The sequence below is a fragment of the Tepidimonas sp. genome, assembly GCF_036825565.1.
Taxonomy (GTDB): Bacteria; Pseudomonadota; Gammaproteobacteria; order Burkholderiales; family Burkholderiaceae_C; genus Tepidimonas.
In genome coordinates this window covers 1-55,842 of record NZ_DAISXZ010000003.1, presented here as the reverse complement: position 1 = coordinate 55,842, position 55,842 = coordinate 1, and the positions used below count along the sequence as shown (strand labels likewise).

The window sequence follows — 55,842 nt, the reverse complement described above, 5'->3', positions numbered from 1 at the left end:
ACGCTGGTGCAGCGCCTGGCGCAAAACCAGGACGACCTCTACGTCCTGGGCCAACCGCCGGAGCACCTGGATGTGGTGTGCGAGGCGTTTGCCGACAACCCCCTCGTGCCCATCGCGCCCCCGGGCCACCCGCTGACGGGCGTGCGCGCGATCCCTCCACAACGACTGGCGCAGGAACCCTTCATCCTGCGCGAGCCCGGTTCGGGCACCCGCCTGACGACGGAGCGTTTTTTTGCGGCCCACGGCGCGCGCCTGCGTACCCGGCTGGAGGTGGGCAGCAACGAAGCCGTCAAACAAACCGTCGCCGGCGGGCTGGGGGTGGCCGTCCTGTCGGCACACACGGTGGCCGCCGAGCTGGCGCTGGGCGATCTGATCGCGCTGGACGTGGCGGGCTTTCCGCTGTTGCGCCGCTGGCAAATCGTCTATCCGCACGGCAAGCGGCTGTCGCCGGCGGCGCTGGCCTTCAAGGCGTGGCTGCGGGACCATCGCCCGACGGCGGCGGTGCCGTCGCCATCTGCGGCCGGATGAGCACCTCGTCGATGCGGCGGCCCTCGGTGGAGCGGACCTCGAACACCCAGCCGCCAATCGCGACCCGCTCCCCCGGCGTCAGCAATCGGCCCGCCACCATCAGCATCAGCCCGGCCACGGTGTGGTAGCGGTCCTTGTCCTCGTCGGGCAAGGCATCGATCTCGAGCCGGGCCTTGAGCTCGTGCACCGGCATGCTGCCATCGACCCGCCAGCTCCCGTCGGCCAGCGGAGTGGCCCAGGCCTCCTGCGGCTCGTCAGCCGACAGCTCGCCCGTGATCGCCTCCAGCAGATCCAGCGGCGTGAGCATCCCCTGCACCACGCCGTACTCGTCCACCACGAACACCAGGCGCATGGCGCGGGCGCGAAACTGCTCCAGCAACTCCAGCCCACTCAGGGTCTCGGGCACGAAGGTGGCCGGGAGTGCGTCGCGCGCCCAGTCGGCCTCGCGCCCGCCGATCTCGTCCAGGGCCATCAGGTGCGTCAGCGCCACCACGCCTTGCACATGGTCCAGTCCGCCACGGGCCACCGGATACCACGAGTGCCCACTCTGGCGCGCGCGGCGCAGCACCTCGGTCAGCGGCTCGCCCGCCTCCAGCCAATCGATGTCCGAGCGCGGCACCATCAGACTGCCAAGCTGCCGGTCATCCAGCGACAGCACATTGCGCACCATGCGGTGCTCCTGCCGTTCGATCACGCCGGCACCCAAACCTTCGCGCAGGCTGGCGTGGATCTCCTCCTCAGTTACCGTGCGGTCCGCGTCGGTGTCGATGCGCAGCAGGCGCAGCACCGCATGGGTGGTCGCCGACAGCAGCAGCACAAAGGGCTTGGCCACCCGGGCCACGCCGGCCATGGGCCGCGCCACCCAGCGCGCGACGGCCTCCGGGTAGAGCTGGCCGATGCGCTTGGGCACCAACTCGCCAAAGACGATCGTCAAGAACGTGATGGCCGCCACGACGATGGCCGTGGCAGAAACCGAAGCCGTCACGTCGGACCATCCCCAGCCGCGAAACCAGTCCGCCAGCCCGTCGCTGAACGCCGCCTCGCCCACGATGCCGTTGAGCATGCCGATGGAGGTGATCCCCACCTGCACGGACGACAAAAACTGCGTCGGGTTGTCCAGCAGCTGCAGCGCGGTGCGGGCCCCTTTGTCCCCCGCTTCGGCCAGGGCCGCCAGGCGCGCCCGGCGGCTGGCCGCCAACGCCAGCTCGGACATGGCAAACGCCCCATTGAGCAGGGTTAGGAAGACGATCAGCAGGATATCCATAATGCGCGCCCATGGCACTGTACCTGATTGGCGACGTCCAGGGCTGCGACGTCGCACTGCAGCACCTGCTGGACGAAATCGGCTTTTCCCCCAGCCGGGACCGTTTGGTCTTGCTGGGCGATCTGGTCAACCGCGGCCCGGCATCGCTGGCCGTCTTGCGCCGGCTGCAGGCGCTGGAGGGTTCGGCCGATGCCCTGCTGGGCAATCACGACCTGCACCTGCTGGCCGTCGCGGCCGGCGTGCGGCCGCCGCACCGCAACGACACGCTGGACGGCATCCTCGGCGCGCCGGACCGCGCGGCCCTGCTCGACTGGCTGCGCCAGCGACCACTGGCTATGGCGGTGCACGGCTGGCTGCTCGTGCACGCCGGCGTGCTGCCGCAGTGGTCGGCAGCGCAGGTGCTGTTGCTGGCGGCAGAGGTGCAAGCGCTGCTGCGCGGGCCCGACCTGACCGACTGGCTACACCAGATGTACGGCAACCAGCCCGACCGCTGGAGCGACGACCTCCAGGGCCCCGCGCGCTGGCGCGTCATCGTCAATGCCCTGACGCGGCTGCGCTTTTGCACCGCCGAGGGGGTGATGGAATTTTCCACCAAAGACAGCGCGGCCGACGCCCCCGCCGGGTACCTGCCGTGGTTCGACGTGCCCGGGCGCCGTTGCGCCGGCACGCCGGTCGCGTTTGGCCACTGGTCCACCCTCGGTCCGCTGCAACGCCCGGACCTGCTGGCGCTGGACACCGGCTGCGTCTGGGGCGGTCAGCTCAGCGCGGCCTGCCTGCCGAACGCCCCCGTGGCGGACGCACGGCAGGTCGAAATCATCCGGATACCGTGTCCGCAGGCTCAGGCACCGGGTCGGGGGATGTGAGCGCGGGCAGCGGCGCACGCAGCAGGGCCGGCACCTTGCGCTTGGGCCGGATGTAGGCCGAGAGGCCTTTCGGCGCGGGGGCTTTGGCCGGTTGCTCCCATGCCGGTTGGGCATCGGGCGGCAGAGACGGCTCGTACGGGCGGTCGTACAGCGGGTCTGCCAGCGCACGCCGCTCGGCCGCCGGGCGCATCGGCCGGGCCGAACGCGCCGCGGGCTCGGCGCGCACAGGTGCCTCCTCGCCTTCGGCCTCGGGCACCTGCCACAGGCGCTGGCCGTCGTTGTGGCGCGCGGGCCGGCCGCGCGAGCGGCGCTCGTCTTCGATCTCCAGCGGCTCGACCTCCGCCTTGCGACCGATCAGCTTCTCGATATCCGCCAGGGAGCGGGCATCGCGGCCGTTGACGAAGGAGATGGCCAACCCCGAGGCGCCCGCCCGCCCGGTGCGCCCGATGCGGTGCACATAGTCCTCGGCGTTGAAGGGAATGTCGACGTTGAAGACCGCGGGCACATCCTTGATGTCCAGACCGCGCGCCGCGACGTCGGTGCACACCAGAAGATCCACCTGCCCCTGCTTGAAGGCATCGAGGGCCTTAAGGCGTTCATCCTGGCTTTTGTCGCCGTGCAGCGCCGCCACGCGCAGGCCGTCGCGCTCCAGCGAACGGGCCAGGCGCGCACAGCCCAGCTTGCTGTTGACGAAGACGAAGGCCTGCTTGACCTGCTCCTGCCGCACCAGTTGCTTGAGCGCCTGGCGCTTGTCGTCCTCTTCCACCCGGTAGAAGCGCTGCTCCACGGTCGCGGCCGTGGTGTTGGCGCGCGCCACCTCGATCACCACCGGGTCCTGCAGATAGCTCGATGCCAGGCGCTTGATCTCGGGCGAGAAGGTGGCGGAAAACAGCAGCGTGGTGCGCTGCTTGGGCAGGTAGGACAGGATGCGTTGCAAGTCGGGCAAAAACCCGATGTCGAGCATGCGGTCCGCCTCATCGAGCACCACATACTCGACCTGGTTGAGCACCGCCGTTTTGGCCTCGATGTGGTCGAGCAGCCGGCCGGGCGTGGCGACCAGAATCTCCACCCCCTTGCGCAGTTCTTCGACCTGCGGCTTCATGTCCACGCCACCAAAGACGACCGCGCTGCGCAGCGGGGTGTACTTGGCGTACAGCTTGACCTGCTGGGCCACCTGATCCGCCAGCTCCCGCGTGGGCAGCAGCACCAGGGCGCGCACCGGGTGGCGCGCTGGTGAGGTGGACGCATTGGCGTGGCGCAACAGCCGTTGCAGCAGCGGCAGCGAAAACGCCGCGGTCTTGCCGGTGCCGGTCTGGGCGGCGCCCATCACGTCGCGGCCCTGCAGCACCACCGGAATGGCCTGCGCCTGGATGGGCGTCATGGCTGCGTAGCCCATCTCGGCTACGGCCCGGGCCAGCGGTTCGGCCAGATTCAGTTCGGAAAAAGCTTGTGTCATGTGGTGCTATTGTCGCACCGCAGCACGAACGGCGCCACCGTTGAACGACGAAGGGCCCGACGGGCCCCTCGTTCGTACCGGTGATGCGGCCCTCACGGGCGACACCTGCACCGTCAGGCAAAGGACGGCGCGGGGTCGCTGGTCGGGCGCCCGTGGAAATCGGTCCAGCAGCGCCGCGTAAAGTCGTACAGTTTGCAGCGGCGCGCGGTGTCAAAGTACCAGCGCCAGCTGAAGCGCTGGATGATGATGCGCCCAGGCAGCATATCCTCCAGCTTCTTTTGCGCCTGCTTGAGCTTATATAGCGGCACGCTCATGTCCACATGGTGCGCGGTGTGCTCCATGATGTGGTGCATCAGCGCACCGATCTTCAGCGGGAACTCCAGATGCACCGTGGTCGACACGAACGGGGCCGCCTTAGCCCAGGCGACCTTGTCGTCGTGCCACTGCACCGCGGGATGGGTGTGATGGACGTACACGACGAAGCCGATCATCGCGTTCCAGAACACGAACGGCACGACGAAACCCATGACCACCTGCAGCCACACGGATTGCCCCGCGGCCAGCGCGGCCCAGACCATGCCGCCGATCCACAACAGCGCGACACCCAACACGAACACCCCGTCCCACAGGAACTCGGGACGGCGCGTACCCATGTAGGTCTTGCGCGGGAAGAACATGCGCAGCCACCACATCTCGATGAAGTAATACAGCGCAGGCCCCCAGCCGCTGCGGTAGATGCGCTCGAGCACACGGCGCGCCGGCGACAGGGCATCGAACTCCGCCTTGGTCAGCGGCGCCCAGACGAAGTCCACCCCTTTCAGGTTGGTGTAGCCGTGGTGCACGACGTTGTGGCCGACCTCCCACAGGCTGTAGGGGGTGAGCGAAGGGATCATCGCGATGCGGCCCAGCAGCTTGTTCAAGCCGCGGTGCGGCGTGTAACTCTGGTGGCAGGCGTCGTGGCCGATGATGAACAGCCGCCCGATGGTGAAGCCGGCCGCCAGCCCGCACAACAGCTTGGCCCACCACGCCTCGAAGGCGATGGTGCCGGCGATCAGCGCAGCAAAAATCACCCAGTCCAGCACCAGGAGAGCGATCGCGATGGGCGTGCGGCGCTCGCCCAGTGGCGTGATCCAGCCACGGATGACTTTGCGGTGGGGCAGCGGCTGCCCCGGCGGAATGGGTTGGGATGCCTCGGGCGCGGACACGGTTTCGGTGGCAGACATGACGAATCGGTGGGACAAGGCTGACGCTAATGAGCCGGCGCAAGTATGCCCGATGGTGCCCGCCCCCGTTTGATACAGGTCAAGCGATGAGCCCCGTGGTTGCGGCGCTGTTGCATTCCCCACGAAGTCTGGCGGCGTCTTATAATGGTGGGCTTTGCTGGCAACATCCACCAACCCCAGAAGGAATTCAGCCCATGGCAACCAAGTCGAAGAAGTCGCCGCGCCTGGCCTCCGGCCGCAAGCGCGCGCGCCAAGACGTCAAACTCAACGCCCACAACGCGTCGCTGCGCTCGCAGTACCGCACCGCCGTCAAGAAGGTGGAAAAAGCCGTCGCCGCCGGTGACAAGGCCAAGGCCACCGAGCTCTTTGCCCAGATGCAGTCGATTGTCGACTCAGTCGCGGACAAGGGCATCTTCCACAAGAACAAGGCCGCTCGCGACAAGAGCCGCCTGTCGGCCAAGGTCAAGACCCTGGCTGCCGCGTCTGCCTAAACTCCGGACACCCTCGCCCGGACCCCGCCGGCGGCCAGCCGGCCGGAATGTCCGCCTTGGAACGGGTGCGCTGCCAGCAAATCCCCTGCCGACGCCGCCGTGGCCCACGCCCGGCGGCGTTTTTCATGGCGCGTGCGTCATGGGACGCGCAGATCCGAAAAACGGCGGCAGCGCGCATCAGCCGCGCGGCGGATCGGGCAGCAGACAGGCCTCGGTCACGACCAGGTCGTTGTCGCGCGCAAACCCCATCACGAAATCCCAGGCCCGCTCGTCGTAGTCGCGCAACGCACGGTTGACGACAACGCACTTGACGCCGTTGATGACGGTGGGGATCACCCACGGCGAGTAGCACAGGTGGGCGCCGTGCCCTTGGGCTGCCTGGGGGTGAAACGGACTCATCACACCCGCCAGGCGCTCGGCCCAGTCGCTTGGGCGAAACGTGCGGCCACTGCGCGTGACCCCCTGGATGAAGATTTCTTGGGCGTTGGGCGTGACCATCGCGCGGACGGCCGCGGCCGGTGGGCGCGCGGCGACAGGGAGGGTGGGTGGACGACCCCGAACACGGGGCAGGAGTGGCGCGAGGATCGCCCGGCCACGTGGAAAATTGTATCTTATATAAGACTTCGCCGCCCCCATCGCGGATCCGCCGACCATCGGCGGGCAGGCCCTAGAATCGCGCTTTCCCCGGCTGGCCCCGCCCAACCCTTCACGCTGGATGTCCATGAACGCCACCCCTGCCCCGACCGAGCCGCACGTGATGTCCACCTACGGACGCGTCCCGATCCTGCTGACGCACGGGCGCGGCTGCCGGGTGTGGGATGCCGAAGGCCGCGAATACCTCGACGCACTGGCCGGCATCGCGGTCAACACACTGGGCCATGCGCACCCGCGGCTGGTGCGCGCGCTGCAGGACCAGGTGGCGCAACTCATCCACGTCAGCAACTACTACCACCACCCCTGGACCGAGCCACTGGCCGCCGCCTTGTGCGAGCGCTCGGGCCTGGACAAGGTGTTTTTTTGCTCCAGTGGACTGGAGGCCAACGAAGCGGCGCTCAAGCTCGCGCGCAAATTCGGCCGCGACAAGGGCATTGCCCGGCCGCAGATCGTCGTTTACGAGCGCGCTTTCCACGGCCGCTCCATCGCCACGCTGTCGGCCACCGGCAACCCCAAGGTGCAGGCGGGCTTCGAGCCGCTGGTCGAAGGCTTCATCCGCGTGCCGATCAACGATCTGGAAGCGCTCGAGCGCGCCACCGACGGCAACCCCGACGTCGTGGCGGTGTTCTTCGAGGCCATCCAAGGCGAAGGTGGCGTGCGCCCGCTGCAGCCGGACTACATCGCCGGCGTGCGCGCGCTGTGCGACGAGCGCGACTGGCTGCTGATGATCGACGAGGTGCAGTGCGGCATGGGCCGCACCGGCAAGTGGTTCGCCCACCAGTGGGCCGGCATCCGGCCCGATGTGATGCCGCTGGCCAAGGGGCTGGGCTCGGGCGTGCCGATCGGCGCGGTGGTGGCCGGACCGCGCGCGGCCCAGATCTTTCAACCCGGCAACCACGGCACCACCTTCGGCGGCAACCCGCTGGCCACGCGCGCGGGGCTGGAGACCATCCGCATCATGGAGGACGAAGGCCTGCTCGACAACGCCGCCGCCGTGGGGACGCACCTGCACACGCAGCTGTGGGCCGAGTTGCACGGCCTGCCCGGCGTGCGCGAGGTGCGCGGCAAGGGCCTGATGATCGGCGTGGAGCTGGACCGCCCTTGCGGCGTGCTGGTCAACCGCTGCGCGCAGGCAGGACTGCTGCTGTCCGTGACCGCCGACCGGGTGATCCGCCTGGTACCGCCGCTGATTCTATCGCGCGCCGAAGCCGACGAGATCGTGGCCAAGCTGGTGCCCCAGGTGCGCGCCTTCTTGAACGAGACCTCCGGATGAAACACTATCTGCAATTCAAGGACCTGGGCGCGGACGAGTACGCCTATCTGTTCGAGCGGGCAGACTTCATCAAGCGCAAGTTCAAAGCCGTCGAAAAATACCAACCCTTCGCCGATCCGGACCGCACGCTGGCGATGATCTTCGAGAAGGCCAGCACGCGCACGCGCGTCAGCTTCGAAGCTGGCATGTACCAGATGGGCGGCTCGGTGGTGCACCTGACCACCGGCGACAGCCAACTGGGCCGCAGCGAGCCGATCGAGGACACCGCGCGCGCCATCAGCCGCATGGTGGATCTGGTGATGATCCGCACCTTCGAGCAAAGCAAGATCGAGCGCTTTGCCGCGAACTCGCGCGTGCCGGTCATCAACGGCCTGACCAACGAGTTTCACCCGTGCCAGATCCTGGCGGACCTGTTCACCTGGCTGGAGCACCGCGGCCGGCGCGCCGACGGGACACTGGATCCGGGCGCGCTGCGTGGCATCACGGTGGCCTGGGTCGGCGACGGCAACAACATGGCCAACACCTGGCTGCAGGCGGCGCAGATCCTCGGCTTTCGGGTGCACCTCAGCACGCCGCGCGGCTACGAGGTCGACCCGGCCGTGGCCGGTGTGCCGCGCGGCGACTTCTGGCAGGTGTTCGACGACCCGATGGCGGCCTGCCGCGGCGCCGACCTCGTCACCACCGATGTGTGGACCAGCATGGGCTTCGAGGCTGAAAACGAAGCGCGCCAGCAGGCGTTCGCCGCCTGGCGCGTGACGCCGACGATGATGGCCCAGGCCAAGCCCGAGGCGCTGTTCATGCACTGCCTGCCCGCACACCGCGGCGAGGAGGTGGACGCCGAAGTCATCGACGGCCCGCAGTCCGTCGTCTGGGACGAGGCTGAGAACCGCATGCATGTGCAGAAGGCACTGATGGAGTATCTGCTGCTCGGCCGGCTGTGAGTGCGATGAGCAAGTGTCAGCGTTGCGGCGCATGCTGCGCCTGGTTTCGGGTCGATTTTTCGGTATACGAGACGCAGGACGGTGGCGGCCAAGTCCCGGACGGGCTGACCGTGCCCGTCACCGGCACCACCGTGCGCATGCGTGGCACCGACCATTGGCCCCCGCGCTGCACCGCCCTGACGGGGCGCGTGGGCGAACACGTGGCCTGCGGCATCTACGAGTGGCGGCCTTCGCCCTGCCGCGAATTCGCCGAGGGCAGCGACGCCTGCCAGCGTGCGCGGGCGCGCCATGGCCTGCCCCCGGCACCGCCCGCCTGATCGCCGGGCCGCCCGCCGCCGAAGGACCGGCCGGGCGACCGATCACAGACGGCGCTTGGCCGGTATCCCTTGCTCCAGCGCCTGCTCGATGCGACGGCACAGAGTGCGCAGCACCTCGATGCGCGACCACAGCTTGTCGTCCGACGCCACCAGATGCCACGGGGCGACCCGGGTCGAGGTGCGGTCCACCATGTCTTGCACCGCCCGCTCGTACTGGGGCCATTTGTTGCGGTTGCGCCAGTCCTCCGGGGTGATCTTGAACTGCTTGTGGGGCGTGGCCTCGCGCTCGCGAAAGCGACGCAGCTGCTCCTGCGGCGTGATGGCCAGCCAGAACTTGACGATGATCACCCCCGCCTCGGTCAATTCCTCCTCGTAGGCGTTGATCTCGCCATAGGCGCGCATCCAGTCGGCATCGGCGCAAAAGCCCTCCGCCCGCTCGACCAGCACCCGCCCGTACCACGATCGGTCGAAGATGACCGCGCGGCCATGCGGCGGGATATAGCGCCAAAACCGCCACAGATAGGGCTGGGCGCGCTCGTTCTCGTTGGGGGCCGCGACGGGCACCACGCGGTAAAAGCGCGCATCCCAGGCCGCGGTCAGGCGGCGAATGGTGCTGCCCTTGCCCGCAGCATCCATGCCTTCGAATACCACCACCAGCGAGCGGCTGCGCAGCCGCGGATCGCGGCTCAATCCGTTGAGCCGGCCCTGCCAGCGCTCCAGCAGGCGTTCGTAACGCTCGTGCGTCAGCCGCCGCCCGTAGTCCTGCGCCTTGAGCAGCGTCACATCGTCGCCCGGCGCCTCGATCACGCTGGCCGGCAACGGTCCCTGGGGCGCCACGGGCGACGCCGGCGCCACCGCGTGGCGCAGCACCGACAGCAGATGCCGCCCCGCCGTCAGATGGCGATAGGCCTCGTCGCTGCCTTCGATGACGATCCACGGCGCTTCGCCCAGGCTGGTCTTGCGCAGCGCCTCGTCGCTGGCTTCGATGAAGTCGTCGTAACGTTTGAGGTGCGCCTTCTCCTGCGGTCCGATGCGCCACGCCGTGCGGGGGTCGGACGCCAGCGCCTTCAGGCGCGCCTTGGCCGCCTGCCGGGACAGGTGAAACCAGAACTTCACCAAGACCACGCCCTCCGCCGCCAGCATGCGCTCGAACTGGCGGATGCGCTCCAGCCGGTGGGCGAAATGGTCGCGACTGTCGCGTCCCTCGACCCGTGCCAAGATCGGATCGGTGTACCACGAGCCAAACAAAATCCCGATGCGCCCCTTGGGCGGCAAGACCTGCCAAAACCGCCACATCTCGGGCCAGCGGCGGTCTTCGTCGGTCATGGCGCCAAACGCCTCGGTCCGTATGTGCCGCGGGTCCATCCAGGCGTTGAGCGTGTTGACCGTCTCGCTGCGCCCGGCCCCGTCCACCCGGTTGATGAGGATGACCACGGCGCGCGTGCCGCGGCGCAACAACTCGTATTGGGCATCTAGCAGGGCGGCCCGCAAAGCCGGCGCTTCGGCTTTGTAGGTGGCGCGGTCGATGCGGTGGCCGATTTCGGCCGAATCGAACATGGCAGTCTCCCCCCCGTGATCGGTGTGACCATGTTATACCCTACCCAGTCACGCCGAATCGCCTATAATGAGGAGCTTTGCTGGCAAAACCCCGTCGGCCGTGATCACCTTGAAGACGGGGAACCCCTGCCAGGCAAACCGGCGTCGGGTCTGATCTTCCCCACGTGCGGCCCTGGCACACTATGGAAACCATTGGCCAATGACCACCATTCGCGTTAAAGACAACGAACCGTTCGACGTCGCCCTGCGCCGCTTCAAGCGCACGATCGAGAAGCTGGGCCTGCTCAACGAGCTGCGCGCCCGCGAGTTTTACGAAAAGCCCACCGCCGAGCGCAAGCGCAAGAAGGCCGCGGCCGTCAAGCGCCACCTCAAGCGCGTGCGCTCGCAGCAGCTGCCGCAGCGTCTGTACTGATCGACCGGACACGACGGCCGGCAGCGGCAGACCGTGGCCCACTGCGCCCGGTTCTGCGTGCCGTTTCGGTCCGCCCCAAAGCCCGCCAGAGGACGCTCCGGCGGGCTTTGTTGCTTGCTCAAGACACCTTAGGACTGTACACCCCATGGCACTGAAGGACCGGATCACCGACGACATGAAGACCGCCATGCGCGCCAAGGACAGCGCGCGTCTGGGCGCCATCCGCCTGCTGCTGGCCGCGATCAAGCAAAAAGAGGTCGATGAGCGCGTGACGCTGGACGATGCGGGGGTGATTGCGGTCGTGGACAAGTTGCTCAAGCAGCGCCGCGACTCCATCGCCGCGTACGAACAAGCCGGCCGCACCGACTTGGCCGACAAGGAGCGCGCCGAGGCCCAGGTACTCGAGGCCTATCTGCCCGCGCGGCTGGACGCCGCAGCGATCGCTGCGGCCGTGCAAGCGATCGTCGGCCGCGTCGCCGCCGACCTGGGCCGCGCGCCTACCCCCGCAGACATGGGCAAGGTCATGGCCTTGGCCAAGGCCGATCTGGCCGGCCAGGCCGACATGGGCCAGGTGTCGGCCGCGGTCAAGGCCGCCCTGGCGGGCTGATCCCCCGACGCGCTGCGCATGGGCGCCGCCCCAGCCTTTGCTGCGGACGCCCCCATCGGGGTGTTCGACTCCGGGGTGGGTGGCCTGTCGGTGTTGCGCGAAATCCGGGCTCGCCTGCCGGCCGAGCGGCTGATCTACATGGCGGACTCGGGGCACGCGCCCTATGGCGACAAATCGCCCGCTTACGTCCAAGCCCGTGCCGAGCACATCCTGGCCCAGTTGCGGCGCGCCGGGTGCAAAGCCGTCGTGGTCGCCTGCAACACCGTCACCGGCCTGTCGATCCGCGCCTTGCGCGAACGCCATCCAAACTGGCCGCTCGTGGCCATCGAGCCGGCCGTCAAGCCCGCGGCCGCCCTCACCCGCAGCGGCATCGTCGGCGTTCTGGCGACCCGCAATACGGTGGACAGCCCGGGACTGGCGCGCCTGATCGCGGCGCATGCGGCCGGCGTGCAGGTGCTCCCGCAAGCCTGCCCGGGCTGGGTGGAGCGCGTCGAACGCGGCGAACTCGACTGCCCCGACACCGAGACCGCGGTTGCACAGCGCGTGCGGCCGTTGCTCGCGGCCGGCGCCGACGTGCTGGTGCTCGGGTGCACGCACTACCCCTTCCTGCGCCCGGTGATCCAGCGCATCACCGGTCCGGACGTCACCATCCTGGATCCGGCCCCAGCGGTCGCGCGCGAACTGGCGCGCCGGCTCGACGAGGCCCGCCTCGCCATACCCGGCACCGCCCTCGGCGACGTCGCGTTTTGGACGAGTGGCGACCTGGCCCAGACGGCACGTGTGATCGAGCTACTGTGGGGGCAGGCCGTACAAGTGCAGCGCCTGACCGACGGCGCTGCATAACGCCCCCATGGCAATACCCCTGCTCGGCACACGGCTTTGCGGCGCCGTCCACGACAGGTCGCCCTCGGCCCTAAGCTCGAGCGTTCCGCCCATTTCGGGCATTGCGGACGCTGCAGGAGGCTTGGCTCATGGACAGACGGTTGTTTTTGGGTGCCGGCATTGCCGCCGCCGGTTGGCTGGCCCTGGGGTCGGCGTGGTCGCAACAGGGCGCCCCCAATTTTGGGGCCCCCACCCTGCCCTCGCCGGGCATGCGCCGCATCCGGCTCGGCGCCTTCGAGATCATCGCGCTCAACGACGGCGCGTTGCGCCGCCCGCTGGGCGAGGAGTTCGTTCGCAATGCCCCGCTGGAGCAGGTCAAGGCCCTGCTCGCCTCGCAGAATCTGCCCACCGATTACGTAGACATCCCGTTTAACGCCTTCCTGGCGGTGACGCCGGCGGGCAGATTCCTATTCGACACCGGCTTTGCCGACAACGGCCCACCCACGACCGGGCGCCTGCGCGACAACCTGGCCGCCGCCGGCTACCAGCCGGAAGACGTCGACCATGTCGTGATCAGCCATTACCACGGTGACCACATCAACGGGGTGCGCCTCAAGGACGGCCGCCTTACCTTCCCCCGCGCCAAAATCCACGTCCCGGCACCGGAGCACGCGTTTTGGACGGACGACGCGCGCATGGCCAGCGCGCCGCAGGCGATGCAAGGTGCCTTTCAGGCCGTGCGACGGGTGTTCGGCGGACTGCCGCCCGACCGGCTGGTGCCTTTTCAGCCCGGCGCGGAGCTGGCCCCTGGCATCCGCGCCGAAGCGGCCTTCGGCCACACGCCCGGCATGTGCGTTTTCACACTGCGCTCCGAGGGCCAGGGCTTCATGTACGTGGCCGACACGTCCAACATCCCGTCCCTGTTCGTGCGCAACCCGGACTGGTCGGTGGTGTTCGACATGGATGCGGACCTGGCCCGGCAGACGCGGCGCCGCATCTACGATCAGATCATCCGCGACAAGCTGATGGTGGGGGGCTTTCACTTCCCCTTCCCCGCCCTGGGGCACATCGAAGCCGCCGGCAGCGGCTATCGGTTCAATCCGGTGGCTTGATGGGTCGCAGCAAGCGCTCATCGACTGGTATCGATTCCCACGCTTTCTCGACGGCGGACCAGCCGTCGGGATTGGCGTTGGGGACAATCTGCGATTCTGCCCCCTGGTGCACGGCTCGCCTGCGAACTGACCGCCAGGTGGGCGTCCTTCGGCTATGGGGAGAACCGTCCTCCGCGCAGCAGCGGCCAGCCCGGCGCTGAGATGAATGGCGATGGTGGAGGTGCGTTGTATGACGCAGGCTCCCGGGTGGATCACGATGTGACGCGCACTGTGCCGCTCGGCGCCGGCAACTGCCAGTCGTATGCGACAGAATGCAGGCCACGGGCGCGAAACGCCATCACGTCGGCGTGAAATGCCGGCATGACCCTCAGCCTTCTTGCGTTGTCCCCTTTGCATGGAACTGATTGTTCTTGTGCTGGCGCTGGGCGCCGGCCTCCAGGTCGCCAAGGTTCGCGAACAGCAACACCGCATTCGCTTGCTCGGCCGCTACTTGCAGCCCTACCGCATCGAGCGCCTGATGGAAACCCTGCTGGACGGCTACCTGCGCGCCCTGGGCGAAGACGACCCCCCCCGGCGCGACCAGATCTGGGCGCTGCTGACCGCGGCCGAAACCGAGCTGCGGGACCAGGTCCGCCAACTGGCCACCGATGTCGAGCAGATCTGGCCGGACGATGCCCTGGTCAGCACCCTGCCCATCGCGCTGCCGCGTGCGCACAAACTGTTTCCACGGGCCACCTTCGATCTGCGCCGTGCCCTGGCCATACACGCGGCGGGCATCGAGGCCGTCGTGGCCAACCAGGCCGGGCTGTCCCGGCGGGACCAGGCCTACATGCTGAGCGCCGAGATGCTGCTGTTGCAGCACACCTGCCACTGGTTCTGCCGCTCGCGCACCGTGGCCACGGCGCGCATGCTCGCCCGGCACAAAACCGACCACGTGCAACTGGTGCAGGCGGTCTCCCCGCAAACGCGCGACGCGTACCGGCGGCTCATCGGGCGGTGACACGCATAGCCTGCGTACGCTGTGGGCCGCTTGAGAGGCGGTCGGGGGCGGCATCACGACGAGCAGTGCCGTCCCGGTGTCAAAAACGGTACACCGAAAAACGAAAGGCCCGCTCATCGGCGGGCCAAGTCGTTGGTTGATTTGGTGGGTCGTGCAGGATTCGAACCTGCGACCAACGGATTAAAAGTCCGCTGCTCTACCGACTGAGCTAACGACCCACTTTTTCTTCACAACAGCGTCTACGCTTGCAGCGAAAGCGCTCATTATAGCCGAAATTTCTCGCCTTTCCGGAGCCGATGCCCCGGCACCGTCAGCCGCGGACGGCCGCCACGGCATCCAGGACCCAACCCGCGGCGCACAGGCCGAAAGTGGCCGTCACCGCCACGCTGGAGCCGTATCCGTGGCAATTGAGCGACCCGTCCCCTGCGCCGTCCACGGCGCACGCGGGATCCGGCGGCGCGACGGACTCCCGGCTGAATACCGTCATCACGCCCATGCGCCCCTGGCGCGGCGCTCCGTGCCATTTGCGCAGCCGCTGCCGCAGTTGCGCGAGCAGCGGGTCGTGGGTGGCCTCGGCAATGTCGGCAATCTCTACCCGGTCCCCGCGCCGCTTGCCCCCTGCGGCGCCGGCGGTGATGAACACGCTGCGCGTCCGCAACGCCCAGGCGGCCACGGCAGTCTTGGTCGCCATCTGATCGCAGGCGTCGATGACCGCGAACGGCCCTTGGGCGCCTTGGTACGCCTGCGCCTGGCGCAACAGGTCCACCCAGTTGTCCGGGGTCACGAATGCGTCGATGGTGCACACCCGGCAACCCGGATGGATGGCCTCGATGCGGGCGCGCATGGCCTCCACCTTGGCCTGTCCATAGGTGCCCTCCAGGGCGTGGATCTGTCGGTTGGTGTTGGACTCGGCGACATGGTCCAAATCGATCAGGGTGAGGCGGCCCACCCCACTGCGGGCCAGAGCCTCGGCCGCCCACGACCCCACCCCGCCGATGCCGACCACGATGACGTGCGCGTCGAAGATCCGCTGCGCGCCCTGCGGACCGTACAGGCGTCGCAGCCCCCCAAAGCGCCGCTCGACATCGGGCGCGTCCAGCGCCGGGGCGGCGGTGTCGGCCTCAGTCACGCTCGAGCAGCCAGAGTTGGAAGCGCAGCCCACCCAAGGCGCCAGTCACGATCCCGGCGAAGGCGATCGCGCTGGTGACGCTCAACGTCGACAGGCCCGACAAGCCCTGCCCAACGGTGCAGCCCATGGCGGTGACACCGCCCACCCCCATGCACAAGGCGCCCACCAGATGCAGCGCCGTGTCGCGCGTGCCAGCAAACCCTTCCCAGCGGAACGACCGGCTGACCACCGCATGGAGGAACGCCCCCACCACCACCCCCAACACCGACACGACGCCCAGGGTCAACACCTTATTCTTGTCGCTAAAATAAATCAGCCAATCGAGGGTATACGCCATGGGCGCGGTGAAGGTCAGGGCCTCCATGCGGCCGCTGTTGGTCGTCAGGAAGACCGACTCCAGCGTCTCCGGGTGCTCCGCCACGAAGCCGAGCCGGCCCGACACCCACCACATCCCAACCACCGTGGCCCCGATGCCCAGCCCGGCCAGCCACGCGTCCGGGGAACGGCGGAAGCCCTCGCCCAACGCAGCCCACACCATCAGCGCCAGCCCCAGGCCCCCGCCAATCACCCACGCGGCGGTGGAGGCCTCCCAGCCCAACAGGGCGGCCAGCCAACTGGGCAGTGCGCTGCCGGGCTGCATCTCGATGGCGATGCGATCGACCGTGCTGTCACGCAGCACGGCCGTGATCCCGCGCAGGGTCGCAAACGCCGCCACCCCCATGACGAAGAACACGACCACGGCCTTGAGGCTGCCGCCTCCGATGCGCACCAGCGTCTTGCTGCCGCAACCCGACGCCAACACCATGCCAAAACCGAACAGCGCCCCGCCCACGAGCGCGGACAGCCAGATAACCCGCCCGCTGTAATAAATCGTCTGGGAGGGGTCGATCCACCCCAAAGCCGCCATGGTGTGAAAGCCCAGCATGGCCACCCCGATGGCCATGCCCCACATGCGCATGCGGGTCCAGTCGCCCATGTTCACGATGTCGCTGATAGCCCCCATGGTACAGAAATGGGTGCGATGCGCAACGGCGCCAAACACGGCTGAAACGGCGAAGGCCGCCCAAAGAACGGAGGTGTACAGGGATTGAAAAGCGGCGAGGTCCATGGTGCGAGAACGGTTTCGGGACCGATTCTACGGGCCCGCGTGCGCCAGGGTGCGCCGAGGTCTGGCGCAGGGTGGGCGCCGCGCGGGCAGCCCCCAGGTTTACTGCAGCCGCGCCAAACGCTCGCGGGCGGTAGCTGCGGCCTCGGTATCGGGGTAGCGCTTGATGAGCGCCTGCCACGTGGCGCGCGCAGCCTTGGAGTCTTTGAGTTCGAGCTGGCAGCTCGCGATGGCGAGCATCGCCTCGGCCGCGCGGGGATGCTCCGGCGACTGGTCGATCAGCCGCTGATAGCTGTCGATGGCGGTGCGGTACTGGCGGTCGGCATACAGGGCATTGCCCTGCCAGTACAGAGCCAGCGGCGCATAGCCACTGCCCGGATGGCGCGCCAGAAAATCCCCGTACAGCTTGGCCGCGCGCGGAAAATCCGACGCCCGCAGGGCCGCCATGGCACCCTCGAAAGCGGTTTTCTCTTCCGGGCGTGCGGCGAATTCCGTGCCGTCGACGGTGACCTTGATGGGCTCCAGCGCGCGCAGGCGCTCATCGAATGCAGCCAGGGCGTCGCGCTGCTGGCGCTGCAGATCCGCCAGGTCGCGCGCCAGGCGCTCCTGCTGCCCCCGCAGCATCGCCAGTTCGCGGCGCACCGCTTCGATTTGGTTGACGACATCGAGCACCCCACGGCGCGCGGTGTCGCCGCCGGACTGCAGCTCCTGCAGCTGACGCTCGGTGGCTTCGAGGGCTTGGCGCTGAGCCTCCACGCGGCTGCGCAAATCCAGGATGGCGCGGCGTGCCTCGTCATCGCTGAACAGCGCATGCGCGGGCAGGGCCGCTGCGGCGAGCACGGCGCCGCCCACCCAGGCGGCCAGCGCCGCCTGCCAGCGGCGCACCGGCAAACACCCTGCGGCGACGGACCGGTCGAAGCGGGCTTGGCTCATGGCGCGGAATCAGCGGTAGGCCAGCTCGACACGGCGGTTTTGGCTCCAGGCCTCTTCGCCGCTGCCCTGCGCCGCCGGCTTTTCCTTGCCGAAGCTGACCGCCTCCATCTGCGTCTCCTGCACGCCCATCAATGCCAGGGCACGGCGCACGGCATCGGCGCGTTTTTGGCCCAGGGCCAAGTTGTACTCGCGCCCGCCGCGCTCGTCCGTGTGGCCTTCCAGGACCACGCGGCGCTGGCGGTCGGCGTTCAGAAAACGCGCGTGCGCCTCCAGCACCGCCACGAACTCGGGCTTGACGGTGTAGGAGTCAAAGTCGAAGTAGATGATGCGCGCGACATTGGCCGGCGGCTGCCCCACCCCGGGCTGCTGCGTTTGCACGGGCACCACGGTGCGGCTGTCCACCGCGCCGCTGCCCGCGCCACCGGCACCGCCCCCCGCGCCCGCCACACCCACCGGGGTGGGCGACCGATCGCTGACGGGGGCACTCTCGTCCAGCTTGACGCTGGAGCAGCCAGCCAGCACGGAGGCCGCCAGCAGCGCCGCACCCGCGCGGACCGCATGACGTTGCCAGAAATGACGAACAGGGGTTTTCATGGTGGATTGCGTAAGTGAAAAAACCAAAGGAAAAGAAACCGGTCGGCGCGCCCGCGCCATCAGGCCAGGAACGGACCCCAATCGGGTTCGCGCACGCTGCCGCTCGCCGCCAGCCGCGTCTTGATGCGTCCGTCCAGGGTGGTGGTCATCAGCGACTCGCGGCCCTGCACGCGCGTGGCATAGATGATCAGGCGGCCGTTGGGCGCAAAGCTCGGGCTTTCGTCGGCGTTGGTGTCGGTCAGCGAGGTGACGGTTCCGCTGGCCAGATCCATCAAGCGCAGGCGATACGCATCCCCGATGCGGGAGACGAAGGCCAGTTGCCGGCCGTCGGGGCTGACCGCCGGGGAGATGTTGTAGCCCCCCTCGAAGGTGACGCGCGTGACCTCGCGCCCGTCCGGGGTCATGCGGTAGATCTGTGGCGAACCACCCCGGTCGCTGACGAAATAGACCGACTTGCCGTCGGGGGCAAAGGCGGGCTCGGTGTCGATGCCACCGGTCTGGGTGATGCGCTGCGGCTGGCCGCCGTCCAGGTCGAGCGCATAGATCTGCGAGCTGCCCGCCAGGGTCAGCGTGGCGTACAGGCGCCGGCCGTCGGGCGACCACGCCGGCGCACTGTTGGAGCCACGAAAGCTCGCCAGCAGCCGACGCCGGCCGGTGGCGATGTCGTGCGCGTAGATGACGGGCTTGAGCGATTCGAACGACACATAAGCGAGCTGCGTGCCGTTGGGCGACCATGCGGGGGAGATGATGGGCTCGCGGCTGGTCAGGGCGGGCTGGGCATTCTCGCCATCGGCATCAGCCACCCAAAGCTGGTGGCGATCGCCATTTTTGGTGACATACGCGATGCGCGTGGAGAACACGCCCCGCTCGCCAGTGAGCTTTTCGTACACGTAGTCAGCGATGCGGTGCGCCGCCAGCCGCAGATCGGCCGCGCTCACGGGGTAGCTCAGCCCCCCCAGGTCGGTGCCGCGCACCACATCCCACAGGCGGAACCGAACGTCGAAACGGCCATCCGCCAGCCCGCGCACGCTGCCGGTGATCAGCGCATCCGCCCCCTGGGTGCGCCAGGGCCCGAGATCCGGGCGCGAGGCCTCGTCCAGCCCTGCGGGACCGCCCGCAATCTGGCGGAGCTGACCGCTGCGCACCAGGTCGGCCGCGACAATGGCCGCCACGTCCTGCGGCAAGCCAGACGGCACCCGAAACGGCGCGACCGCGAACGGAATCTGCTGCACGCCGACACCGGTCACCTCGACCCGGAACTGGGCGGCTGCCGGCGCCGACCAGGCGGCCAACGCACCGGCCACAGCCGACGCGAGCAGCCCGCGGCGCGACAGCGGAGCGAACGACGGGCACGGCGCAGTGCCGCGTTCCAGACCGGACAGGGGGGTGCCGAAGCGATCAATGAGCGTCATCGAAGCGGTGGTTGGCGGTCGGACAACGAGACGAACGCACCGCCGCGGCGTGCGCGGTGGGTGCGGGGAATGTGTGCGGGAAATGCGCGGTACGGCGGATAATACCGGAAGCGTCACCGTGGCCCTGGGTGTCGACCACCCCCAAGAAAGTTCCCGCCGCAACGGCCCCGCTCCACCGCCCGCCTTGTCGACCACAGCGCCCGATCCCTCCCCAGCCGCCGCCGGCCCCGACAGGGCCAAGGCTGGCGCGCGCGTGCGCGACCGGCTGCGGCGCCTGTGGCCGTACTTCCGCCCCGCGCGGGCGGGGGTGGGCATCGCCGCCCTGGGGGCGCTGCTCGCGGCGCTGACCGAGCCCGCCATCCCCGCCCTGCTGAAGCTGCTGCTCGACGAGGGGTTCATCGCGGGTGGCCTGCCCCTGTGGACGGTCCCTGTGGCGCTAATCGGCCTGTTCGCGCTGCGCGGGTTGGCCACCTTCGTCGCCCAGTACGGGCTGGCCTACACCACCAATGGGGGCATGGTGGCGCTGCGGCGCGCGATGTTCGAGCGGTTGGGCGAGGCGGACCTGCGCCTGTTCGCCGAACAAAACGCCAGTCGCCTGTCGAACACCCTGGTGTACGAAGTGCAAAACGGCGCCGGTCAGCTCGTCGGCGCGCTGCTGACCCTGGTGCGCACCGTGTTCACGATCGCCGCGTTGCTGGCCTATCTGCTGTGGCTGAACTGGCAGCTCACGCTGATCGTGCTGGCCATGTTCCCGCCGCTGTCCTGGGGCATGAAGGCCCTGTCGCGCCGGCTGTACGGCGTGACCCGGCGCAGCCAGGCCGCCACCGACGAACTGGCCTATGTGGTCGAGGAAAATGTGCTGGCCCACCGGCTGGTGCGGCTGCACGGCGCCCAGGCACAGCAACAGCGGCGGTTTGCGACCCTCAACGCCGCGCTGCGCAGCCTGGCGCTCAAGAGCACGGTCGCGGCCGCGGCCATGACGCCGCTGTCGCAGATCCTGGCGGCCACGGCCTTGTCGGCCGTCATCATGGTGGCGCTTCACCAGGCCTCTGGCGGGGTGTCGGTCGGCAGCTTCGTCGGCTTCGTGACGGCGATGTTGATGCTCGTGACGCCGATTCGCCAGCTCGCGGACATTGCCACCCCAATCACGCGCGGGCTGGCCGCGCTGGAACGCGGAGTGGCGCTGATCGAAGACACGCCGGTACAAAGCGGCGGGCAGCACGACGGCGGGCGGGCACAGGGGCGCATCAGCCTGCAGGACGTGTGGGTGCGTTATGCGGGCCAGCCGGGTGCGGCGGTGCGCGGCGTGTCGCTGGAGATTGCGCCGGGCGAGGTGGTGGCGTTCGTCGGCCCGTCCGGATCGGGCAAGACCACGCTGATCAACCTGCTGCCGCGCTTCGTCGCCCCCAGCCACGGCACCGTGCGGCTCGACGGCGTGGATGTGCGCGAGTGGGAGTTGCGCGCCCTGAGGCGGCAGTTTGCGATCGTCAGCCAGGACGTGGTAATGCTCAACGACACGGTATTGACCAACGTGGCGCTGGGTGACGACCACCCCGTCGAGCCGCGCGTACGCGCCGCGCTGGAGGCGGCCAACCTGGGCGACTGGTGGCCGACGCTGCCGGAGGGCCTGCAGACCATCGTGGGCCACAACGCGGCCCAGTTGTCCGGCGGTCAACGCCAACGGCTCGCCATCGCACGCGCGATCTACAAGGATGCGCCGGTGCTCATTCTGGACGAAGCCACCTCCGCGCTGGACAACGAATCCGAACGCCTGGTGCAAGAGGCCCTGGGCCGGCTGATGGCCGGACGCACCACGCTCGTGATCGCGCACCGCCTTTCGACCATCGCGCATGCCGACCGCATCGTCGTGCTGGAGGCCGGGCGGGTGATCGAGCAGGGCCGCCACGGGGAACTGCTGGCCGCCGGCGGGCTGTATGCCCGGCTCTATGCCCAAGGCAGCGGCGGCTGGCTGGACGATGGCGACAGTCCCGTCTCCGCCGCCGAAGACGCGGCTTGACCCGCCGCCCGCCCGCTCACATCAGCACGATGTCGTATTGCTCCTGCGTCATGGTGCTTTCGCTCTGCAGCGAAATGGGCTTGCCGATGAAGTCCGACAGCCCTGCGAGGTGTTGGCTTTCCTCGTCCAAAAATCGCTCGACCACCTGCGGCGCGGCGATGATGCGGAACTCGCGCGGGTTGAAGGCGCGCGCCTCGCGCAGAATCTCGCGCAGGATGTCGTAGCAAACGGTGCGCGTGGTACGCACCCGGCCGCGGCCGTCACAGGCGGGACAGGTTTCGGTCAGCATCTGCGCCAGCGATTCGCGCGTGCGCTTGCGCGTCATTTCGACCAGCCCCAGCTGCGAGAAACCGCCGATCATTGTCTTGACGCGGTCGCGCGCGAGCTGCTTGCGCAGCTCGGCCAGCACGGCGTCGCGGTGGTCGTCGCGCACCATGTCGATGAAATCGATGATGACGATGCCGCCCAGGTTGCGCAGCCGCAATTGGCGCGCGATGGCCTGCGCCGCCTCCAGGTTGGTGCGAAATACCGTGTCGTCGAAGTTGCGCGCCCCGACGAAGCCGCCCGTGTTGACATCGATCGTCGTCAGCGCCTCGGTCTGGTCGAACACCAAATAACCGCCCGATTTGAGATCGACGCGGCGCCCCAGCGCGCGCTCGATCTCCTCGTCCACATGGTATTGGTCGAAGATGGGCCGCTCGCCGCGGTAGAGGACCAGCCGGTCCGCCACCTGCGGGGTGTACTCCTGGGCAAACGCCTGCAGGGCCGCAAACTGCTCGCGCGAATCCACCTGGATGGAGCGCGTCTGCGGCCCGGCCAGATCGCGCAGCACCCGCTGCACCAGGGTCAGATCTTCGTGCAGCAGCGCGGGGGGCGCCACCTGCACCGCCCGCTCTCGGATGCGGGCCCAGGTCTTGCGCAGGTAGGCGATGTCCTCGGCCAACTCCTCGTCACTGGCGTCCTCGGCATTCGTGCGCAGGATGAATCCGCCCCCGCCGTCGCCCACCAGGGCAAGCAGGCGTTGGCGCAGCGCCTCGCGCTGGGCCGGCGGGATTTTTTGCGACACGCCGACGTGCCCGTCCTGGGGCAGAAACACCAGCAGCCGCCCCGCGATGCTGGTCTGCGCGGTCAGCCGCGCGCCCTTGGTGCCGATCGGGTCCTTGAGCACCTGCACCAGAATCGACTGCCCCTCGAACACCTGGCGCTCGATCGGGGGCATGCTGGGGGCCTCGGGCTCGCCCGCGCGCGCCGGAGCATGGCGGACGTTGATCTGCAGCAGCAAATCGGCCACGTGCAAAAACGCCGTGCGATCCAGCCCGATGTCGATGAACGCGGACTGCATGCCGGGCAGCACCCGCTGCACCCGACCGACATAGATGTTGCCCACCAAACCGCGCTCCAGCGCGCGCTCCAGCAGAACCTCCTGCACCGCGCCCTGTTCGATCAGGGCGACGCGGGACTCCTGCGGGGACCAGTTGATGAGGATGTCGTGCTGGGCCATGATGGCCGACAGCTTACCGCAGAGACAGGCCGGCGCGCCGCAGCAGCTCGGCCGTCTCGTACGCGGGCAGGCCCATGATGCCCGTGTAGCTGCCGGTGATGCGCCGGGCCCACAGGCCGGCGCGGCCCTGGATGCCGTAGGCGCCCGCCTTGCCGAACGGCTCGCCGGTGGCGATGTAGGCCGCAATGTCTTCCGGCGACAGGGGCTTGAAGGTGACCGTGGAACGGTTCACCGCCAGCCATTCGCGCCGCCCCCGCGTAACCGCCACCGCGGTGAGCACCTGATGGCGCCGACCCGACAGGCGCTGCAGTATGCGAGCGGCGTCCACGGCGTCCGCCGGCTTGCCGAGGATGTCGCCCCCGTGCGCGACGGTGGTGTCGGCACACAGAACCAAACCGACCGGCCAGCCCCGGCGCTGGCGCCGGGCCTCTGCCGCCCGCAGCTTGAGGCGGGCAACGCGCCGCACATAGGCCAGCGGTGCCTCCCCGGGCTGCACGCACTCCAGCGCCTCGGGGTCCTCATCGGCATCCGGCAGCAGCGGCACGGCGGTTACGCCCCACTGCTCCAGCAACTGGCGGCGGCGTGGGCTTTGCGACGCCAGGTACACCCATGGGCGGTCGTCGGTGGGCAGGTCGGGGCGGGCCTCGGTCATTCGCGGTGGTAGGGGTGGCCGGTGTTGATAGACCACGCCCGGTAGAGTTGCTCGATAAGCAGCACGCGCGCCAGGGCGTGCGGCAAGGTCAGGTCAGACAGGCGCAGCCGATGCCGGGCGGCCTGGCGCAGCGCGGGATCCAGCCCGTCCGGCCCGCCGATCACGAAAGCGACGTCGACGCCGTCGAGCTGCCACTGCCGCAGACGCTGTGCCAGCTCCTGCGTGGTGCAGCGGTCGCCGCGCTCGTCCAACACGACCAAGCGGGCGCCTTTCGGGCAGACGGCCTCCAGGCGCTGGCGCTCGGCCGCCATCAGCGCGTCGGCAGGTTTGCCGCTGGTGCGTGGCTCGGCCTTGACGGTGCGCAGGTGCACCCGCGCCTCGGGCGGGAAGCGTTTGGCGTAATCCTCGTAAGCCGCCTCGGCCCAGTCGGGCATGCGCTGGCCCACGGCCAGCAAATGCCATTTCATGCGGCGTCGTCGGCCGCCGAGCGGCGGCCCCGCGACGCGGACGCCCGCGGGGCAGCGGCTCCGGCCGCCGACGGGGTGGCGGCACGCGGAGCCGCCCGGCGCAGGCGCACCGGCTTGCCGCCCCAAATCTCCTCCAGCCGGTAGTACTGGCGGATGGCAGGCTGCATCACATGCACGACGGCCGCGCCACAGTCCACGATGATCCACTCGCCGTTGTCCTCCCCCTCCACCCGGGGTTTGGCAAACCCGGCCTCGGCCACTTTGTCCCGCACGCTCGCGGCCAGCGCCTTGGTCTGGCGGTTGGAGGTGCCGCTGGCGATGATGACCCGCTCGAACAGCGGCGTGATCGCCTCGGTGTTGAAGACTTGGATATCCTGGGCCTTGACGTCCTCGAGGCCGTCAACGATGGCGCGCTGGAGTTTCTGGATCTGGCGATGGGCGGCGGTGTCGGTCATGGAATCGGTTTGTCAAGCGGCCGGCCCGAGCGTCGCAGCATAGAGCCGATGGTCGGAAATATACCGCGCGACAGCAGGCGGCACCAGCGCCGCCACATCGGGGGCGGGCGTCGCATCGCTGGCGCCAGGTGGCCGGCAGCCCTGGCGCCACTGGTCGCGCACGGCCGTTGCGCTCAGGTCCGTCGGGGGCAGATCGAGTGCGACGAACGGCAGCCCCACTTGGGCCAGATCGGGCAGCGGTGCACCGCCCTCGGCCAGCGGCCGGTTGGCCACGGCCACCGTCGCCCAGCGCAGGATGTCGTCCCAGCGCCGCCAAGTGCGAAAGGCCAGCCACTGATCCGCCCCCATGACCACGAACAGCACCGCCCCGGGATGCTCGGCGCGCAGTTCGGCCAGGGTATCCACGGTGTACGTCGGGCCGTCGCGCGCGATCTCCCGCCCATCCACCACCACCCCGGGCAAATCGGCAAAGGCCAAGCGGCACATGGCCAGCCGGTGCCGCGCGTCGGTCAGCGGACGGGCCTTGTGCCAGGCCTGACCGGTGGGCAGGATCAGCAGGGTGTCGAGCGCGAGTTGCCGCAGCGCCGCCTCAGCCAGGACCCGATGCGCGCGATGGGGTGGGTCGAATGCGCCGCCGTACACACCAATGCGGCGCGCAGCAGGGGCGCACACGGGGGTGGCACCGGTCACAGCCAGTCGCGACGCACCAGAAATTCGGTCAACAGCCGATGCTCGGGCGTGCCGGGCTGGGGCCGCTCGTTGTACGACCAGCGCACCAGCGGCGGCATGGACAGCAGGATGGACTCGGTGCGCCCGCCCGACTGCAACCCGAAGTGCGTCCCCCGGTCCCAGACCAGGTTGAACTCGACGTAGCGGCCGCGGCGGTAGAGCTGGAACTGGCGTTCGCGCTCGCCGTAGGGTGTGCCGACGCGGCGCTGCACGATGGGCAGGTAGGCGTGCAAAAAGGCGTCGCCCACGGCGCGCGTCATCGCAAAACCGCCCTCGAAGCCCAGCTCCGAAAAGTCGTCGTAAAAAATCCCGCCGATGCCGCGCTGCTCGCCGCGGTGGCGCAGGCAAAAGTAATCGTCACACCAGGCCTTAAAGCGCAGGTATTTGTCCGCGCCGAAGGGCGCCAGTGCCTGCGCGCAGGTGCGGTGGAAGTGCACCGCGTCCTCCTCGAAGCCGTAGTAGGGCGTGAGGTCCATGCCACCGCCAAACCAGCTCACCGCTTCGCCGCCGCGGGCCGGGCGCGCCGTGATCATGCGCACATTCATGTGCACGGTGGGCACATAGGGGTTGCGCGGGTGGAACACCAGCGACACGCCCAAGGCCTCGAACGGCGCGCCGGCCAACTCGGGGCGGTGCTGCGTGGCCGACGGGGGCAGCTTCGGGCCGCTGACGTGCGAAAACCCGCAGCCAGCGCGCTCGAACACCTCGCCGCCTTCCAGGATTTGCGTCACACCGCTGCCCTGCAGCGCCTCCCCCGGCGCCTTCTCCCAGGCATCCGAATGGAAGGAGCGACCGTCGATCTCGGAAATGGCGCTGGTGATGCGCTGCTGCAAACCCAACAGGTATTCGCGCATCTGGGTCACGGGCTCGTGGGCCATGGTTGCCTCCTCGGGGCGCGGTGGGCGGCCGGCCTGCCCGGCCGCGGGCGCATTCAGCCGGCCTGGCGCGCCAGTGCGCGGTGGCCGATATCGTGTCGGTACTGCATGCCGTCGAAGGCGATGCCACGCACCAGCGCATAAGCGCGGTCGCGAGCCGCGGCGACGTCGGCCCCCAACGCAGTGGCGCACAGCACGCGCCCGCCGCTGGTCACCAACTGCCCCTGCTGCAGTGCAGTGCCTGCGTGGAAGACAACGGCATCGGCCACGTCCGCCGGCAGCGCGACGATGGCATCCCCTTTGCGCGGCGTGAGCGGATAGCCGGCCGCCGCCACCACCACGCCCAGAGCGACGCGCGGGTCCCAGTCCAAGGACACGGTGTCCAGCCGCCCCTCGGTCGCCGCCAGCAACACCTCCACCAAGTCGCTGCGCAAGCGCATCAGGATGGGTTGCGTCTCGGGATCGCCCATGCGGCAGTTGAACTCCAGCGTCTGGATGCTGCCGTCCGGCGCCACCATCAACCCCGCATACAAAAAGCCCGTGTAAGGCGTCCCCTCGGCCGCCATGGCGCGCACGGTCGGCTCGATCACCTCGCGCAGGGCACGCGCATGCACCGCGGGCGTGACGACGGGCGCGGGCGAATAGGCACCCATCCCGCCGGTGTTGGGCCCGGCGTCGCCGTCCAGTAACCGCTTGTGGTCCTGGCTGGTGGCCAGCGGCAGCACATGGGTGCCATCCACCAGGACGATAAAGCTGGCCTCCTCCCCTTGCAGGTAGGACTCGATGACCACACGCGCCCCCTCGGCGTTGTGCTGCACGCCCAGGCGGTTGTCCACCAGCATGAAGTCGATCGCCTCGTGCGCCTCGGCAGCGGTCATGGCCACCACCACGCCCTTGCCCGCCGCCAAACCGTCGGCCTTGACGACGATGGGGGCACCCACCCGGTCCACGTAGGCGTGCGCCGCCGCGGGGTCGGAGAAAGTCTCGTGCGCCGCGGTGGGGATCCCGTGGCGCTGCATGAACGCCTTGGCAAAGGCCTTGGAGCTTTCGAGCTGCGCGGCTGCCTGCGTCGGGCCGAAGATGCGCAGGCCCGCGGCGCGAAAGACGTCCACGATGCCGGCGGCCAGCGGGGCCTCCGGCCCGACCACCGTCAAGCCGATGCGGTTGGCCAGCGCCCAGTCGCGCAAGGCCGCGACGTCGGTGATGGGCACATTGACCAGATCTGGATCACACGCGGTGCCGCCATTGCCAGGCGCGACGAACACCTGCCCCGCGCGCAGGGACTGCTTGAGCTTCCACGCCAGCGCGTGCTCGCGGCCGCCGCCGCCGACGACCAGCACCCGAATGCGTTCGTTCATTCCGGCAGTTCCGCGTTGTGGAAGACGTCCTGCACGTCATCCAGGTCTTCGATGGCGTCGAGCAGCTTCTGCATGCGCTGCGCGTCCTCGCCCTCCAACACCACGGTGTTGGAGGGCCGCCAGGTGATGTCGGCCATCGCGGGGGCCAGCCCCGCAGCCTGCAGCGCGTCGCGCACGGCCTCGAACTGCGCCGGCGCGGTCAGCACCTCGATCGAGCCGTCCTCCTGCGTGATGACGTCATCGGCGCCGGCCTCCAGGGCGACTTCCATCACCTTGTCCTCGCTGGTGCCGGGCTCAAAGACGATCTGCCCGCAGTGCTGGAACTGAAACGCCACCGACCCCTCGGTGCCCAGGTTGCCGCCGTGCTTGCTGAAGGCATGGCGCACTTCGGCCACCGTACGCACGCGGTTGTCGGTCATGCAGTCGACGATGACGGCCGCGCCGCCAATGCCGTAGCCCTCGTAGCGCACCTCCTCGTAGTTGACGCCCTCGAGGTTGCCCGTGGCCTTGTCGATGTTGCGTTTGATGGTGTCGGCCGGCATGTTGGCGGCCTTGGCCTTGTCGATGGCCAGCCGCAGGCGCGGATTGGCGGCCGGGTCACCGCCGCCCTGGCGCGCCGCGATCATGATCTCGCGCACCACGCGCGTCCAGATGCGCTGGCGCTTCTCGTCCTGGCGCGCCTTGCGGTGCTGGATGTTGGCCCACTTGGAATGTCCTGCCATGCAAACCTCGTCGATTCCGTCGCGATAATCGGGTCCGGCTGACCGTTGGGGTAGCCCGCTATTCTACGCGCGCCCCTGCGGCGGCCGGCGGCAGCCAGCCGCAAGCGACTCCCACCCTGCCCCACGACCCGAACACCCCGCCATGACCGAGCCGATTCTGATCGCCCGCCGCGACGCCATCGAGTGCCTGCTGCTGCCCGACAAGGTCAACCGCCACGGCCTCATCACCGGCGCCACCGGCACCGGCAAGACCGTCACCCTGCAGACGCTGGCCGAGGGCCTCTCGCGCCTGGGGGTGCCGGTGTTCATGGCCGACGTCAAGGGCGACCTGACCGGCATCAGCCAGCCCGGGCGCATCGAGGGCAAGCTGGCCCAGGTGCTGGCGGACCGCGGCATCACACCGCCGCCGCCCACTGCCTGCCCGGTGACGCTGTGGGATGTGTTTGGCGAGCAGGGCCACCCGGTGCGCGCCACGATCAGCGACATGGGCCCGCTACTGCTGGCGCGCATGCTCGGCCTCAACGAAACCCAGGCCGGTGTGCTCAACCTGGTGTTCAAGATTGCCGACGACCAGGGCCTGCTCCTGCTGGACCTGAAGGACCTGCGCGCGATGCTGCAGCACGTCGGCAACAACGCCCGGCAGTTCACCACCGCATACGGCAACATCAGCGCGGCCAGCATCGGCGCCATCCAGCGCGGGCTGCTGGCGCTGGAGCAGCAGGGAGCGGACCGGTTTTTTGGCGAGCCGATGCTCGATATCACCGACCTGATGCAGACGGTGGACAGCCAAGGCGTGGTCAACATCCTGGCTGCCGACAAGCTGCTCAACGCGCCGCGGCTGTACGGCACCTTTTTGCTGTGGCTGCTGTCGGAGCTGTTCGAGGCGCTGCCCGAGGTGGGCGACCTGGACAAGCCCAAGCTCGTGTTCTTCTTCGACGAGGCGCACCTGCTATTCGAAGACGCCCCCAAGGTGTTGGTGGAGCGCATCGAACTGGTCGTGCGCCTGGTGCGATCCAAGGGCGTAGGCGTGTACTTCGTCACCCAGAATCCACTCGATATCCCCGACAGCGTGCTGGGCCAGTTGGGCAACCGCATTCAGCATGCGCTGCGGGCCTTCACCCCGCGCGACCAAAAGGCCGTCAAGGCCACCGCACAGACGATGCGGCCCAAGGCGGGGCTCAACATCGAGGCCGCGATCACCGAACTGGCCGTGGGCGAGGCCCTGGTTAGCCTGCTCGACAGCAAGGGCCGCCCGAGCGAGACCGAGCGGGTCTGGATCACGCCCCCGGGTAGCCGCCTGGGGCCGGTGACACCGCAGGAGCGCCAGGCGCTACTGCGCGACTCGCTGGTGGCAGGCGTGTACGACCAGGCGGTGGACCGCGAAAGCGCGTATGAGCGGCTGCGCGCCAGCCATCAGGGCGGTCAGCCGCCGCGCGACGGTGCCGGTGCCGCCGGCTCGACGGCCGCCGCACCCCAGTCCACACCGGCCGATTCCGCCGGCCTAGGTGCCCGCGTGGGCGAGGTGCTGTTTGGCCGCACCGGCCCGCGCGGCGGGCAGCAAGACGGGCTGGTTCAGGCGGTGGTCAAGACCGCGGTGCGCGAGATCGGCGCCAACCTGGGCCGGCAGCTCGTGCGCGGGCTGCTGGGCGGACTGGTCGGCGGCAGCGCCCGGCGGCGCTGAGCGGCGTCGGCAGCCGCCCCCGGGTTTGTGCCCTCCCCGTCGGGCTTGGTATCGGCCTACACTGACAGCCCATGCATCGGCACTGCAGGAGACACATGGAATGACCGCCTGGCTGGCCCTGGTCGGGTGGGCGCTCGCCATTGGGCTGGGGATCGCTTGGTGGCGCGAGCGGCGGGAACGTCATCGAGCCTGCACCCTGCTGCAAGAAGAGCAGCGCTGGGTCTCGGAGCTGTTCGACCGGCTGAATATCGCGCACTGGCGGCGCAATCTGGATACGCAGACGCTGTGGTGGTCGGATGTGTTCCGGCGCATGCATGGCATCGCACCGGACGAGCCGGCCGAGCGCGAACGCTCGCTGCGCCGGTTGGCCCCGGAAGACCGCGAGCGGGTCAATCGCGTGCTGGAAGAATCTTACGCGCGCGGCAGTGGAGAGACGGGCTACCGGATCCAGCAGCCGGACGGCCGCATCACCCACCACCTGCTGCGTACCGTCGTCACGCGCGAACCGGCCACGGGCCAGCGCATGGCGTTCGGTGTCAACCTCGACATCAGCGAGCAGGCGCGGCTGGAGGCGATCCTGCGCGAACGCAGCTCGTACCTGGAGGCCATCGTGCAAAACCTGCCGATGGGCCTGAGCGTGTTCGACCGCCAGCTCAAGCTGCGGGTCTGGAATGCGGAATTCGGGCGTGTGCTGGACTTGCCGAAGGAGCTGCTCTACGACGGGGTGGACTTCGACGACCTGATCCGGGTGCCGGCCCAGCGCGGCGAGTACGGTGCGGTGGACCCGGAGCAGGCAGTGGCCGAACGACGGCGCCTTGCCCTGCAGTTTCGCGCCCACCGATTGGAGCGCACCCGCCCCAACGGCCGTACGCACCTGGTCATCGGCGAGCCAATCCTGCGCGATGGCGAGGTGGTGGGCTTCGTTACCACCTACACCGACATCACCGAGCAAAAGCAGGAACGCGAGCGGCTGGCGCAGGCGCGCGACATCCTGCGCACGCTGGTGGACAACATCCCCGTCGGCGTGTCCATGGTCGATCGGGAGTTGCGCGTGCAGGTCTGGAACGACCGCCTGCTCGACCTGCTGGACCTGCCCCGACCGCTGCTCGAGCAGCCCGACATCACCCTGGTCGATTTGCTGCGCTACAACATCGAGCGCGGCGAGTACGGAACGCAAATCGACCCGCACCGCCTGCTCGCCGAGATGCGCGAGCGCGCCCTGCGTTTCGAGCCGCACGAGTTCGAGCGCGTCCGCCCGAACGGTCGGGTGCTGCATGTGCGGGGCCAGCCGCTGGCGACGGGTGGCTTCGTCACCGTGTACACCGACGTTACCGAACGCCGCGCCGCCCAGGACACCATCGAGCGGTTGGCACGTACCGATGCCCTCACCGGCTTGACCAACCGCCACGCGCTGCCCGTCGCGCTGGACTAGGCGCTGGCTGCGGCCGAGCGCGACGGCCGCCCCCTGTGCGTGCTGTTCATCGATCTGGACCGCTTCAAGGCCATCAACGACTCTCTGGGGCACGAGGCCGGTGACCAGGTGCTGGTGGAGGCAGCGCAGCGGCTGCGCTCCCGCCTGCGGGCCAGCGACATTGTTGCGCGCATCGTTGGCGACGAATTCGTCGTAGCCCTGACCGGCATGCAGGACGAGGCCGACGCCGCGCGGGTCTCGCTGCAGATCGTGCAAGCCATGTCGGACCCCTTCACCGTCGACAACGGGGCCCATGGGGTACTGCGCGCCTACGTCACGCCTTCGATCGGCATCGCCTCCTTCCCGCGCGACGGGCGCCGTGCGGCGGAGCTGCTGCGGCTGGCCGACATCGCGATGTACCACGCCAAGGGCGAAGGCGGCGCGGGGTGGCGCTACTACACCCCGGCCATGAACGAACAGGTCCTGCGCCGCATCGACCTCGAGGCGCGCCTGCGCGAGGCGATCGCGGGGGACGCCCTCGATCTGTACTTCCAGCCCATCCACGCCCTGAGCGACGGGATGCCGCTGCTGGGCTTCGAGGCCCTGCTGCGCTGGCCGCAGGCGGATGGCGAAGTGCTGTCGCCGGCCGCCTTTGTGCCAATGGCCGAGCAGTCGGCTGACCTGATCGAGGCGTTGGGCCGCTGGGTGTGCACGGCGGTCGCCCGCCAGCGGCAGCGCTGGCGGCACCTGTACCCGGAGTGGCCGCTGTTGCTCAGCATCAACCTGTCGGCGCGCCAGTTCGACCGCGAGGGGCTGGCCGAGCGCATCCGCGAGGCCTTCGCCGCGGCCGACCCCGAGGGCGCTTCGGCCGCGCTGCCCCTGCTCGGCATCGAATTCGAAATCACTGAGGGGGCCATGATGCGCGACCCGCGGCGCGCCGAAGCCGAGTTGTCGCGGCTGCGCGAGCTGGGCGCGCGCATCGCGATCGACGACTTTGGCACGGGGTACTCGTCCCTGGCCTACCTCAAGCATCTGCCGATCGACCGGCTCAAGATCGATCGCACCTTCGTGCGGGATGTGGCCGACGATGCGGACGATGCAGCCATCGTCACCGCGGCTGTCGCCCTGGCGCACCGCCTAGGGCGCGAGGCCGTGGCCGAAGGCGTGGAGACGGCCGCCCAACTGCATGCGCTGCGCCAGATCGGCTGCGACGCGGTGCAGGGCTTTGGTCTGGGGCGGCCCATGCCGGCCCTGCAGGTGGGTGGCCATCTGCAGCGCGTGGCGCGCGGCGAGCACCTGGCGCTGTGGCGGGCCGCCGGTCATTCCTTCGGCGCTAGCAAGGTGGCGTAGTCCATCAAGTCGGCCAGGATCGCCCGCGCTCGCTCGTCACCGCGCTCGACGGCCCCTTCGGCCAGCGCATCCAGCCGCTCCAGATAAGCCGGTAACGGCGCGAAGCCGCCCGTGCCTTCCATCAACCGGGCGCGACAGTGCTCGCGCCAGCGCAAGCGCTCATCGTCGCGCAGCGACTCCGGGTGGTTGCGGGCGCGGAAGCGAAACACCAGCTCCGGCAGCCGCGGATCGTCGAACCCCGCCCGCTGCCACGCCGGATCGGCGGGATCGAGCTGGCGCAGCCGCGCCAGCCGCCGGCGGTCCTCGTCACCGACGAAACCGTCGTAGAGCGCACCGTCCACATCGGCCGCCCCGGACGGCGAGTGACGCCCAAACAGCGCGGCCCACAGCGCGCCCAGATCGGGCAGGCCAGCGGCGTAGGCGGCGTGCCGCACGATGAGTCCCCAATCCAGCCCAAAGCGCTCGGCGGCGCCATCCTGCAGCACCGCCGGGTTGCTCACCACCATGGGCGAGCGGTTGAGGTGAATGCTCTTGAGCGGCAGCCGCCGCACCCCTTCGGGCAAGTCGGCCTGGCGGGTAAACAGGCGCAGGCGCGCCTCCTCCGGCCGCAAATCGATCAGCTCCCGCGGATCGTGAGCCAGATCCCAAGCCAGCAGTTCGTTGCGGTTGGACGGGTGGCTGGCCAGCGGCCACATCACCGCCAGGCAGCCCCGCTCGGTGGAAAACTGACCCGACACATGCACGAAGGGGCGCGCCTGGCCCGCCAGCGCAGGCAGGCCCAACACCTGCATGACGCGCTCGCGCCGGTGCAACCCAAAGGCGTAGTCGAACAGCCGGGGCTGGCGCTGGCGGATCAGACGCGCCACCGCCACCGTGGCCAACACATCCGACATGGCGTCGTGCGCCTGGGCGTGGGCGAGGCCGTTCGCCGCCGTCAGATCCTCGAGGCGAAAACTCGGCCGCCCGTCGGGGTGGCGCGGCCACTCGATGCCTTGCGGGCGCAGCGCCCAGGCCATGCGCACGACGTCCAGCAGGTCCCAGCGGCCGCAGCCGTTGCGCCACTCCCGGCCGTAAGGATCGAGCAGATTGCGCCACAACAGGTGGCGCGTGAACTCGTCGTCGAAGCGGATGGAGTTGTAGCCCACACCGACGGTGCCCGGACGCTCCAGCTCAGCCAGAATGGACTCGGCAAAGATGCGCTCGCTGACGCCGCGGTCCAGGCAGGTCTGGGGCGTGATACCGGTGATCAGACAGCTTTCCGGGTCGGGCAGATAGTCCGGCGACGGGCGGCAGTACGCAATGAGGGGCTCGCCGATGGGGTTGAGCTGAGCATCGGTGCGTAGGCCGGCAAACTGGGCGGGCCGATCCCGCCGGGCGTCGGCACCAAAGGTCTCGTAGTCGTGCCAAAAAAAGGTGTGGGCGGTCTGGATCACCCGGGCATGGTAACCGGTGCGCCGCACCGGCCACGTCGGGGCACGTCGGCCCGCGGGGCGTGGTTTGGCGTACAGTGGGGCCATGCCGCCTATGCCCCCAACTGTTCCTGCGCCAGAAACCCTCCACACGGCCGTCGCCCCCTGCCCCTTGGGCGACGTGCGGGTCGCCGTCAGCCCGGCTGGCCTGCGTGCCGTCTCGCTGGGCACCACGGAGGACGCCTGGCGGGCCGATCTGTGCCGACGTTTTCCCCGCGCGGCCCTCGCGGACGGCCAGCGCACGCACCGCGCATGGGCGGACGCGGTCGCCGCGCTGATCGAAGCCCCGGGCCGAGATTTCGCCCTGCCGCTGGACATCCGCGGGACCGCCTTCCAGCAGCGTGTGTGGGCGGTGCTGCGCACCATCCCCCCAGGCCAGACCCTCGGCTATGGCGAGGTCGCCCGCCGTCTGGGCGCCCCACGCGCCACGCGAGCCGTGGCACAGGCCTGCGGTGCCAACCCGCTGGCGGTGGTGATCCCATGCCACCGGGTGATCGCCAGCGACGGCCGCCTGACCGGCTACCGCTGGGGGCTCGAGCACAAGCGCGCGCTGCTGCAGCGCGAGGGCGTACCGCCACCCGCCTGACCCCACCCGCGCCCCGGGGCTGGCATGGGGCGACAGGGGTCAGTCGGCGGTGGCCTCCTCCGGCTCGGCCGGTTCGGCCTTGCGGTCCTTCTTCGGCAGTGGCTGGATGTCGAGCTTGACCTGTGGCTCGCCGCCGCCCTCGGGCGTCTCGACATCCACCGTCAGGCGCCCGCCGTCCACCAGCCGGCCAAACAGCAACTCGTCCGCCAGCGCGCGCCGAATCGTGTCTTGGATCAGGCGCTGCATCGGGCGCGCGCCCATCAGCGGGTCGAAGCCCTTCTTCGCCAAGTGCTTGCGCAGCGCGTCGGTGAAGGTGACCTCGACTTTCTTCTCGGCCAGTTGCTGCTCCAACTGCAGCAAGAACTTGTCCACCACGCGCAGGATGACCTGCTCGTCCAGCGGTTTGAAGCTGACGATGGCGTCCAGCCGGTTGCGGAACTCCGGCGTGAACAGACGCTTGATGTCGGCCATCTCGTCGCCGGCCTGGCGCTGCGTCGTGAAGCCGATGGTGGACTTGTTCATCGTCTCGGCGCCGGCGTTGGTCGTCATGATGATGATGACGTTGCGGAAGTCGGCCTTGCGCCCGTTGTTGTCGGTCAGCGTACCATGGTCCATCACCTGCAGCAGCACGTTGAAGATGTCCGGGTGCGCCTTCTCGATTTCGTCGAGCAGCAGTACGCAGTGCGGCTTTTTGGTGATGGCCTCCGTCAGCAGCCCACCTTGGTCGAAGCCGACGTAGCCCGGCGGCGCGCCGATCAGGCGGCTGACCGCGTGGCGCTCCATGTACTCCGACATGTCGAAGCGGATCAGCTCGATACCCAGAATGTAGGCGAGTTGCTTGGCCGCCTCGGTCTTGCCGACGCCAGTGGGGCCGCTGAACAGGAAGGCACCGATCGGCTTGTCGGGCTTGCCCAGGCCCGAGCGCGCCATCTTGACGGACGAGGCCAAGGCCTCCAGCGCCTTGTCCTGGCCAAACACCACCGCCTTCAGGTCGCGCTCCAGGTTTTGCAACTTGCCGCGGTCGTCGCTGGACACGCTGGCCGGGGGAATGCGGGCAATCTTGGCGACGATCTCCTCGATCTCGGCCTTGCCGATGGTCTTTTTGCGTTTGGATGGCGCGACGATGCGCTGCGCCGCCCCGGCCTCGTCGATGACGTCGATGGCCTTGTCGGGCAGGTGGCGGTCATTGATGTACTTGGCCGACAGCTCGGCCGCGGCCTGCAGCGCTGCGGCGGCGTACTTGACGCTGTGGTGCTCCTCGAAGCGCGACTTCAGGCCCTTGAGGATCTCGATCGTCTGCTCCACCGTGGGCTCGACCACGTCCACCTTCTGGAAGCGCCGCGACAGCGCCGCATCCTTCTCGAAGATGCCTCGGTACTCGGTAAAGGTGGTCGCACCGATGCACTTGAGCTGGCCGCTGGACAGCGCGGGCTTGAGCAGGTTGGACGCATCCAGGGTGCCGCCGGAGGCGGCTCCGGCCCCGATCAGGGTGTGGATCTCGTCGATGAACAGGATGGCGTTGGGTTTGTCCTTGAGCGCCTTGAGCACGCCTTTCAAGCGCTGCTCGAAGTCGCCGCGGTACTTGGTGCCCGCCAGCAGCGCACCCATGTCCAGGGAATACACCGTCGCATCGGCCAGCACATCGGGCACGTCTTTTTGCACAATGCGCCACGCCAGTCCTTCGGCGATGGCGGTCTTGCCCACGCCCGCCTCGCCGACCAGCAGCGGGTTGTTCTTGCGCCGGCGGCACAGAATCTGGATCACCCGCTCGACCTCGTAGTCCCGCCCGATCAGCGGGTCGATCTTGCCGTCCTTGGCCGATTGGTTGAGGTTTTGGGTGAACTGCTCCAGCACCGACGCCTTCTCGTTGCCCTTAGCCTCGCCGGCCTCTTCGTTTTCGGCGGCGCTGCCCTCGCTGGACTTGGCGGGCTCGGGCGACTCGCCTTTGCGGATGCCGTGCGCGATGTAGTTGACCACGTCCAGCCGGGTGATACCCTGCTGGTGCAGGTAGTACACCGCATGCGAGTCCTTCTCGCCAAAGATGGCCACCAGCACGTTGGCGCCCGTCACCTCTTTCTTGCCGTTGCCGGTGGACTGCACATGCATGATGGCGCGCTGGATCACGCGCTGGAAGCCCAGCGTCGGTTGCGTGTCCACCTCATCCGTCCCCGCCACGGTGGGCGTGTTGTCCTTGATGAAGGTGGTCAGCGACTTGCGCAGATCGTCGATGTTGGCGTTACAGGCGCGCAACACCTCGGCGGCGCTGGGATTGTCCAGCAGCGCCAGCAGCAGATGCTCGACCGTGATGAATTCGTGCCGCTGCTGCCGGGCCTCGACAAAGGCCATGTGCAAGCTGACTTCAAGTTCCTGGGCAATCATGGGGCACTTCCTTCACTTCGGGGTTCAACTGTAGCGCGATGCATCCACCGGCACATTCGGGTATGTGGGGCGGAGTCCTCTTTATTCAACGGGTTCCGCCACGCACTGCAGCGGATGCCCCGCGGCCCGTGCGGCCTGGGTGACCTGTTCGACCTTGGTGGCGGCAACATCGCGGGTATAGATGCCGCACACGCCGCGCCCGTGCACATGGATCTTGAGCATGATCTGGGTCGCTGTCTCGTGGTCCTTGTTGAAAAACTCCTGCAGCACGCGCACGACGAACTCCATCGGCGTGAAGTCGTCGTTGAGCAGGACGACCTGATACATCTTGGGCGGCTGCACGCGCTGGCGGCGATGCTCCAACACCACCGCATCGCCGCCGCCGGGCACGCTCGGGGTCAGATCGGGTTGTTTGGGTGTCGTGGCCATGGCAATCATTCTGCAATAAATTCGGCACCCCCACATGGGGCGCGGCTTGGCCGTCCGTCGCCCAAAAAGCACCGCCGCCCCAGAGGGCGGCGGCAGCGTGGGTCGCAAGGCATTCCTCCCGCGACAGGCGGCGGACGGCGCGGGCACTTCGGCCCGCGCGGCGATCACATGTGGTCGATCATGACCTGGCCAAAGCCCGAGCACGACACCTGCGTGGCCCCTTCCATCAGGCGCGCGAAGTCATAGGTGACCTTCTTGCTCTGGATGGCCTTTTCCATGCTGCTGATGATCAGATCGGCGGCCTCGCGCCAGCCCATGTGGCGCAGCATCATCTCGGCCGACAGGATCTCCGAGCCGGGGTTGACGTAGTCCTTGCCCGCGTACTTGGGCGCCGTGCCGTGCGTGGCCTCGAAGCAGGCGACCGAGTCGGACAGGTTGGCACCCGGGGCGATGCCGATGCCACCCACCTGCGCCGCCAGCGCGTCGGAGATGTAGTCGCCGTTGAGGTTGAGCGTGGCGATCACCGAGTACTCGGCCGGGCGCAGCAGGATCTGCTGCAGGAAGGCGTCGGCGATCGAGTCCTTGACGACGATGTCCTTGCCGGTCTTAGGGTTCTTGAACTTGCACCACGGACCCCCGTCGATCGGCTCGGCACCGAACTCGCGCTGCGCCAGCGCATAGCCCCAGTCACGGAAGCCGCCTTCCGTGTACTTCATGATGTTGCCCTTGTGCACGAGTGTCACGCTGGGCTTGTCGTTGTCGATCGCGTACTGGATCGCTTTGCGCACCAGGCGCTCGGTCCCCTCGATGGACACAGGCTTGATGCCGATGCCCGAGGTCTCCGGGAAGCGGATCTTGGTCACGCCCATCTCTTCGATCAAAAACTTGATCAGCTTCTTGGCCTTATCGCTCTGTGCCGGGTATTCGATGCCGGCGTAGATGTCTTCCGAGTTTTCGCGGAAGATGACCATGTCGGTCTTTTCCGGCTCCTTCAGCGGCGAGGGCACGCCCCTGAAGTAGCGCACCGGGCGCAGGCACACGTAGAGGTCCAGCTCTTGGCGCAGCGCGACGTTGAGCGAGCGGATGCCACCACCGACCGGGGTGGTCAGCGGGCCTTTGATGGAAACCACATACTCCTTGAGGGCGTGCAGGGTCTCCTCCGGCAGCCAGACGTCGGGCCCGTAGAGTTTGGTGGATTTCTCGCCTGCGTAGACCTCCATCCAGTGGATCTTGCGCTTGCCGTCGTAGGCTTTGGTCACTGCCGCATCCACGACCTTGATCATCACCGGGGTAATGTCGAAGCCGGTGCCATCCCCCTCGATGTACGGGATGATCGGGTTGTCCGGCACGTTGAGCGACATGTCGGCGTTGACCGTGATCTTCTGGCCTTCAGCGGGCACTTGGATGTGCTGATACATGAGCGGGGTCTCCGTAGGGCGTAATGCGCCACAGCACCGGGTAGGCGCTGGGCTCTAGAATCGATTCTATCGACAAAACCTCCGTGGACCTGACGCCATGCCTGTCCCGCTCCGCCCGCCGGCGGCCCTTCTCCGTCACCCTCGGCCAGACCGGTGGCAACGCGGTCGGCGTCCGCTGGGCGCAGGGTTCTGGGCGGTGCTGGCCATGGCCGTGGGGCTGTGCGCGACACCGGCTGCGGCGGTTCAACCTTCCGCCGCCGAGCGGGCTCAGACTGCCCAGACGGACTTGCCGCGCGTGTCGCTGCGCGCCGGGATGCACCTGATCGATGCGCAGGTGGCGCTGACGCACGAGCAGCGTTCGATCGGCCTGATGTGGCGGCGGGAGCTGGCTCCCAACGAAGGGATGCTGTTTGTCTTCGAGGCACCGGCCGTGCAGTGCTTTTGGATGCGCAACACCTATGTGCCGCTGACGGCCGCCTTCGTCGCGGACGATGGCCGCATCGTCAACCTGGTGGACATGCGCCCGCTCGACGAGACCAGCCACTGCTCGCGCGAACCCGTTCGCTATGTGCTCGAGGTCGCGCAGGGCTGGTTTGCCAAGCGAGGCATCGGCCCCGGCTTTCGGCTGGCCGGCGGACCGTTTGGCGGGCGTTGAAGGGGCGGACGAGCCACCTCCTCGAGGGCCTCTCCCCCTTCGTCCGGGCAGGGGCGGGGCGTCGCGCCGTCAGGCGTAGTTGGCCTGCGCGAACTCCCAGTTCACCAACTTATCGAGGAAGGTCTCGACGAATTTTTGGCGCAGGTTGCGGTAGTCGATGTAGTAGGCGTGCTCCCAGACGTCCACCGTCAGCAGCGCCTTGTCGGCGGTGGTCAGCGGCGTGCCGGCAGCGCCGGTGTTGACGATATCAACGCTGCCATCGGGCTTCTTCACCAGCCAGGTCCAGCCGGAGCCGAAGTTGCCGACCGCACTCTTGACAAAGGCCTCGCGGAAAGCGGCGTAGCTGCCCCACTTGGCATTGATCGCCGCCGCCAGCGCGCCGGTCGGCTCACCGCCGCCGTTGGGTTTCATGCAGTTCCAGAAGAAGGTGTGATTCCAGACCTGCGCGGCGTTGTTGTAGATCGGGCCGGGGTTGGCCGCTTTGCGGATGATATCCTCCAGCGCCATTGACTCGTACTCGGTGCCCTTTTGCAGGTTGTTCAGGTTGACCACGTAGGCGTTGTGGTGCTTGCCGTGGTGGTACTCCAGCGTCTCCTTGGAGTAGTGCGGCTCCAGGGCATCGATCGCAAACGGCAGGGGGGGCAGCGTGTGTTCCATGGCGTGTCCTCGTTGGGGTTGTGGTCGAACCGTGGGATTGTAGGGAAGGGCCATTGCAGCCGCATGGCCGGCTCGGCGTGTCCCCGGAGGCGGCGCGGAATCAACGCACCGCCTCGGCATGCACGGCGCTCACCCGCACATCCAGCCGCCCTGCCGCCAGGTCCACACGGAGGGGGGCATCCAGCGCCGTCCGGTCGGCGCGGGTGACGACATGGCCCTGGGCATCGGTGACCAGGGCGTAGCCCCGCTGCAGGACCAGGTGGGGATCCAACAGGGCCAGCTGGGCGCCCCAGCGCTCCAGTCGCAGCCGGCGTCGCTCGGTGTCGCGTCGCCCGGCTGACTGCCACGCCTGCTCCAGCCGCAGCACGTGTTGGCGTTGCCGGTCGATGCGCAGCGCCAACGCCCGCTCCAGCCGGTGCTCGTGCGCCTGCAGGCGGGCGCGCTCGCGGACGGTCAGAGCAGATGGCCGCCCCAGCCGCTGCGCCAGCCGGTCCAGATGCTGTGCCTGCGCATCGATCCGGCGCCAGGGCGCAGCGCTCAGGCGTTGGGCCTGACGCTGCAGCGCCTCGCGCAGCATGGCGGCGGCGGGGGCGCACAACTCGGCCGCCGCGGTCGGCGTCGGCGCCCGCACATCCGCGACGAAGTCCGCTAGCGTCACATCCGTCTCGTGCCCGACACCGCAGACGATGGGCATGGGAGCTTGGGCCATCGTGCGCACCAGGTCGGGGTCGTTGAAAGCCCACAGGTCTTCCAGCGAGCCGCCACCGCGCACCAGCAACAGCACGGCCGGCGCCCCCGTGTCGCGGTGGTCCTGGTAAGCGCGGCGCAACGCGGCACACAACTGGGCCGGCGCATCCGCCCCCTGCACCGCGGCGGGGTACAGCCGCACCGGCAGATGCGGCACCCGTCGCGCCAGGGTGGTGGCCACATCGCGCAGGGCGGCCGCGTCGAGCGATGTGACGACCCCGACACTCGCCGGAAACGCCGGCAGCGGCCGCTTGCGCGCCGACTCGAACAGGCCTTCGGCCTGCAGCGTGGCCTTCAGGCGAAAAAACCGCTCGTACAAATCCCCCTGCCCCGCCAGCCGGACGCGCTCGACCACGAGTTGCAGGTCCCCGCGCGGGGCGTACACATCCAGCCGCCCCAGCACCTCGATGCGCAGGCCGTCGCGCAAGGCGACGGCGCTGGCCTCGGCCGCGCGGCGAAAAAACGCGCACCGCAACTGCCCCTGCGAGTCCTTCAGCGTGAAGTAGGCATGGCCGCTGCCGGCGCGCAGGTAGCCCGCCACCTCGCCGCTCACCCGCACGGGGTTGAAGCGCGCCCGCAGCGCGTCGGCGACGGCCGACACCAAGGCCCCCACCGGCCAGGCGGGCTCGTCGTCCGACAGCGGCCAAGGCGATCCGCTCATGGGGTTGCCCACAGTTCGCCCCCGCCAGCGACGTGTGGATCATAGCCCGCACGACACCTGAATGCCATCGCCAAGTCCTTGTCAAAAAAACAGATTTTTTACCCGCCCAGAGGAAAGCCGGGATTCACAGGCTGTCCACATCCGGTCAACGCCCAAGGACGACAGGCTGGTTGCACACAAGCTTATCCACAGGCCGGGTGACCGCATGGATCGGATGTCCCCACGCTCCCGCCGCACAGGGCCTGCTCCATAATGCGCGCAGCGACCGCCGCCCAGGAGAACCCCCTTGCTGTCGATCATACAAGCCGCCGGCTGGCCCATTTGGACGCTGATCGCGTGCTCCATCCTCGGTCTGACGCTCGTCATCGAACGCGCCATCAGCCTGCGAACCAGCAAGATCGCGCCCCCCCAACTGGTGGACGAAGCCATCCAGGCTTCGCGGCATGGTGTCCCCCCGCCCACCGTGGTCGATCAATTGGCCGACAACTCGCTGCTCGGCACGGTGTTGGCCAGCGGATTTCGCGCCCTGCAGGCCAACCCCCGCGCCACCGAAGCCGAGCTGCGCGCCGGGCTGGAATCCGCCGGCCGCCTGGCCGCAGCGCAGTTGCAGCGCTACCTGGGCGCGCTGGCCACCGTGGCGTCGGCGGCACCGCTGCTGGGCCTGCTCGGGACGGTGATCGGCATGATCGAGATTTTTGGCTCGCAAGCCGGCCCCGGGGGTTTGATGCCGGGCGGGGGCAATCCGGCGCAGCTCGCGCACGGCATCTCGGTCGCACTCTACAACACCGCCTTCGGCTTGATGATCGCCATCCCCGCGCTGATTTTCTGGCGCTACTACCGGGCCCGGGCGGATGCGTTCCTGCTCCAGCTTGAGGTGGGAGCCGAACGGTTCGTCCACCATCTGCTCACCCTGCGCCGCTGACCCCTGCCCTCTCCCCTGCGCGAACTCTGCATGAACTTCCGACACGGCAACCGCGAGGAACCGGAGATCAACCTGATCCCGTTCATCGACATTCTGTTGGTGGTGCTGATCTTTTTGATGCTCACGACCACCTTCAGCCAGGCGACCGCGCTGCAGGTCAACCTGCCCGTCGCGAATGCCGAGCCGCCCCCGCAGAGCCCTACCGAAATCGTGGTCACGGTCGGACCGGACGGGCGCTATGCCGTGGACAACCGCGTGCTGGATGCACACGGGGTCGACGCGCTGGTGGCTGCGCTGCGCGCGAGCCAGGCCTCGCGCAAGGACAGTCTGCTCGTCATCCAGGCCGACGCGGCGGCCAGCCACCAATCGGTGATCAACGTCATGGACGCCGCGCGGCAGGCCGGCCTGGTGCAGATCACGTTTGCCACGCAGCACGGCGAGCGCCGCTGATGTCCGTCGGCCTGGACCTGCCATCGGCCTGGCTGGGGCGGGGGCCGCTGGCCTGCAGCCTGCTGCCGCTGGCCGCGCTGTACCGCGCGGCGCTGGCCGGGCGCGCGCTGGTGTGGCGTCTGGGCGGGCGGCAGGTGCAACGTCTGCCGGTGCCGGTGGTGGTGGTGGGCAATGTCGTGGTCGGCGGGGCGGGCAAGACGCCCACCGTCATCGCGCTGGTGCGCCACTTGCAGGCGCGGGGCTGGCACCCGGGCGTCGTCTCGCGCGGCCACGGCCGCCGGCCCGGTCAGGATCTGCACGTCGTCGAGGACGCGGCCGACCCCGAGCGCTTCGGCGACGAACCGGCCCTGATCGCGCGCGAGACCGGCGCACCGCTCGCCGTCGGCCGGGACCGCCCAGCCGCCGCCCGTGCGCTGTTGCAGCGCCACCCCGAGGTGGACATCGTCGTCAGCGACGACGGCATGCAGCACTGGGCCATGGCACGGGATTTGACGATCGTGGTATTCGATGACCGGGATGTCGGCAACGGCTGGCTGCTGCCCGCCGGGCCTCTGCGCGAGCCCTGGCCCGGACCCATCTGGGGCGGCGGGCCGGCACTGGTGCTGCGCACGGCCGCGCCGCGGCGCCCCCCCCGCGCCCATCCGTATGCCGAGTTTGCTGCGAGCCGGGCCCTGGCGGCCGATGCCGTCGATGCCAGGGGTTACCGCCACGCGCTGAGCGACTGGGCGGCACAGGGCACGCCAGTGGGCGCCTTGGCGGGCATCGCCCGACCAGAGGCGTTTTTTGCCCAGTTGCGCCAACGGGGGCTTGCCCTGACGCAGACCCTGGCGCTGCCCGATCATGCATCGGCCGACCAGATTGGTGCTGCGCTGCGCGAGGCCACCTCAGCCCCCGGCGCGACCCGCATCTGGCTGTGCACGGACAAGGACGCAATCAAGGTGCACGGTCTGCACGACCCGCCGCTGACGGGGCGGGCATCGCTGTGGCGCGTGCCGCTGCTTTTCACCCCCGAGCCGGCGTGGTTTGCGGCGGTGGATCGGCATCTGGAACGGATGCGCCCACGGTCTGCGCTTTGATACGAGGCGCTATGATGCCCGCCATGGATCCGAAGCTGCTCGAATTGCTCGTGTGCCCCGTCACCAAGGGCCCGCTGGTGTATGCGCGCGAGACGCAGGAGCTGATCTCGCGCGGGGCGCGGCTGGCCTACCCGATCCGCGACGGCATCCCCATCATGCTGGAAAACGAAGCCCGTGCCCTGGACGCGGCCGAACTGGACCGGCTGGCCCCGCCGCGCCCCGCGGCCCCTTGACGCCGCCGACGCCATGCCCGTGGACTTCCATGTCGTGATTCCGGCGCGGCGCGCCTCCACCCGCCTGCCCGACAAGCCGTTGGCCGACATCGGCGGCGCCCCGATGGTCGTTCGGGTGGCCCAGCGCGTCCTGGCGAGCGGGGCCCGCTCGTGCACCGTCGCGACCGACGACGCGGCGATCGCCGACGCATGCGCCGCCGCCGGCGTCGCCGCCCTCCTGACCCGAGCGGACCATCCCAGTGGCAGCGACCGGCTGGCCGAGGCCGTGGACCGGCTGGGACTGCCTGACGACGCGCTGGTGGTCAACGTCCAGGGGGACGAGCCGCTGATCGACCCAGCGCTGGTGCAGGCCGTGGCCCAGGTGCTGCAGGACCGCCCCGACTGCGCGATGGGGACGGCCGCCCACCCGATCGCCACGGCGGCGGAGCTGTTCAACCCGAACGTCGTCAAGGTGGTTCTGGATCGGCGGGCGACGGCGCTGTACTTCAGCCGCGCGCCCATGCCCTGGTGGCGCGACGCACCGCGCCACGATGGCGAGCTGGACCTCGCCACTTGGCCCGAGCAGGCGCGGCCGCTGCGGCACATCGGCCTGTATGCGTACCGCGCCGGGTTTTTGCGGCGCTTTCCGCAATTGCAGGCCGCCCCCCTGGAGCGCTGCGAGTCGCTGGAACAACTGCGCGTGCTGTGGCACGGCGAGCGCATCGCCGTCACCGTCACCCAACACGCCCCCGGCCCCGGTGTGGACACCCCGGAGGACCTGGAGCGTGTCCGCGCCTTGTGGGCGCGCCTGCACGGCTGACCCCCCGCCAGTATCGCAGCCTGTAAGGCTGTGTCGGGGTGCACATGCTATTCTTTGGCGTTGGCCGAGCGCCGGCCGCCGCCGGCCGGTCTGCGAGGCACCCCACCGCGCAGCGGCCCCCTAACACGATCGCGACGAGTAAAGGAAACCCATGAGACTGATTCTGTTGGGCGCTCCGGGCGCTGGCAAAGGCACGCAAGCCGCGTTCATCTGCCAGAAGTACGGCATTCCGCAGATTTCGACCGGCGACATGCTGCGCGCGGCCGTCAAGGCCGGCACGCCACTGGGCCTGGAGGCCAAGAAGGTCATGGATGCCGGCGGCTTGGTCAGCGACGGCCTGATCATCGATCTGGTCAAGGACCGCATCGCCCAGCCGGATTGCGCCAACGGGTTTCTGTTCGACGGTTTTCCGCGCACCATCCCGCAGGCGGAGGCCATGCGCCAGGCCGGGGTGCGCATCGACTATGTGCTCGAGATCGATGTCCCGTTCGATGCCATCATCGAGCGCATGAGCGGTCGGCGCGTCCACCCGGCGTCGGGTCGGACCTACCACGTCAAGTTCAACCCCCCCAGGGTGGAAGGGGTGGACGACGTCACGGGCGAGCCCCTGATCCAGCGCGACGACGACAAGGAAGAAACGGTGCGCAAGCGCCTGGACGTCTACGCCGCCCAAACCCGGCCGCTGGTCGATTACTACAGCGGCTGGGCCAAGCAGGACCCGGCCGCCGCCCCCAAATACCGCGCCATCAGCGGTCTGGGCACGGTGGAGGAGATCACCCAGCGCGTCTTCGCGGCGCTGGCCGACTGAACGCGCCGGCCCCGGGGGCGTTCAGCTCAGGGCGGCCTGCTGCCACAGCAGGTGCAGCGACAGCGCCAGCCGGGCCTTGGCAGGCGGCAGATCCGTCACCGCAAACGGGCGCCGCGCCCGCCCGCCGTCGCCGGGGATCACCTCGCCCTCGGGGCAGCGGGTCGTCACCCAGACGGTGACTCCCTGGGCCTCGGCGTCGGCAAGGGCTGCCACCAGCTCGGCATGCAGCGATCCGTTGCCCGTGCCAGCCACCACCAGGCCGGCCAGCGGGGCATCGGCGTCTTCACCGACCAAAGCCGCATGCCGCTGCCGCAGCAGGGCGCGCACCAGCGCCCCATCCGCCCCACCGTGGCTACTGATCCACTCCACCCGCGGCCAACGCGGAGCGGTGCACACGGCCCGCACGCGCTCCGCCTGATCGGGGTGGGGTGAGACGGCGGCAGGCTGGGCCAGCCACCGCACGCGCCCGGCCTCGACCCAGGCCGCCGGGCCGCCATCGCCCGCACCGAACGCATCCGCCCGAGCCGGATGCACCTTGCGCACCGCGCGGGCATCGAATACGCGCCCGGCGAGCGTCACCCACACCCCGCCCGCCGTCTGCGCGACGGCATCCCCCGCCAGGGTCAGGGCATCGGCCAAGTTCTGCGGGCCATCGGGCGCTGCCGCCGAGGCCGGCCGCATCGCCCCCACCAGGACCACCGGCCGGCGCGGTTGCAGCACCGCGTGCAGCAGCCAGGCGGTCTCCTCCAGCGTGTCCGTGCCGTGGGTGATGACCAACGCCGCCACCTCCGGCCGCTGCAGGTGCCGCCACGCGGCCGCCAGCAGCGCCTGCCACAGGGCGGGCGTCATGTCCTTGCTGTCCACGTTGGCAACCTGCTCGGCCTCTAGCCGCATGCCCTCGGGCGGCGCCAGCCCCGCCAACAGGTCGGCCACCGACACGACCCCGGCCTGATACCCCACCACATCCTGTGCACTGGCGGCGCGGCCCGCAATCGTTCCGCCCATGCCCAGCACCACCAGCACGCGCGGCGGCTGCGCCGCGCGGTCCCCCGTCATCGCCACCATCGTCATGATCCGGCCCGTGAAATGACAAAGCTTTGTATGCCCCGCACTATGCTAACGTAGCGACGATCGCGCCGGCCGCCGATACCGGGACGGCCATACCACACGCCGCGAACGCCAAACAGGGAGATCCCGATGCCCCCCGACACCCTCATGCTCGCCGCGCTCGGTCTGGGCCTGATCAACGCCGTGCTGCTGCTGGTGCTGTTGCTGCGCCGGCCGCGCTTCGACACCCCGGCCGACCTTGCGGCGCGCATCGGCGTCATGGAACAAGCCCTGCAGGGGCTGGCGCAGGCGGGGGCCCGCGCCGACGCCGGCCTGACACGGCTCGATGCGCAACTGCGCGACTTCACCCAAAACACCCACCACAACCTGGATGCCAAGCTCGCGCTGATGATGGACGAGTCGCGCCACGGCCGCAACGAACTGACTGGGGCATTTCAACAGTTCGCGGCCCGCCTGGAGCAGCGCATCGGGGGCTTTGATGCGTCCATGGGGCAGCGATTCGACTCGCTGCAACACGCCCTGCTCTCCCGGCTGGCCGAAGCCACCCAGGCGCAGACGGCGCAGTTTGCGCAGGCGCAAGCCGATGCGGCGACGGCCCGCCTGGAACTCACCGCGGCGCTGGAGTCCTTCCGCAAAGATCTGTCCGCGACGCTGAAGGCCCTGTCGGACGAGACGCAAACCGCGCGTCTGACGCTCGCCCAACACGCGCACGCCTTCGAGCAGCAGATCCAGAACCGCTTCGAGGCACTGGGCCAGATCACCGCGACGACCCTCGAGACGCTCAAGAGGGACGTCTCATCGCAGCTGGGCACCCTGGCGACGGCCCTCAAGGATTTGCTGGAAGCCACGAGCGGTCACATGCATCGCCAGTTTGCGACGCTGCAGGAGACGGTGGCGCAACAACTGCAAACCATGACCCAGGGCTGGCAGCAAAGCGCCGAGCAACTGCGCCAAGCCCTCAACGAGCGCTTGGCGGCCATCCAGGCGGACAACACGATCAAGCTCGAAGAAATGCGCCGCACCGTCGATGAGAAATTGCACGCGACCCTCGAGCAGCGCCTCGGAGACTCGTTCCGCCTGGTCAGCGAGCGGCTCGAACAGGTCCACGCCGGCCTGGGCGAGATGAAGCACCTCGCCGGCAGCGTGGGGGATCTCAAGCGCGTCATGACCAATGTCCGCACACGCGGCACCTGGGGCGAGGTACAGCTGGGTGCGATCATCGAGAGCCTGCTGACGGCCGAGCAGTACGATCGCAATGTCAAGACGGTCGAGGGCAGCACGGACCTGGTCGAATACGCCATCAAGATGCCGGGCAAGAACGACCACGAGGCCGTGTGGCTGCCCATCGACTCCAAGTATCCGGTGGAGGACTACCAGCGCCTGCTCGACGCCCACGACAGCGGTGACAAGGAGCAGGTCCTCAAGGCGAGCAACGCCTTTGCGGCCGCCGTCAAGGCCGAAGCCAAGAAAATCCGCGAAAAATACGTCGCCCCGCCGAAAACGACGGACTTTGCCATTCTGTTCGTCCCGACCGAGGGGCTCTTTGCCGAGATTTGCCGCATCCCCGGCATGGTCGAAACGCTGCAAAACGACCACCGTGTCGTGATCGCCGGGCCAACCACCCTGGCCGCCATGCTCAACAGCCTGCGCTTGGGTTTTCGCACCCTGGCCATCGAGAAGCGCTCGTCCGAGGTTTGGAACATCCTGGCCAGCGTCAAGACGGAATTCCGCAAATTCGGCGACACCATCGAAGCCACCCGCAAATCCATCGACAACGCGGCCAAAAAGTTCAGCGACATCGGCGTGCGCACGCGGGCCATCGAACGCCGCTTGCGCGGGGTGGAAGAACTGCCCGCCGACTCCCCGACGGGCCTGGAAGCGGCCGACCTGCTGGCACTGGACGACGAGGGGACGGGCGATCCGATGGCGACGAACGGCCGCGACGGCGGGGAGGGGTGATGGCACTCCGCCTGGATCGTCGGCTGTTTCCGCAGCCCGACGCCCGCATCGCATAACAAATAGCCCCGCATCGTGCGGGGCTCTGTCCTTCCCGAGCCTGATGGGCGGATGGGAGGCTTGTGCTGGCGGAGTGAGAGGGATTCGAACCCTCGATGCGGCTCTACACCGCATACTCCCTTAGCAGGGGAGCACCTTCGGCCTCTCGGTCATCACTCCGAAGAACCGACATTATGCCCCAAGTTTGGGGGATGACGGCTCGGAACCCCGAAAATCAGGCCCCCTGCAGGGTGTCGGCGGGCTGATCCAGGTCGAACTCGCGGTGCAGCGCGCGCACGGCCAGCTCCATGTACTTCTCGTCGATCACGACAGACGTCTTGATCTCCGACGTGGAGATCATCTGGATGTTGATGCCCTCTTGCGCTAGGCAGCGGAACATGCGGCTGGCCACACCCACATGGCTGCGCATGCCGATGCCGACGATGCTGACCTTGCAGATGCGGGCGTCGCCCACCACGTCGGCCGCGCCGAGGGCCGGCACGACCTGCGCTTTGAGCACATCGATCGTGCGGGCGAGATCGTTGCGGTGGACGGTGAAGCTGAAGTCGGTCTTGCCGTCCTTGCTGACGTTTTGGATGATGACATCGACCTCGATGTTGGCATCGGCCACGGCGCCCAGGATCTGGGCGGCGATGCCGGGCTTGTCGGGCACGCCCAGCACCGAGACCTTGGCCTCGTCGCGGTTGAACGCGATGCCGGAAACGACGGCTTGTTCCATGGATGCGTCTTCCTCGAAGGTGATGAGGGTGCCGGAGCGGGCCTCCTCGTGGATGTCGATGTCCCAGGGGGTGAAGCTGGACAGCACGCGGATGGGCACCCGATACTTGCCCGCAAACTCCACCGAGCGGATTTGCAGCACCTTGCTGCCCATGCTGGCCATTTCCAGCATTTCCTCGAAGCTGACGCGCTCCAGGCGCCGGGCTTCGGGCACGACACGCGGATCGGTGGTGTACACGCCGTCCACGTCGGTGTAGATCAGGCACTCGTCGGCCTTGATCGCGGCCGCGACGGCCACCGCGGAGGTGTCCGAGCCGCCACGCCCCAGCGTGGTGATGTTGCCGCCGGCGTCCACGCCCTGAAAGCCGGTGATGATGACCACGCGCCCGGCGTCGAGATCGGCGCGGATGCGCTGGTCGTCGATGGATTCGATGCGGGCCTTGGTGTAGGCGCTGTTGGTGCGGATGGGCACCTGCCAGCCGCAGTAGGAGACCGCCTCGATCCCCTCGGCCTGCAGCGCGATGGACAGCAACCCGACCGAGACCTGTTCGCCCGTGGCTGCCAGTTGGTCCAGCTCGCGGTAGTAGGCATCGCCGGGCCTGGCCGGGGCAACTTCCTTGGCCAGGCCAAGCAGGCGGTTGGTCTCGCCGCTCATCGCGCTGGGCACGACGACCATTTGGTGGCCGGCGCGTACCCATTTAGCGACGCGCTTGGCGACGTTGCGGATGCGCTCGGTCGAGCCCATGCTGGTGCCGCCGTACTTGTGAACGATCAGTGCCATGGAGATTTTGCGGGTGTGACGGCCGGCCGCAACGCGCGGGGGCCGGCGGGGGGCGCCCGGGCCACCCCCGGGCAAACCCTGCCATTATAGGGGGGCGCGGCCCGGGCTACCCCGCGCCCTGCCCCGCCGGGGCCGCGCCATCGGCCCGGTAGTCGAGCACCGGGCCGGCCCGCAACAAGTAGCCAGCGCCCACCCGCAGCCGGATGGCGTGGCCGCGCGTGCGGGCCGCGGCGATCTGTCGGGCCACCTCCTGCCACTGGGCCTCGGTCCCGCTGGCGCCGTGGCGTTGGCGCAGCCAGTGGCGCAGCGCATTGATGGCGCGCTCCGGCGACAAGGCGCGCAGTCCGTCCAGCGCCGGGGGGTCGCCCAGCCGCGCCAGATCGTCGGTCGCCAACTCGCCCAGCAGGCGCTGGGCCGATGCGGCGTGGCGCGCGCTGCGCGCCAGCGTTGCGGCATAGGCGGGGAACGCCTGCGCCAGCGCGGGAATGACCTGCAGCCGGATGCGGTTGCGGGTGTAGGCGGGATCGGCGTTGGTCGGGTCGCTGATCCAGGCGATGCCCTGCCCGTCCAGCCAGCGCCGCAGGGCATTGCCGTCCAGCGCCAGCAGCGGCCGGCCAAACCACACCCCATGAATGCGGCGCCGCTCGGGCATGCCGGCCAACCCCGGCAGCCCCGCCCCGCGTGTCAGTGCCAGCAGCAGGGTTTCCGCCTGGTCCTGCGCATGGTGCCCCAGCAGCACGGCGGCCAAGCCCCGCGCCCGGGCGGCATCGGCCAGCGCCCGGTAGCGGGCGCGGCGTGCGGCGTCCTCGGGGCTGTCCCCGAGGGCGGGCCGGGCATCGACACGCAAGGCGGCAAACGCCACGCCCCAGCGGGCCGCTGTGGCCGCGGCATGCGCTTCGAAGGCATCCGCCGCTGCCTGCAAGCCGTGGTGCACATGCAGGGCGTGCACCCGCCCCGGCCAGCGCGCGGCTGCGGCCAGCAGCAGCGCCGTGGAATCTGCCCCACCGCTGAAGGCCACCCCCAGCCCCGCCCCGGACGGCAGCGCGGCACCGTGGCGGTACCACCATGTATCGAGCGCAGCCAGCACGGCCGGGTCTGCCGTGGGGCCAACGGTGCGCGGATCGGGCTCAGCCGCGGCTGGCCTTGGTGTCGTTGAAACGCCCGTAAGCATTGAGGCGGGCATGGCGACGCTCGATCAGCTCGGCCGGCTCCAGATCCACAACCTGCCGCAGCGACTCGGCCAGCGCCCGCTTGAGCAGCGCGGCCATCTGCTGCGGGTCGCGGTGTGCGCCGCCCACCGGCTCGTTGACGATCTCGTCCACCAGCCCCAGCGCCTTGAGCCGGTGCGCGGTGATGCCCAGCGCCTCGGCGGCGTCGGACGCCTTGTCGGCGGTCTTCCACAGGATGGAGGCGCAGCCCTCCGGGCTGATGACCGAGTACACCGCGTACTGCAGCATCAGCACCTGATCGGCCACGGCGATGGCCAGGGCACCGCCGGAGCCGCCTTCGCCAATGATGGTGCTGACGATCGGCACCTCCAGCTGGGCCATCTCGAAGATGTTGCGCCCGATCGCCTCGGACTGGTTGCGCTCCTCGGCATCAATGCCGGGATAGGCTCCCGGCGTGTCCACGAAGGTGAACACCGGCAGCCGGAACTTCTCGGCCAGTTTTATCAGGCGCAGCGCCTTGCGGTAGCCCTCCGGTTTGGTCATGCCGAAGTTGCGCAGCGCGCGCTCTTTGGTGTCGCGTCCCTTTTGGTGGCCGATGACGACGCACGGCTGACCGTTGAAGCGCGCCAGCCCGCCGACGATGCTTTGGTCGTCGGCAAAGTGGCGATCGCCGTGCAGCTCGGTCCAGTGTGTGAAGATGGCCCGCACATAGTCCAGGGTGTAGGGCCGGTCGCTGTGGCGCGCGATCTTGGTGACCTGCCACGGCGTGAGCTTGCTGTAGATGTCCTTGGTGAGCTGCAGGCTCTTTTTGCTCAGGCGGTCGATCTCCTCGGAGATATCGACCGCGGACTCGGTCTGCACATAGCGCAGCTCTTCGATCTTGGTTTCGAGTTCCGCAATCGGCTGCTCGAAATCCAGAAAGTTGCGTTTGGCCAAGTTGTCACTCCACGGGCGCTCGGGCCCTCGTGTCGCCGATGGGCGCGCGGAACACACGCCGCCCCGGCGGGGTTCAGTACGCCACCGGGATCGGATCCAGCGAGCGCCAAATATACCAAGTCGCCACGCTGCGGTACGGCGCCCAGGCGGCGGCGACCTCGCGAGCGTCGCTGCGGCTGACCGGCTCGCCAGAAAAATAGCACTGGCTGATGCCGCGCAGCAGCCCGACGTCGTCCAGCGGCAGCACGTCCGGACGCATCAGGTGAAAAATCAAAAACATCTCGGCCGTCCAGCGCCCGATGCCGCGAATCGCCGTCAGATCGCGGATGATGGCCTCGTCGTCCATCGCGTGCCAGGCGGCCGGGTCGATGCGGCCATCGTCGAAGTGCCGCGCCAGATCGAGCAAATACTCCACCTTGCGCGCGCTCAGGCCCGCGGCGCGCAGTTCCTCGGGCGCGCGGGCCAGCACAGCCGCAGCCGTGCAACCGCCCAGGCAGGCTTCCAGCCGGTCCCAGACGGCCTGCGCGGCCTTGACGGAGATCTGCTGCCCCACCACGCTGCGCGCCAGCGTGGTGAAGGCGTCCCCGCGCGACCGCAGACAGGCGCCCGGAAACTGCGGGATCAGCCGCGCCATGACGCGATCGCGCCCGGCCAGGTGGTCGCACGCCTGCGCCCAGAACGCCGGCACGAAACCGTCGCCGGCCGGCAGCGCCGTCGAGGGCACACAGGCGCCGTCGGGCGCGCGGCGGGCTGCGCTCATGCACGCTCCCACGTGGTACCGCCGGGGCCATCCTTGAGCACGATGCCTTGTGCGGCCAGCTCGGCACGGATACGGTCGGCCGTGGCGAAGTCGCGCGCCGCCTTCGCCACGGCCCGCTCGGCGATGCGCGCGGCGACGGCGGCCTCGTCCAGTCCGGCGCCGGCGCGCAAAAACGCCTGGGGGTCCTGCTGCAGCAGGCCCAGCGTGCGGCCGAGTGCGCGCAGCAGGCCGCTCAGATGCGCATCGCGCGTGCGATTGACCTCCGCCGCCAGCTCGAACAGCACGGCGACCGCCTCCGGGGTACCAAAGTCCTCGTCCATCGCGGCCTTGAAGCGCGCCGTGTGCGGCTCGGCCCAGTCGATGGTGGCAACGGGCTGCGGCGGCACCGCGTCGAGCGTCGTGTAGAGCCGCTTGAGCGCCGCGCGTGCGTCCTCCAGGTGCTGGTCGCTGTAGTTGAGCGGGCTGCGATAATGCGCCCGCACGATGAAAAAGCGCACCGTCTCGGCGTCGAACTTCTCCAGTACCTCGCGGATGGTGAAGAAGTTGCCCAGGCTCTTGGACATTTTTTCGTTATCCACACGCACGAAGCCGTTGTGCATCCAGATCCGCGCCAGCGGCTTGCCCGTCGCCCCTTCGCTCTGGGCGATTTCGTTCTCGTGGTGCGGGAACTGCAGATCCGCGCCGCCGCCGTGGATGTCGAAGCTCTCGCCCAGCATCTCGCAGCTCATGGCCGAACACTCGATGTGCCAGCCCGGGCGGCCCAGGCCGTAGGGGCTGTCCCACTTGGCCTCGTCCGGCTCCTCGGGCTTGGCCGCCTTCCACAGCACAAAGTCGAGCGGGTCGCGCTTGCCATCGCCGACGGCGATGCGTTCGCCCGCACGCAGCTCGTCCAGGCTCTTGCCCGACAGCTTGCCGTACCCCGCAAAGGCGCGCACCGCATAGTTGACGTCCCCGTTGTCGCTGCGGTAGGCCAGCCCCTTGGCCTCCAGGCGGCCGATCAGGTCGAGCATCTGCGGCACGAACTCGGTGGCGCGCGGCTCGAAGTCGGGCCGATCGATGCCGAGCGCATCGGCATCGGCGTGCAGCGCCTCGACCATGCGGTCGGTCAGGCTGCGGATGGTCTCGCCGTTCTTCAGGGCACGGGCGATGATCTTGTCGTCGATGTCGGTGATGTTGCGCACATAGGTCACCCGCAGGCCGCTGGCCTTGAGCCAGCGCTGCACCACGTCGAACGCCACCATCGAGCGCGCATGGCCCAGGTGGCACAGGTCGTACACGGTCATGCCACAGACGTACATGCGGACGTGGCCGGGATCGAGCGGCACCAGCGGATCGAGCCGGCGGGTGAGCGAGTTGTAGATGCGCAGGGTCATGACGATACCCGCCCGGCGGGTGCGAACCCCCGGGCTACAATCAGCCGAAAGGCGCGTATTGTGCACCGATGCCCGATCTGTTTCACTCCCTTCGCCCCGTGATACGCCGCCCGCGCGCGCGCCGCCTTGGCCTGGCGCTGAGCCTGGGCGCTGCACTGCTGGGCGGCTTGCCGCTGGCTGCCACGGCGCAGAACGCGCCTCCGACGGCCCCCTATGCCGACGCCCAGCGCCTGATCGCCACCGGCGAGCTGGCACTGGCGCGGCAACGGCTCGAACAATGGCTGCAGGAGCGCCCCACCGACCCGCAGGCGCGCCTGCTGCTGGGCGTGGTGCTGGCGAACCAAGGGGATGCGGATGGCGCGCGCGAGGTCTACGAAGGCCTAACTCAGACTTACCCAGAACTGCCCGAGCCGTACAACAACCTGGCCGTGCTGCACGCCGCCCAAGGGCGCCTGCCCGAGGCGCGCGCGGCACTCGAGTCGGCCCTGCGCTTCAACCCCGACTACGCCACCGCTCACCGCAACCTGGGCGACGTGTATGCCCGTCTGGCGTTGGGGCATTGGCAGCGCGCCCTGGCCCTACAGCCCGACAGCCCCGGCCTGGGCGAGCGGTCGCGGGCGCTGCGCGAGCTGCTGGGGGCCGACGCCCCGCGTTGAACCCCGGGCGTCGTCTTCGCCTCTCATTCGCCATGACAATCCAAACCTTCTTTGCGCATCGCCGGGCCGCGCTTGGCCTGCTGGCGGGCGGCGCCCTGCTCGGCTGGTCCGCCGCCCACGCCCAATCATCCCAACCGTCCCCATCCTCTGTTTCCCCCTCTGCGGC

The 55,842-nt window shown here is 69.0% G+C and carries 55 protein-coding genes and 2 tRNA genes (1 of these 57 only partly in view); 25 read left to right on the top strand and 32 right to left on the bottom strand.

Annotated elements, in window-relative coordinates:
• Positions 1–528, top strand: the 3' portion of a protein-coding gene (locus tag V7026_RS01250) for a LysR family transcriptional regulator (RefSeq protein ID WP_334153430.1). It extends 402 nt beyond the left edge of the window; the window shows 528 of its 930 coding nt (coding positions 403–930); the start codon falls outside the window, past its left edge; it ends in the stop codon at positions 526–528.
• Here the strand turns inward: V7026_RS01250 and V7026_RS01245 are convergent.
• Positions 464–1,792, bottom strand: coding sequence for a hemolysin family protein (locus V7026_RS01245; RefSeq protein WP_334153429.1), 1,329 nt, complete (start codon positions 1,790–1,792; stop codon positions 464–466). The two genes, V7026_RS01250 and V7026_RS01245, sit on opposite strands and share 65 nt — an antisense overlap.
• A gap of 11 nt (positions 1,793–1,803) precedes the next feature.
• On the opposite strand from V7026_RS01245, the gene V7026_RS01240 reads away from it, so the two are divergent.
• A complete protein-coding gene (locus V7026_RS01240) occupies positions 1,804–2,655 on the top strand; it encodes a symmetrical bis(5'-nucleosyl)-tetraphosphatase (protein WP_334153428.1) in 852 nt (283 codons plus the stop codon).
• Here the strand turns inward: V7026_RS01240 and V7026_RS01235 are convergent.
• Positions 2,606–4,111, bottom strand: a complete 1,506-nt coding sequence (locus tag V7026_RS01235; RefSeq protein WP_334153426.1) for a DEAD/DEAH box helicase — start codon at positions 4,109–4,111, stop codon at positions 2,606–2,608. The two genes, V7026_RS01240 and V7026_RS01235, sit on opposite strands and share 50 nt — an antisense overlap.
• Before the next feature lie 113 nt (positions 4,112–4,224).
• Entirely contained in the window at positions 4,225–5,334 is a 1,110-nt protein-coding gene (locus V7026_RS01230; RefSeq protein WP_334153425.1) for a fatty acid desaturase, read from the bottom strand.
• 194 nt (positions 5,335–5,528) lie between these two features.
• On the opposite strand from V7026_RS01230, the gene rpsT reads away from it, so the two are divergent.
• Positions 5,529–5,825 (top strand): 30S ribosomal protein S20, encoded by a 297-nt coding sequence (gene rpsT / locus V7026_RS01225; protein WP_334153424.1) that lies wholly within the window; start codon positions 5,529–5,531, stop codon positions 5,823–5,825.
• A gap of 177 nt (positions 5,826–6,002) precedes the next feature.
• Here rpsT and V7026_RS01220 read toward each other — a convergent pair whose 3' ends face one another.
• Complete coding sequence (locus tag V7026_RS01220) at positions 6,003–6,323, bottom strand: DUF3579 domain-containing protein (RefSeq protein WP_068610130.1); 321 nt, start codon at positions 6,321–6,323, stop codon at positions 6,003–6,005.
• 223 nt (positions 6,324–6,546) lie between these two features.
• Here V7026_RS01220 and V7026_RS01215 point away from each other — a divergent pair, with 223 nt between their 5' ends.
• The 3 genes from V7026_RS01215 to V7026_RS01205 are packed head-to-tail and all read left to right on the top strand — an operon-like array spanning position 6,547 to position 9,010.
• Complete coding sequence (locus V7026_RS01215; protein ID WP_334153423.1) at positions 6,547–7,752, top strand: aspartate aminotransferase family protein; 1,206 nt, start codon at positions 6,547–6,549, stop codon at positions 7,750–7,752.
• Positions 7,749–8,693, top strand: coding sequence for an ornithine carbamoyltransferase (argF, locus tag V7026_RS01210; RefSeq protein WP_334153422.1), 945 nt, complete (start codon positions 7,749–7,751; stop codon positions 8,691–8,693). Before V7026_RS01215 ends, argF begins: the two co-directional genes overlap by 4 nt.
• Positions 8,694–8,698: 5 nt before the next feature.
• Positions 8,699–9,010, top strand: coding sequence for a YkgJ family cysteine cluster protein (locus tag V7026_RS01205; RefSeq protein ID WP_334153421.1), 312 nt, complete (start codon positions 8,699–8,701; stop codon positions 9,008–9,010).
• 42 nt (positions 9,011–9,052) lie between these two features.
• Here V7026_RS01205 and pap read toward each other — a convergent pair whose 3' ends face one another.
• Complete coding sequence (gene pap / locus V7026_RS01200) at positions 9,053–10,567, bottom strand: polyphosphate:AMP phosphotransferase (RefSeq protein WP_334153420.1); 1,515 nt, start codon at positions 10,565–10,567, stop codon at positions 9,053–9,055.
• A 199-nt stretch (positions 10,568–10,766) separates the two neighbouring features.
• Between pap and rpsU the strand changes: the two genes are divergently transcribed.
• From rpsU to V7026_RS01175, 5 genes are all read left to right on the top strand, one after another.
• Positions 10,767–10,979 (top strand): 30S ribosomal protein S21, encoded by a 213-nt coding sequence (rpsU, locus tag V7026_RS01195; RefSeq protein WP_068610140.1) that lies wholly within the window; start codon positions 10,767–10,769, stop codon positions 10,977–10,979.
• Between the two features lie 145 nt (positions 10,980–11,124).
• Positions 11,125–11,586, top strand: a complete 462-nt coding sequence (locus tag V7026_RS01190; RefSeq protein WP_334153418.1) for a GatB/YqeY domain-containing protein — start codon at positions 11,125–11,127, stop codon at positions 11,584–11,586.
• Between the two features lie 18 nt (positions 11,587–11,604).
• The gene (gene murI, locus V7026_RS01185) at positions 11,605–12,429 is read left to right on the top strand and encodes a glutamate racemase (RefSeq protein ID WP_334153417.1); all 825 of its coding nucleotides are present in this window, start codon (positions 11,605–11,607) and stop codon (positions 12,427–12,429) included.
• A 128-nt stretch (positions 12,430–12,557) separates the two neighbouring features.
• Positions 12,558–13,520 carry an MBL fold metallo-hydrolase gene (locus V7026_RS01180; RefSeq protein ID WP_334153416.1) on the top strand — a complete coding sequence of 321 codons (963 nt, stop codon included), beginning with the start codon at positions 12,558–12,560 and terminating at the stop codon, positions 13,518–13,520.
• 394 nt (positions 13,521–13,914) lie between these two features.
• The gene (locus V7026_RS01175; protein ID WP_334153415.1) at positions 13,915–14,520 is read left to right on the top strand and encodes a hypothetical protein; all 606 of its coding nucleotides are present in this window, start codon (positions 13,915–13,917) and stop codon (positions 14,518–14,520) included.
• A 142-nt stretch (positions 14,521–14,662) separates the two neighbouring features.
• Here V7026_RS01175 and V7026_RS01170 read toward each other — a convergent pair.
• The 6 genes from V7026_RS01170 to tolB form a co-directional block, all read right to left on the bottom strand.
• A tRNA-Lys gene (locus V7026_RS01170) sits at positions 14,663–14,738 on the bottom strand.
• A gap of 92 nt (positions 14,739–14,830) precedes the next feature.
• Complete coding sequence (locus V7026_RS01165; protein ID WP_334153414.1) at positions 14,831–15,649, bottom strand: tRNA threonylcarbamoyladenosine dehydratase; 819 nt, start codon at positions 15,647–15,649, stop codon at positions 14,831–14,833.
• On the bottom strand, positions 15,642–16,757 hold the full coding sequence (locus V7026_RS01160; RefSeq protein WP_334153413.1) for a YeeE/YedE family protein: 1,116 nt from the start codon (positions 16,755–16,757) through the stop codon (positions 15,642–15,644). Before V7026_RS01160 ends, V7026_RS01165 begins: the two co-directional genes overlap by 8 nt.
• A 99-nt stretch (positions 16,758–16,856) precedes the next feature.
• Positions 16,857–17,687 (bottom strand): tol-pal system protein YbgF, encoded by an 831-nt coding sequence (gene ybgF, locus V7026_RS01155; protein ID WP_334153412.1) that lies wholly within the window; start codon positions 17,685–17,687, stop codon positions 16,857–16,859.
• A gap of 9 nt (positions 17,688–17,696) precedes the next feature.
• On the bottom strand, positions 17,697–18,281 hold the full coding sequence (gene pal, locus V7026_RS01150; RefSeq protein WP_334153411.1) for a peptidoglycan-associated lipoprotein Pal: 585 nt from the start codon (positions 18,279–18,281) through the stop codon (positions 17,697–17,699).
• A gap of 59 nt (positions 18,282–18,340) precedes the next feature.
• Entirely contained in the window at positions 18,341–19,693 is a 1,353-nt protein-coding gene (gene tolB, locus V7026_RS01145) for a Tol-Pal system beta propeller repeat protein TolB (protein ID WP_334153410.1), read from the bottom strand.
• Positions 19,694–19,877: 184 nt separating this feature from the next.
• Between tolB and msbA the strand changes: the two genes are divergently transcribed.
• On the top strand, positions 19,878–21,710 hold the full coding sequence (msbA, locus tag V7026_RS01140; RefSeq protein ID WP_443082296.1) for a lipid A export permease/ATP-binding protein MsbA: 1,833 nt from the start codon (positions 19,878–19,880) through the stop codon (positions 21,708–21,710).
• Positions 21,711–21,726: 16 nt separating this feature from the next.
• Here the strand turns inward: msbA and rng are convergent, their stop codons facing one another.
• From rng to V7026_RS01100, 8 genes are read right to left on the bottom strand one after another with little or no spacing between them, the layout of a single operon-like run.
• On the bottom strand, positions 21,727–23,211 hold the full coding sequence (rng, locus tag V7026_RS01135) for a ribonuclease G (RefSeq protein ID WP_334153409.1): 1,485 nt from the start codon (positions 23,209–23,211) through the stop codon (positions 21,727–21,729).
• A 13-nt stretch (positions 23,212–23,224) separates the two neighbouring features.
• Positions 23,225–23,863 (bottom strand): Maf family protein, encoded by a 639-nt coding sequence (locus V7026_RS01130; RefSeq protein ID WP_334153408.1) that lies wholly within the window; start codon positions 23,861–23,863, stop codon positions 23,225–23,227.
• A complete protein-coding gene (rlmH, locus tag V7026_RS01125; RefSeq protein ID WP_334153407.1) occupies positions 23,860–24,330 on the bottom strand; it encodes a 23S rRNA (pseudouridine(1915)-N(3))-methyltransferase RlmH in 471 nt (156 codons plus the stop codon). The genes V7026_RS01130 and rlmH overlap by 4 nt, the downstream gene beginning before the upstream one ends.
• Positions 24,327–24,785 (bottom strand): ribosome silencing factor, encoded by a 459-nt coding sequence (rsfS, locus tag V7026_RS01120; protein ID WP_443082295.1) that lies wholly within the window; start codon positions 24,783–24,785, stop codon positions 24,327–24,329. Before rsfS ends, rlmH begins: the two co-directional genes overlap by 4 nt.
• A gap of 12 nt (positions 24,786–24,797) precedes the next feature.
• The gene (nadD, locus tag V7026_RS01115; RefSeq protein ID WP_334153406.1) at positions 24,798–25,457 is read right to left on the bottom strand and encodes a nicotinate (nicotinamide) nucleotide adenylyltransferase; all 660 of its coding nucleotides are present in this window, start codon (positions 25,455–25,457) and stop codon (positions 24,798–24,800) included.
• A 14-nt stretch (positions 25,458–25,471) separates the two neighbouring features.
• Entirely contained in the window at positions 25,472–26,392 is a 921-nt protein-coding gene (hemF, locus tag V7026_RS01110; RefSeq protein WP_334153405.1) for an oxygen-dependent coproporphyrinogen oxidase, read from the bottom strand.
• A gap of 53 nt (positions 26,393–26,445) precedes the next feature.
• The gene (purD, locus tag V7026_RS01105) at positions 26,446–27,735 is read right to left on the bottom strand and encodes a phosphoribosylamine--glycine ligase (RefSeq protein ID WP_334153452.1); all 1,290 of its coding nucleotides are present in this window, start codon (positions 27,733–27,735) and stop codon (positions 26,446–26,448) included.
• Positions 27,736–27,743: 8 nt separating this feature from the next.
• The gene (locus V7026_RS01100; protein ID WP_334153404.1) at positions 27,744–28,469 is read right to left on the bottom strand and encodes a YebC/PmpR family DNA-binding transcriptional regulator; all 726 of its coding nucleotides are present in this window, start codon (positions 28,467–28,469) and stop codon (positions 27,744–27,746) included.
• 142 nt (positions 28,470–28,611) lie between these two features.
• On the opposite strand from V7026_RS01100, the gene V7026_RS01095 reads away from it, so the two are divergent.
• The 3 genes from V7026_RS01095 to V7026_RS01085 all read left to right on the top strand — a co-directional run bounded on the left by V7026_RS01095 (position 28,612) and on the right by V7026_RS01085 (position 32,911).
• Positions 28,612–30,150, top strand: a complete 1,539-nt coding sequence (locus tag V7026_RS01095; protein WP_334153403.1) for a helicase HerA-like domain-containing protein — start codon at positions 28,612–28,614, stop codon at positions 30,148–30,150.
• Between the two features lie 100 nt (positions 30,151–30,250).
• Positions 30,251–31,582 carry a PAS-domain containing protein gene (locus V7026_RS01090; protein ID WP_334153402.1) on the top strand — a complete coding sequence of 444 codons (1,332 nt, stop codon included), beginning with the start codon at positions 30,251–30,253 and terminating at the stop codon, positions 31,580–31,582.
• Positions 31,583–31,585: 3 nt separating this feature from the next.
• A complete protein-coding gene (locus tag V7026_RS01085; RefSeq protein WP_334153451.1) occupies positions 31,586–32,911 on the top strand; it encodes a putative bifunctional diguanylate cyclase/phosphodiesterase in 1,326 nt (441 codons plus the stop codon).
• On the opposite strand, the gene sbcB is transcribed toward V7026_RS01085, so the two are convergent.
• The gene (gene sbcB / locus V7026_RS01080; protein ID WP_443082294.1) at positions 32,881–34,428 is read right to left on the bottom strand and encodes an exodeoxyribonuclease I; all 1,548 of its coding nucleotides are present in this window, start codon (positions 34,426–34,428) and stop codon (positions 32,881–32,883) included. The two genes, V7026_RS01085 and sbcB, sit on opposite strands and share 31 nt — an antisense overlap.
• A 73-nt stretch (positions 34,429–34,501) precedes the next feature.
• Here sbcB and V7026_RS01075 point away from each other — a divergent pair, with 73 nt between their 5' ends.
• Positions 34,502–34,966, top strand: coding sequence for a methylated-DNA--[protein]-cysteine S-methyltransferase (locus V7026_RS01075; RefSeq protein WP_334153450.1), 465 nt, complete (start codon positions 34,502–34,504; stop codon positions 34,964–34,966).
• A gap of 39 nt (positions 34,967–35,005) precedes the next feature.
• Here the strand turns inward: V7026_RS01075 and clpA are convergent, their stop codons facing one another.
• From clpA to icd, 3 genes are all read right to left on the bottom strand, one after another.
• Positions 35,006–37,345: an ATP-dependent Clp protease ATP-binding subunit ClpA gene (clpA, locus tag V7026_RS01070; protein ID WP_334153400.1), complete on the bottom strand. Its 2,340-nt coding sequence runs from the start codon at positions 37,343–37,345 to the stop codon at positions 35,006–35,008.
• Between the two features lie 81 nt (positions 37,346–37,426).
• Positions 37,427–37,783 (bottom strand): ATP-dependent Clp protease adapter ClpS, encoded by a 357-nt coding sequence (gene clpS, locus V7026_RS01065; protein WP_334153399.1) that lies wholly within the window; start codon positions 37,781–37,783, stop codon positions 37,427–37,429.
• 155 nt (positions 37,784–37,938) lie between these two features.
• Positions 37,939–39,192 (bottom strand): NADP-dependent isocitrate dehydrogenase, encoded by a 1,254-nt coding sequence (gene icd, locus V7026_RS01060; protein WP_334153398.1) that lies wholly within the window; start codon positions 39,190–39,192, stop codon positions 37,939–37,941.
• 205 nt (positions 39,193–39,397) lie between these two features.
• Between icd and V7026_RS01055 the strand changes: the two genes are divergently transcribed.
• On the top strand, positions 39,398–39,847 hold the full coding sequence (locus V7026_RS01055) for a DUF192 domain-containing protein (protein WP_334153449.1): 450 nt from the start codon (positions 39,398–39,400) through the stop codon (positions 39,845–39,847).
• 69 nt (positions 39,848–39,916) lie between these two features.
• On the opposite strand, the gene V7026_RS01050 is transcribed toward V7026_RS01055, so the two are convergent.
• The gene (locus tag V7026_RS01050; protein WP_334153397.1) at positions 39,917–40,504 is read right to left on the bottom strand and encodes a superoxide dismutase; all 588 of its coding nucleotides are present in this window, start codon (positions 40,502–40,504) and stop codon (positions 39,917–39,919) included.
• A 100-nt stretch (positions 40,505–40,604) separates the two neighbouring features.
• On the bottom strand, positions 40,605–41,912 hold the full coding sequence (gene xseA, locus V7026_RS01045; RefSeq protein WP_334153396.1) for an exodeoxyribonuclease VII large subunit: 1,308 nt from the start codon (positions 41,910–41,912) through the stop codon (positions 40,605–40,607).
• Between the two features lie 286 nt (positions 41,913–42,198).
• Here xseA and V7026_RS01040 point away from each other — a divergent pair, with 286 nt between their 5' ends.
• The 6 genes from V7026_RS01040 (at position 42,199) to adk (ending at position 46,200) form a co-directional block, all read left to right on the top strand.
• Positions 42,199–42,834, top strand: coding sequence for a MotA/TolQ/ExbB proton channel family protein (locus V7026_RS01040; protein WP_334153395.1), 636 nt, complete (start codon positions 42,199–42,201; stop codon positions 42,832–42,834).
• Positions 42,835–42,864: 30 nt separating this feature from the next.
• Positions 42,865–43,284: an ExbD/TolR family protein gene (locus V7026_RS01035; RefSeq protein WP_334153394.1), complete on the top strand. Its 420-nt coding sequence runs from the start codon at positions 42,865–42,867 to the stop codon at positions 43,282–43,284.
• Positions 43,284–44,360, top strand: coding sequence for a tetraacyldisaccharide 4'-kinase (gene lpxK, locus V7026_RS01030; protein WP_334153393.1), 1,077 nt, complete (start codon positions 43,284–43,286; stop codon positions 44,358–44,360). Before V7026_RS01035 ends, lpxK begins: the two co-directional genes overlap by 1 nt.
• A gap of 23 nt (positions 44,361–44,383) precedes the next feature.
• Positions 44,384–44,593: a Trm112 family protein gene (locus tag V7026_RS01025; protein WP_334153392.1), complete on the top strand. Its 210-nt coding sequence runs from the start codon at positions 44,384–44,386 to the stop codon at positions 44,591–44,593.
• A gap of 13 nt (positions 44,594–44,606) precedes the next feature.
• Entirely contained in the window at positions 44,607–45,392 is a 786-nt protein-coding gene (gene kdsB / locus V7026_RS01020; RefSeq protein WP_334153391.1) for a 3-deoxy-manno-octulosonate cytidylyltransferase, read from the top strand.
• Positions 45,393–45,543: 151 nt separating this feature from the next.
• The gene (adk, locus tag V7026_RS01015; RefSeq protein WP_334153390.1) at positions 45,544–46,200 is read left to right on the top strand and encodes an adenylate kinase; all 657 of its coding nucleotides are present in this window, start codon (positions 45,544–45,546) and stop codon (positions 46,198–46,200) included.
• A 21-nt stretch (positions 46,201–46,221) separates the two neighbouring features.
• On the opposite strand, the gene V7026_RS01010 is transcribed toward adk, so the two are convergent.
• Entirely contained in the window at positions 46,222–47,256 is a 1,035-nt protein-coding gene (locus tag V7026_RS01010) for an asparaginase (RefSeq protein WP_334153389.1), read from the bottom strand.
• A 141-nt stretch (positions 47,257–47,397) separates the two neighbouring features.
• Between V7026_RS01010 and rmuC the strand changes: the two genes are divergently transcribed.
• A complete protein-coding gene (gene rmuC / locus V7026_RS01005) occupies positions 47,398–49,227 on the top strand; it encodes a DNA recombination protein RmuC (protein ID WP_334153388.1) in 1,830 nt (609 codons plus the stop codon).
• Between the two features lie 123 nt (positions 49,228–49,350).
• Here the strand turns inward: rmuC and V7026_RS01000 are convergent.
• The 6 genes from V7026_RS01000 to cysS all read right to left on the bottom strand — a co-directional run bounded on the left by V7026_RS01000 (position 49,351) and on the right by cysS (position 55,020).
• Positions 49,351–49,443: transfer RNA gene (locus tag V7026_RS01000), tRNA-Ser, on the bottom strand.
• A gap of 55 nt (positions 49,444–49,498) precedes the next feature.
• The gene (locus V7026_RS00995; protein WP_334153387.1) at positions 49,499–50,782 is read right to left on the bottom strand and encodes an aspartate kinase; all 1,284 of its coding nucleotides are present in this window, start codon (positions 50,780–50,782) and stop codon (positions 49,499–49,501) included.
• Positions 50,783–50,888: 106 nt separating this feature from the next.
• Positions 50,889–51,869: a tRNA lysidine(34) synthetase TilS gene (gene tilS / locus V7026_RS00990; RefSeq protein WP_334153386.1), complete on the bottom strand. Its 981-nt coding sequence runs from the start codon at positions 51,867–51,869 to the stop codon at positions 50,889–50,891.
• A gap of 40 nt (positions 51,870–51,909) precedes the next feature.
• Entirely contained in the window at positions 51,910–52,887 is a 978-nt protein-coding gene (locus V7026_RS00985; protein ID WP_334153385.1) for an acetyl-CoA carboxylase carboxyltransferase subunit alpha, read from the bottom strand.
• A gap of 73 nt (positions 52,888–52,960) precedes the next feature.
• Positions 52,961–53,647 (bottom strand): DNA-3-methyladenine glycosylase family protein, encoded by a 687-nt coding sequence (locus tag V7026_RS00980; RefSeq protein ID WP_334153384.1) that lies wholly within the window; start codon positions 53,645–53,647, stop codon positions 52,961–52,963.
• Positions 53,644–55,020 carry a cysteine--tRNA ligase gene (gene cysS / locus V7026_RS00975; RefSeq protein ID WP_334153382.1) on the bottom strand — a complete coding sequence of 459 codons (1,377 nt, stop codon included), beginning with the start codon at positions 55,018–55,020 and terminating at the stop codon, positions 53,644–53,646. The genes V7026_RS00980 and cysS overlap by 4 nt, the downstream gene beginning before the upstream one ends.
• Before the next feature lie 98 nt (positions 55,021–55,118).
• On the opposite strand from cysS, the gene V7026_RS00970 reads away from it, so the two are divergent.
• Complete coding sequence (locus tag V7026_RS00970) at positions 55,119–55,676, top strand: tetratricopeptide repeat protein (protein ID WP_334153381.1); 558 nt, start codon at positions 55,119–55,121, stop codon at positions 55,674–55,676.
• Positions 55,677–55,842 lie beyond the last annotated feature (166 nt).

Coding starts and splice junctions, on each gene's coding strand:
- lpxK (WP_334153393.1), top strand. CDS start 43,284: ATGTCCGTCGGCCTGGACCTGCCATCGGCCTGGCTGGGGCGGGGGCCG.
- V7026_RS01055 (WP_334153449.1), top strand. CDS start 39,398: ATGGCCGTGGGGCTGTGCGCGACACCGGCTGCGGCGGTTCAACCTTCC.
- V7026_RS01240 (WP_334153428.1), top strand. CDS start 1,804: ATGGCACTGTACCTGATTGGCGACGTCCAGGGCTGCGACGTCGCACTG.
- V7026_RS01220 (WP_068610130.1), bottom strand. CDS start 6,323: ATGGTCACGCCCAACGCCCAAGAAATCTTCATCCAGGGGGTCACGCGC.
- V7026_RS01190 (WP_334153418.1), top strand. CDS start 11,125: ATGGCACTGAAGGACCGGATCACCGACGACATGAAGACCGCCATGCGC.
- V7026_RS01010 (WP_334153389.1), bottom strand. CDS start 47,256: ATGACGGGGGACCGCGCGGCGCAGCCGCCGCGCGTGCTGGTGGTGCTG.
- rsfS (WP_443082295.1), bottom strand. CDS start 24,785: ATGACCGACACCGCCGCCCATCGCCAGATCCAGAAACTCCAGCGCGCC.
- murI (WP_334153417.1), top strand. CDS start 11,605: ATGGGCGCCGCCCCAGCCTTTGCTGCGGACGCCCCCATCGGGGTGTTC.
- V7026_RS01215 (WP_334153423.1), top strand. CDS start 6,547: ATGAACGCCACCCCTGCCCCGACCGAGCCGCACGTGATGTCCACCTAC.
- hemF (WP_334153405.1), bottom strand. CDS start 26,392: ATGGCCCACGAGCCCGTGACCCAGATGCGCGAATACCTGTTGGGTTTG.
- V7026_RS01245 (WP_334153429.1), bottom strand. CDS start 1,792: ATGGATATCCTGCTGATCGTCTTCCTAACCCTGCTCAATGGGGCGTTT.
- pap (WP_334153420.1), bottom strand. CDS start 10,567: ATGTTCGATTCGGCCGAAATCGGCCACCGCATCGACCGCGCCACCTAC.
- argF (WP_334153422.1), top strand. CDS start 7,749: ATGAAACACTATCTGCAATTCAAGGACCTGGGCGCGGACGAGTACGCC.
- cysS (WP_334153382.1), bottom strand. CDS start 55,020: ATGACCCTGCGCATCTACAACTCGCTCACCCGCCGGCTCGATCCGCTG.
- xseA (WP_334153396.1), bottom strand. CDS start 41,912: ATGAGCGGATCGCCTTGGCCGCTGTCGGACGACGAGCCCGCCTGGCCG.
- clpA (WP_334153400.1), bottom strand. CDS start 37,345: ATGATTGCCCAGGAACTTGAAGTCAGCTTGCACATGGCCTTTGTCGAG.
- tolB (WP_334153410.1), bottom strand. CDS start 19,693: ATGACGCTCATTGATCGCTTCGGCACCCCCCTGTCCGGTCTGGAACGC.
- V7026_RS01035 (WP_334153394.1), top strand. CDS start 42,865: ATGAACTTCCGACACGGCAACCGCGAGGAACCGGAGATCAACCTGATC.
- V7026_RS01050 (WP_334153397.1), bottom strand. CDS start 40,504: ATGGAACACACGCTGCCCCCCCTGCCGTTTGCGATCGATGCCCTGGAG.
- V7026_RS01025 (WP_334153392.1), top strand. CDS start 44,384: ATGGATCCGAAGCTGCTCGAATTGCTCGTGTGCCCCGTCACCAAGGGC.
- rpsT (WP_334153424.1), top strand. CDS start 5,529: ATGGCAACCAAGTCGAAGAAGTCGCCGCGCCTGGCCTCCGGCCGCAAG.
- V7026_RS01095 (WP_334153403.1), top strand. CDS start 28,612: ATGACCGAGCCGATTCTGATCGCCCGCCGCGACGCCATCGAGTGCCTG.
- ybgF (WP_334153412.1), bottom strand. CDS start 17,687: ATGAGCCAAGCCCGCTTCGACCGGTCCGTCGCCGCAGGGTGTTTGCCG.
- rpsU (WP_068610140.1), top strand. CDS start 10,767: ATGACCACCATTCGCGTTAAAGACAACGAACCGTTCGACGTCGCCCTG.
- V7026_RS01090 (WP_334153402.1), top strand. CDS start 30,251: ATGACCGCCTGGCTGGCCCTGGTCGGGTGGGCGCTCGCCATTGGGCTG.
- V7026_RS01130 (WP_334153408.1), bottom strand. CDS start 23,863: ATGACCGAGGCCCGCCCCGACCTGCCCACCGACGACCGCCCATGGGTG.
- rng (WP_334153409.1), bottom strand. CDS start 23,211: ATGGCCCAGCACGACATCCTCATCAACTGGTCCCCGCAGGAGTCCCGC.
- V7026_RS00980 (WP_334153384.1), bottom strand. CDS start 53,647: ATGAGCGCAGCCCGCCGCGCGCCCGACGGCGCCTGTGTGCCCTCGACG.
- V7026_RS01235 (WP_334153426.1), bottom strand. CDS start 4,111: ATGACACAAGCTTTTTCCGAACTGAATCTGGCCGAACCGCTGGCCCGG.
- V7026_RS01100 (WP_334153404.1), bottom strand. CDS start 28,469: ATGGCAGGACATTCCAAGTGGGCCAACATCCAGCACCGCAAGGCGCGC.
- V7026_RS01175 (WP_334153415.1), top strand. CDS start 13,915: ATGGAACTGATTGTTCTTGTGCTGGCGCTGGGCGCCGGCCTCCAGGTC.
- V7026_RS01160 (WP_334153413.1), bottom strand. CDS start 16,757: ATGGACCTCGCCGCTTTTCAATCCCTGTACACCTCCGTTCTTTGGGCG.
- icd (WP_334153398.1), bottom strand. CDS start 39,192: ATGTATCAGCACATCCAAGTGCCCGCTGAAGGCCAGAAGATCACGGTC.
- rmuC (WP_334153388.1), top strand. CDS start 47,398: ATGCCCCCCGACACCCTCATGCTCGCCGCGCTCGGTCTGGGCCTGATC.
- V7026_RS01205 (WP_334153421.1), top strand. CDS start 8,699: ATGAGCAAGTGTCAGCGTTGCGGCGCATGCTGCGCCTGGTTTCGGGTC.
- V7026_RS01180 (WP_334153416.1), top strand. CDS start 12,558: ATGGACAGACGGTTGTTTTTGGGTGCCGGCATTGCCGCCGCCGGTTGG.
- V7026_RS00995 (WP_334153387.1), bottom strand. CDS start 50,782: ATGGCACTGATCGTTCACAAGTACGGCGGCACCAGCATGGGCTCGACC.
- adk (WP_334153390.1), top strand. CDS start 45,544: ATGAGACTGATTCTGTTGGGCGCTCCGGGCGCTGGCAAAGGCACGCAA.
- clpS (WP_334153399.1), bottom strand. CDS start 37,783: ATGATTGCCATGGCCACGACACCCAAACAACCCGATCTGACCCCGAGC.
- V7026_RS01230 (WP_334153425.1), bottom strand. CDS start 5,334: ATGTCTGCCACCGAAACCGTGTCCGCGCCCGAGGCATCCCAACCCATT.
- sbcB (WP_443082294.1), bottom strand. CDS start 34,428: ATGGCCCCACTGTACGCCAAACCACGCCCCGCGGGCCGACGTGCCCCG.
- pal (WP_334153411.1), bottom strand. CDS start 18,281: ATGAAAACCCCTGTTCGTCATTTCTGGCAACGTCATGCGGTCCGCGCG.
- rlmH (WP_334153407.1), bottom strand. CDS start 24,330: ATGAAATGGCATTTGCTGGCCGTGGGCCAGCGCATGCCCGACTGGGCC.
- kdsB (WP_334153391.1), top strand. CDS start 44,607: ATGCCCGTGGACTTCCATGTCGTGATTCCGGCGCGGCGCGCCTCCACC.